The organism is Rhizobium sp. SEMIA4064, assembly GCF_003025035.1.
Taxonomy (GTDB): Bacteria; Pseudomonadota; Alphaproteobacteria; order Rhizobiales; family Rhizobiaceae; genus Rhizobium; species Rhizobium paranaense.
In genome coordinates this window covers 1-56,503 of the sequence record NZ_PYJN01000005.1, presented here as the reverse complement: position 1 = coordinate 56,503, position 56,503 = coordinate 1, and the positions used below count along the sequence as shown (strand labels likewise).

Annotated in this window: 55 protein-coding genes and 1 tRNA gene (1 of these 56 cut by a window edge); 30 read left to right on the top strand and 26 right to left on the bottom strand. The window is 60.8% G+C overall.

The window, feature by feature from the left end; genetic code table 11:
- Positions 1-180, bottom strand: partial view of a SulP family inorganic anion transporter gene (locus C9E91_RS02030; protein ID WP_107106711.1) — the 5' end (the start) only. 1,455 nt of this gene lie to the left of the window's left edge; only the first 180 of its 1,635 coding nucleotides appear in the window; its start codon is at positions 178-180; its stop codon lies off the left edge, out of view.
- 91 nt (positions 181-271) lie between these two features.
- Positions 272-1,183 carry a LysR family transcriptional regulator gene (locus tag C9E91_RS02025; protein ID WP_245407404.1) on the bottom strand — a complete coding sequence of 304 codons (912 nt, stop codon included), beginning with the start codon at positions 1,181-1,183 and terminating at the stop codon, positions 272-274.
- A 59-nt stretch (positions 1,184-1,242) separates the two neighbouring features.
- On the opposite strand from C9E91_RS02025, the gene C9E91_RS02020 reads away from it, so the two are divergent.
- The 6 genes from C9E91_RS02020 (at position 1,243) to C9E91_RS01995 (ending at position 7,294) form a co-directional block, all read left to right on the top strand.
- Positions 1,243-2,217 (top strand): quinone oxidoreductase family protein, encoded by a 975-nt coding sequence (locus tag C9E91_RS02020; protein ID WP_107106710.1) that lies wholly within the window; start codon positions 1,243-1,245, stop codon positions 2,215-2,217.
- Positions 2,218-2,514: 297 nt separating this feature from the next.
- Positions 2,515-3,696 (top strand): MFS transporter, encoded by a 1,182-nt coding sequence (locus tag C9E91_RS02015; protein WP_107106709.1) that lies wholly within the window; start codon positions 2,515-2,517, stop codon positions 3,694-3,696.
- A gap of 153 nt (positions 3,697-3,849) precedes the next feature.
- Positions 3,850-4,911 carry a M14 family zinc carboxypeptidase gene (locus C9E91_RS02010; RefSeq protein ID WP_107106708.1) on the top strand — a complete coding sequence of 354 codons (1,062 nt, stop codon included), beginning with the start codon at positions 3,850-3,852 and terminating at the stop codon, positions 4,909-4,911.
- A gap of 94 nt (positions 4,912-5,005) precedes the next feature.
- Complete coding sequence (locus C9E91_RS02005; RefSeq protein ID WP_107106707.1) at positions 5,006-5,362, top strand: ArsC family reductase; 357 nt, start codon at positions 5,006-5,008, stop codon at positions 5,360-5,362.
- A gap of 10 nt (positions 5,363-5,372) precedes the next feature.
- Complete coding sequence (gene ybaK, locus C9E91_RS02000) at positions 5,373-5,846, top strand: Cys-tRNA(Pro) deacylase (RefSeq protein ID WP_107107023.1); 474 nt, start codon at positions 5,373-5,375, stop codon at positions 5,844-5,846.
- 194 nt (positions 5,847-6,040) lie between these two features.
- A complete protein-coding gene (locus tag C9E91_RS01995) occupies positions 6,041-7,294 on the top strand; it encodes an aminopeptidase (protein WP_107106706.1) in 1,254 nt (417 codons plus the stop codon).
- Between the two features lie 34 nt (positions 7,295-7,328).
- On the opposite strand, the gene C9E91_RS01990 is transcribed toward C9E91_RS01995, so the two are convergent.
- From C9E91_RS01990 to xseA, 3 genes are all read right to left on the bottom strand, one after another.
- Positions 7,329-8,438: an endonuclease/exonuclease/phosphatase family protein gene (locus tag C9E91_RS01990; protein WP_107107022.1), complete on the bottom strand. Its 1,110-nt coding sequence runs from the start codon at positions 8,436-8,438 to the stop codon at positions 7,329-7,331.
- A gap of 103 nt (positions 8,439-8,541) precedes the next feature.
- Positions 8,542-9,138, bottom strand: coding sequence for an NAD(P)H-dependent oxidoreductase (locus C9E91_RS01985; RefSeq protein WP_107106705.1), 597 nt, complete (start codon positions 9,136-9,138; stop codon positions 8,542-8,544).
- On the bottom strand, positions 9,138-10,754 hold the full coding sequence (xseA, locus tag C9E91_RS01980; RefSeq protein WP_107106704.1) for an exodeoxyribonuclease VII large subunit: 1,617 nt from the start codon (positions 10,752-10,754) through the stop codon (positions 9,138-9,140). Before xseA ends, C9E91_RS01985 begins: the two co-directional genes overlap by 1 nt.
- Positions 10,755-10,988: 234 nt before the next feature.
- On the opposite strand from xseA, the gene C9E91_RS01975 reads away from it, so the two are divergent.
- Entirely contained in the window at positions 10,989-11,216 is a 228-nt protein-coding gene (locus tag C9E91_RS01975; RefSeq protein ID WP_107106703.1) for a homogentisate export protein, read from the top strand.
- A 28-nt stretch (positions 11,217-11,244) separates the two neighbouring features.
- Here the strand turns inward: C9E91_RS01975 and C9E91_RS01970 are convergent, their stop codons facing one another.
- Both C9E91_RS01970 and C9E91_RS01965 read right to left on the bottom strand, forming a co-directional pair.
- A complete protein-coding gene (locus C9E91_RS01970; RefSeq protein ID WP_107106702.1) occupies positions 11,245-11,802 on the bottom strand; it encodes an RES domain-containing protein in 558 nt (185 codons plus the stop codon).
- Positions 11,803-11,851: 49 nt separating this feature from the next.
- On the bottom strand, positions 11,852-13,687 hold the full coding sequence (locus C9E91_RS01965; RefSeq protein WP_107106701.1) for a hypothetical protein: 1,836 nt from the start codon (positions 13,685-13,687) through the stop codon (positions 11,852-11,854).
- Between the two features lie 242 nt (positions 13,688-13,929).
- Here C9E91_RS01965 and C9E91_RS01960 point away from each other — a divergent pair, with 242 nt between their 5' ends.
- Positions 13,930-14,943 carry a glycosyltransferase gene (locus tag C9E91_RS01960; RefSeq protein WP_107106700.1) on the top strand — a complete coding sequence of 338 codons (1,014 nt, stop codon included), beginning with the start codon at positions 13,930-13,932 and terminating at the stop codon, positions 14,941-14,943.
- Positions 14,940-15,326, top strand: a complete 387-nt coding sequence (locus tag C9E91_RS01955) for a GtrA family protein (RefSeq protein ID WP_107106699.1) — start codon at positions 14,940-14,942, stop codon at positions 15,324-15,326. The genes C9E91_RS01960 and C9E91_RS01955 overlap by 4 nt, the downstream gene beginning before the upstream one ends.
- A gap of 9 nt (positions 15,327-15,335) precedes the next feature.
- Here the strand turns inward: C9E91_RS01955 and C9E91_RS01950 are convergent, their stop codons facing one another.
- Positions 15,336-16,322, bottom strand: coding sequence for a Gfo/Idh/MocA family protein (locus C9E91_RS01950; RefSeq protein WP_107106698.1), 987 nt, complete (start codon positions 16,320-16,322; stop codon positions 15,336-15,338).
- A gap of 316 nt (positions 16,323-16,638) precedes the next feature.
- Here C9E91_RS01950 and C9E91_RS01945 point away from each other — a divergent pair, with 316 nt between their 5' ends.
- The 4 genes from C9E91_RS01945 (at position 16,639) to C9E91_RS01930 (ending at position 19,718) form a co-directional block, all read left to right on the top strand.
- Positions 16,639-17,205 carry an isochorismatase family protein gene (locus C9E91_RS01945; RefSeq protein WP_107106697.1) on the top strand — a complete coding sequence of 189 codons (567 nt, stop codon included), beginning with the start codon at positions 16,639-16,641 and terminating at the stop codon, positions 17,203-17,205.
- Positions 17,202-18,194, top strand: coding sequence for a GlxA family transcriptional regulator (locus C9E91_RS01940; RefSeq protein ID WP_107106696.1), 993 nt, complete (start codon positions 17,202-17,204; stop codon positions 18,192-18,194). The genes C9E91_RS01945 and C9E91_RS01940 overlap by 4 nt, the downstream gene beginning before the upstream one ends.
- Positions 18,195-18,304: 110 nt before the next feature.
- Entirely contained in the window at positions 18,305-19,255 is a 951-nt protein-coding gene (locus C9E91_RS01935) for an aldo/keto reductase (RefSeq protein WP_107106695.1), read from the top strand.
- Between the two features lie 19 nt (positions 19,256-19,274).
- A complete protein-coding gene (locus C9E91_RS01930) occupies positions 19,275-19,718 on the top strand; it encodes a GNAT family N-acetyltransferase (protein WP_107106694.1) in 444 nt (147 codons plus the stop codon).
- Positions 19,719-19,768: 50 nt separating this feature from the next.
- Here the strand turns inward: C9E91_RS01930 and C9E91_RS01925 are convergent, their stop codons facing one another.
- Both C9E91_RS01925 and C9E91_RS01920 read right to left on the bottom strand, forming a co-directional pair.
- Positions 19,769-20,386: a hypothetical protein gene (locus C9E91_RS01925; RefSeq protein WP_107106693.1), complete on the bottom strand. Its 618-nt coding sequence runs from the start codon at positions 20,384-20,386 to the stop codon at positions 19,769-19,771.
- A 94-nt stretch (positions 20,387-20,480) separates the two neighbouring features.
- Positions 20,481-21,374, bottom strand: coding sequence for a LysR family transcriptional regulator (locus C9E91_RS01920; RefSeq protein ID WP_107106692.1), 894 nt, complete (start codon positions 21,372-21,374; stop codon positions 20,481-20,483).
- Between the two features lie 136 nt (positions 21,375-21,510).
- On the opposite strand from C9E91_RS01920, the gene C9E91_RS01915 reads away from it, so the two are divergent.
- The 4 genes from C9E91_RS01915 (at position 21,511) to C9E91_RS01900 (ending at position 31,010) form a co-directional block, all read left to right on the top strand.
- On the top strand, positions 21,511-22,506 hold the full coding sequence (locus tag C9E91_RS01915; protein WP_107106691.1) for an aldo/keto reductase: 996 nt from the start codon (positions 21,511-21,513) through the stop codon (positions 22,504-22,506).
- A 447-nt stretch (positions 22,507-22,953) separates the two neighbouring features.
- Positions 22,954-28,464 (top strand): alpha-2-macroglobulin family protein, encoded by a 5,511-nt coding sequence (locus C9E91_RS01910; RefSeq protein ID WP_107106690.1) that lies wholly within the window; start codon positions 22,954-22,956, stop codon positions 28,462-28,464.
- 9 nt (positions 28,465-28,473) lie between these two features.
- Complete coding sequence (gene pbpC, locus C9E91_RS01905) at positions 28,474-30,561, top strand: penicillin-binding protein 1C (RefSeq protein ID WP_107106689.1); 2,088 nt, start codon at positions 28,474-28,476, stop codon at positions 30,559-30,561.
- An 89-nt stretch (positions 30,562-30,650) separates the two neighbouring features.
- A complete protein-coding gene (locus C9E91_RS01900) occupies positions 30,651-31,010 on the top strand; it encodes a nuclear transport factor 2 family protein (protein WP_028750888.1) in 360 nt (119 codons plus the stop codon).
- A 279-nt stretch (positions 31,011-31,289) separates the two neighbouring features.
- Here C9E91_RS01900 and pheT read toward each other — a convergent pair whose 3' ends face one another.
- From pheT to infC, 6 genes are all read right to left on the bottom strand, one after another.
- The gene (pheT, locus tag C9E91_RS01895; RefSeq protein WP_107106688.1) at positions 31,290-33,713 is read right to left on the bottom strand and encodes a phenylalanine--tRNA ligase subunit beta; all 2,424 of its coding nucleotides are present in this window, start codon (positions 33,711-33,713) and stop codon (positions 31,290-31,292) included.
- 16 nt (positions 33,714-33,729) lie between these two features.
- Positions 33,730-34,812, bottom strand: a complete 1,083-nt coding sequence (gene pheS / locus C9E91_RS01890; protein ID WP_107106687.1) for a phenylalanine--tRNA ligase subunit alpha — start codon at positions 34,810-34,812, stop codon at positions 33,730-33,732.
- A gap of 37 nt (positions 34,813-34,849) precedes the next feature.
- Complete coding sequence (locus C9E91_RS01885) at positions 34,850-35,059, bottom strand: hypothetical protein (protein WP_107106686.1); 210 nt, start codon at positions 35,057-35,059, stop codon at positions 34,850-34,852.
- A gap of 69 nt (positions 35,060-35,128) precedes the next feature.
- Positions 35,129-35,533 (bottom strand): 50S ribosomal protein L20, encoded by a 405-nt coding sequence (gene rplT / locus C9E91_RS01880; protein WP_107106685.1) that lies wholly within the window; start codon positions 35,531-35,533, stop codon positions 35,129-35,131.
- A 38-nt stretch (positions 35,534-35,571) separates the two neighbouring features.
- Complete coding sequence (gene rpmI / locus C9E91_RS01875) at positions 35,572-35,775, bottom strand: 50S ribosomal protein L35 (protein WP_028750884.1); 204 nt, start codon at positions 35,773-35,775, stop codon at positions 35,572-35,574.
- A 318-nt stretch (positions 35,776-36,093) separates the two neighbouring features.
- Positions 36,094-36,630 (bottom strand): translation initiation factor IF-3, encoded by a 537-nt coding sequence (gene infC / locus C9E91_RS01870; RefSeq protein ID WP_181315998.1) that lies wholly within the window; start codon positions 36,628-36,630, stop codon positions 36,094-36,096.
- Positions 36,631-36,910: 280 nt separating this feature from the next.
- On the opposite strand from infC, the gene C9E91_RS01865 reads away from it, so the two are divergent.
- Positions 36,911-37,723: an alpha/beta hydrolase gene (locus C9E91_RS01865; RefSeq protein WP_107106683.1), complete on the top strand. Its 813-nt coding sequence runs from the start codon at positions 36,911-36,913 to the stop codon at positions 37,721-37,723.
- A 236-nt stretch (positions 37,724-37,959) separates the two neighbouring features.
- Entirely contained in the window at positions 37,960-38,559 is a 600-nt protein-coding gene (locus C9E91_RS01860; RefSeq protein ID WP_107106682.1) for a transglutaminase-like cysteine peptidase, read from the top strand.
- Positions 38,560-38,676: 117 nt separating this feature from the next.
- Here C9E91_RS01860 and C9E91_RS01855 read toward each other — a convergent pair whose 3' ends face one another.
- Entirely contained in the window at positions 38,677-38,862 is a 186-nt protein-coding gene (locus tag C9E91_RS01855; RefSeq protein ID WP_107106681.1) for a hypothetical protein, read from the bottom strand.
- Positions 38,863-38,985: 123 nt separating this feature from the next.
- Complete coding sequence (gene mbfA / locus C9E91_RS01850; protein WP_107106680.1) at positions 38,986-39,969, bottom strand: iron exporter MbfA; 984 nt, start codon at positions 39,967-39,969, stop codon at positions 38,986-38,988.
- A 235-nt stretch (positions 39,970-40,204) separates the two neighbouring features.
- Between mbfA and C9E91_RS01845 the strand changes: the two genes are divergently transcribed.
- A complete protein-coding gene (locus tag C9E91_RS01845) occupies positions 40,205-40,672 on the top strand; it encodes a group III truncated hemoglobin (protein WP_107106679.1) in 468 nt (155 codons plus the stop codon).
- A 28-nt stretch (positions 40,673-40,700) separates the two neighbouring features.
- Positions 40,701-41,042, top strand: coding sequence for a hypothetical protein (locus tag C9E91_RS19690; protein ID WP_181315989.1), 342 nt, complete (start codon positions 40,701-40,703; stop codon positions 41,040-41,042).
- A gap of 199 nt (positions 41,043-41,241) precedes the next feature.
- Here the strand turns inward: C9E91_RS19690 and C9E91_RS01835 are convergent, their stop codons facing one another.
- Positions 41,242-42,156 (bottom strand): EamA family transporter, encoded by a 915-nt coding sequence (locus tag C9E91_RS01835; RefSeq protein WP_107106678.1) that lies wholly within the window; start codon positions 42,154-42,156, stop codon positions 41,242-41,244.
- A 97-nt stretch (positions 42,157-42,253) separates the two neighbouring features.
- Positions 42,254-43,279: a histone deacetylase family protein gene (locus C9E91_RS01830; protein WP_107106677.1), complete on the bottom strand. Its 1,026-nt coding sequence runs from the start codon at positions 43,277-43,279 to the stop codon at positions 42,254-42,256.
- A 152-nt stretch (positions 43,280-43,431) separates the two neighbouring features.
- Here C9E91_RS01830 and C9E91_RS01825 point away from each other — a divergent pair, with 152 nt between their 5' ends.
- Positions 43,432-44,037, top strand: a complete 606-nt coding sequence (locus C9E91_RS01825) for an HAD-IA family hydrolase (RefSeq protein WP_107106676.1) — start codon at positions 43,432-43,434, stop codon at positions 44,035-44,037.
- Positions 44,038-44,052: 15 nt separating this feature from the next.
- On the opposite strand, the gene C9E91_RS01820 is transcribed toward C9E91_RS01825, so the two are convergent.
- The gene (locus tag C9E91_RS01820; protein ID WP_107106675.1) at positions 44,053-44,574 is read right to left on the bottom strand and encodes a GNAT family N-acetyltransferase; all 522 of its coding nucleotides are present in this window, start codon (positions 44,572-44,574) and stop codon (positions 44,053-44,055) included.
- A gap of 14 nt (positions 44,575-44,588) precedes the next feature.
- Positions 44,589-45,158 (bottom strand): helix-turn-helix domain-containing protein, encoded by a 570-nt coding sequence (locus C9E91_RS01815; protein ID WP_107107020.1) that lies wholly within the window; start codon positions 45,156-45,158, stop codon positions 44,589-44,591.
- Positions 45,159-45,322: 164 nt separating this feature from the next.
- Here C9E91_RS01815 and lepA point away from each other — a divergent pair, with 164 nt between their 5' ends.
- The 3 genes from lepA to C9E91_RS01800 are packed head-to-tail and all read left to right on the top strand — an operon-like array spanning position 45,323 to position 47,742.
- Positions 45,323-47,155 (top strand): translation elongation factor 4, encoded by a 1,833-nt coding sequence (gene lepA, locus C9E91_RS01810; protein WP_107106674.1) that lies wholly within the window; start codon positions 45,323-45,325, stop codon positions 47,153-47,155.
- Positions 47,156-47,212: 57 nt separating this feature from the next.
- Complete coding sequence (locus tag C9E91_RS01805; RefSeq protein WP_107106673.1) at positions 47,213-47,443, top strand: type II toxin-antitoxin system CcdA family antitoxin; 231 nt, start codon at positions 47,213-47,215, stop codon at positions 47,441-47,443.
- The gene (locus C9E91_RS01800) at positions 47,443-47,742 is read left to right on the top strand and encodes a CcdB family protein (RefSeq protein ID WP_107106672.1); all 300 of its coding nucleotides are present in this window, start codon (positions 47,443-47,445) and stop codon (positions 47,740-47,742) included. The genes C9E91_RS01805 and C9E91_RS01800 overlap by 1 nt, the downstream gene beginning before the upstream one ends.
- A 4-nt stretch (positions 47,743-47,746) precedes the next feature.
- Here the strand turns inward: C9E91_RS01800 and C9E91_RS01795 are convergent, their stop codons facing one another.
- The gene (locus tag C9E91_RS01795; RefSeq protein ID WP_107106671.1) at positions 47,747-48,202 is read right to left on the bottom strand and encodes a GFA family protein; all 456 of its coding nucleotides are present in this window, start codon (positions 48,200-48,202) and stop codon (positions 47,747-47,749) included.
- Positions 48,203-48,345: 143 nt separating this feature from the next.
- On the opposite strand from C9E91_RS01795, the gene C9E91_RS01790 reads away from it, so the two are divergent.
- The gene (locus tag C9E91_RS01790; protein ID WP_181315988.1) at positions 48,346-49,170 is read left to right on the top strand and encodes a DUF8605 domain-containing protein; all 825 of its coding nucleotides are present in this window, start codon (positions 48,346-48,348) and stop codon (positions 49,168-49,170) included.
- A gap of 86 nt (positions 49,171-49,256) precedes the next feature.
- On the opposite strand, the gene C9E91_RS01785 is transcribed toward C9E91_RS01790, so the two are convergent.
- Complete coding sequence (locus C9E91_RS01785; protein ID WP_107106669.1) at positions 49,257-49,985, bottom strand: type 1 glutamine amidotransferase; 729 nt, start codon at positions 49,983-49,985, stop codon at positions 49,257-49,259.
- Positions 49,986-50,108: 123 nt separating this feature from the next.
- Here C9E91_RS01785 and C9E91_RS01780 point away from each other — a divergent pair, with 123 nt between their 5' ends.
- Positions 50,109-50,402 (top strand): Rdx family protein, encoded by a 294-nt coding sequence (locus tag C9E91_RS01780; RefSeq protein ID WP_028750867.1) that lies wholly within the window; start codon positions 50,109-50,111, stop codon positions 50,400-50,402.
- Positions 50,403-50,791: 389 nt separating this feature from the next.
- Here C9E91_RS01780 and C9E91_RS01775 read toward each other — a convergent pair whose 3' ends face one another.
- A complete protein-coding gene (locus C9E91_RS01775) occupies positions 50,792-51,217 on the bottom strand; it encodes a BA14K family protein (protein ID WP_107107019.1) in 426 nt (141 codons plus the stop codon).
- A gap of 188 nt (positions 51,218-51,405) precedes the next feature.
- Here C9E91_RS01775 and C9E91_RS01770 point away from each other — a divergent pair, with 188 nt between their 5' ends.
- The 3 genes from C9E91_RS01770 (at position 51,406) to C9E91_RS01760 (ending at position 54,700) form a co-directional block, all read left to right on the top strand.
- Positions 51,406-52,827: a phosphomannomutase gene (locus C9E91_RS01770; protein ID WP_181315997.1), complete on the top strand. Its 1,422-nt coding sequence runs from the start codon at positions 51,406-51,408 to the stop codon at positions 52,825-52,827.
- 92 nt (positions 52,828-52,919) lie between these two features.
- Positions 52,920-53,006 (top strand) — tRNA-Leu (locus tag C9E91_RS01765).
- 110 nt (positions 53,007-53,116) lie between these two features.
- Positions 53,117-54,700, top strand: a complete 1,584-nt coding sequence (locus tag C9E91_RS01760; RefSeq protein WP_181315987.1) for a tyrosine-type recombinase/integrase — start codon at positions 53,117-53,119, stop codon at positions 54,698-54,700.
- A gap of 125 nt (positions 54,701-54,825) precedes the next feature.
- On the opposite strand, the gene C9E91_RS01755 is transcribed toward C9E91_RS01760, so the two are convergent.
- Positions 54,826-56,118 (bottom strand): reverse transcriptase domain-containing protein, encoded by a 1,293-nt coding sequence (locus C9E91_RS01755; RefSeq protein WP_245407403.1) that lies wholly within the window; start codon positions 56,116-56,118, stop codon positions 54,826-54,828.
- Positions 56,119-56,503 lie beyond the last annotated feature (385 nt).

Genomic DNA, 56,503 nt, shown 5'->3' with positions numbered 1-56,503 from the left:
GCTGCGTCCGAAAATGGCGTAGACCAGGCAACCGGCGATGCCGGCGAGGATCGCCCTATGCGGCGGCAGACCGGCGATACCGGCATAGGCGACCGCTTCCGGCAGCATCAGGCCTGCAATCGATATGCCCGCGATCACGTCGGCTTTGTTTATCGCGGGCCAGCCGCTCAGTTTCATCATCGATCACCGACCACAGGAATCGCCAATCTGACTAGGTGTAGAGTTTCGCTGGCAGGCTGCAACAGGAAAGTAAGCATGACGAACCGTTGGCTCATGCGGCCCCGTCAGCCTCTCTCAACGGACACGTTCTGCCGATCGTCTCGCTGACAAAATCCATCACCGCGCGGATGGCCGGCGAGCGGCGCAGATCGGGATAGGTAACAAGCCAGAGGTCGCGCGTGGGTGACGGGATCTCCGTCGGCAGCCGCGTGAGGGCGGCTTCGCTATCACCGAGGAAGGCAGGGAGTGCTACGACGCCGAGACCGGCGAGCGCGGCTTGCATCTGACCGAAGACGTCGCCGGCGCGGAAAACGATGGGGCGGCCCGCAAGCAGGCTACGAAGCCAGGTCTGCTGCGTCAAATGATCGAGCGCCGCGTCATAGCCGATGAAAACCCAGCTATCCCTAGGCGTCGCCGCGACTTCGGGGATAGCATAGAGCCCGAAGCGCATGACGCCGATGCGCCGCACGAGAAGATCGCTTTCCTCGGGGCGTGACATGCGCACGGCAATATCGGCCTCTCCATAATTAAGGGCGGAGCGGCGGGTGACGCCGGCGATCGTCAGCGTGATATCGGGATGTTCGGCGCGAAAGGCGACCGCTTTCGGCGCGATGAGGTGCGCGGCGATGGAGGGCGGCGCGCTGATCATGACGGCGGCGGAAAGCCCCGCAACCGCACTTTTCGAATAGCGCCTGATCGCCTCGACATTGTCCTCCATGCCGGCCACCAGCTCGGCAATCGCCCGGCCATCAGCCGTCAGCGGCGAGGTGCGCGGCCGACGGTCGATGAGCCGCAGATCAAGCGTGCGTTCCAGCGCGGCAATTCGCCGGCCGACCGTGGCGTGGTCGACGCCAAGCTCGCGCGCAGCCGCCGAAAGCGAGCCGGTGCGTGCCAGAGCGGCGAAGTGAAGAAGGTCCTGCCAGTCGATCATCTGTGCATTATTGCACAGATGCAGTGAGTTCATACCGAATTTATTCAGACGCGGCTTTGTGATCAAAAATGCGTCTGAAAGGAGACTGTTCTATGCCTCTAGCCATCGCGATAACCAGCCCCGGCAGCCCTGAGACCATGAAACTCGTTGATCTTGCCATCACCGAGCCAGGACCCGGCCAGGCCCGCATCCGCCAAAGCATCTCTGGCGTCAATTTCGTCGATATCTATATTCGGTCCGGGCTTTATCCCCGGCCGCCCGGCCAGACTGTTCTCGGCTTCGAGGGTGCCGGCGTCGTGGAAGCGATCGGCTCCGGTGTCGAGGGCCTGTCGGTTGGCGATCGCGTCGCCTATGTCGGCCATCCGCTCGGAAGTTATGCCGAAGTGCGCACTTTGCCGGCCTCCCGGCTGGTGCGTCTGCCCGACGATGTCAGCGAACGGCTCGCCGGCAGCACGATGTTGCGGGGGCTCACGGCCCATATGCTGCTCCATAAGGTCCACCCACTGCAGCCGGGCGAATGGGTTCTGGTGCATGCGGCAGCCGGCGGTGTCGGGCAGATCGTAGCGCGCTGGGCCAAGCGGCTCGGCGCTAACGTCATCGCCACCGTCGGTTCGGAAGCCAAGGCCGAATTTGCCTATGAAGCCGGCGCCGACGCCGTTCTTCTGCATACGTCCGAGGATTGGGTGGAAGAGACGCGCCGCATCGCCGATCGCCGGGGCGTGCATCTCGCCGTCGACGGCATCGGCGGCGCGATGCTGTCGCAGACACTCGCCACTGTCCGCCCCTTTGGCATGGTCGCCAGCCTCGGCCAGGCTGGCGGCCCGATTCCTCCGATCCAGATCGAGGAACTGACCGCGCCCCGCGCCATCGGTCTCGCTCGCCCGAGCGTGCTGACCTATGCCAACGATCCCGATCTCTACCGGCAGGGCGCCGAGGCGCTCATGGCGGAATTGCAGGCCGGCCTGATCAATCCGATCGGCGCGGAATATGCGCTGAAGGATGCCGCCAGGGCGCATGCCGACCTCGAAGCAGGGCGAACGACGGCAAGCGTGGTGTTGACGATGTGAAGCCAGGGCAAGGTGGCGCAATCGTCACCTTGCCTCCCTTCCCATGGCAAAAACGCTGACCAGAAGTGGTGCGATCCCCTCGTCCGCTAGGACGCCGAACACAATTGCTTGAACGGGTCATCATTTTTTGCTGCAGAGCAGCAATTTCATTGACCCGACCTCTCCTCGCCTGTTACCAAACTGATCGCGACGTCGCACGGTCGTTCGGCCGCTGCCGCCGCTCCTATCCGGTACGAACCCCGATCCGTATGGCAAACAGTAAGGACACCGCACGCCGGTGCCCGCAGGCGATATCTCGTGAACACTGCCTCCCAAACCATCCAGTCCTCCTCGACCTTATCCCTCCTTTCCATCGTTGCGCTGACCTTCTTCGGCTATGTCGCCATCGGGCTGCCGCTCGCCGTGTTGCCGACCTATGTTGATAGCGGCCTCGGATTCGGTGTCGTCTGGGCCGGCATCACCATCAGCGCGCAGTATGTGGCTACCATCATCAGCCGCGCGCAGGTCGGCCGGCTGTGCGACCGGTATGGGCCACGCCGTTCGGTTTTCCTCGGCTTCTTCGCCTACGGATTTTCCGGCGCCCTGACATTGGCATCGGCACTGGTGGCGGGTACTCCCGCTCTGAGCCTGGCGCTACTGCTGCTCGGCCGATTGGCGCTCGGCGTCGGTGAAAGCTTGGTCAGCACAGCGGCGATCACCTGGGCGATCGGGCTGATGGGATCGCGCGAAACCGTGCGCATCATCTCCTGGAACGGCATCGCCACCTATGGCGGCATCGCGCTTGCGGCCCCCTTTGGCGCTTGGCTGGAGGGGCAATACGGCTTCTTCGCCACGGGCGCCGTGACGATCGGCCTGGCAATTGCGGGCCTGATGCTGGCGCAGACGCGGCCAGCGGTGCCCGGCGTCAAGGAGAAGGGCATCGGCACCGGCCAGGTCTTCAGCCGTATCGCGCCTTTTGGCGTGGCGCTGGCGCTTGCCTCCAGCGGCTTCGGCGTCGTGATGGCCTTCGTCGCCTTGTTTTTCCATAGCCGCGATTGGGACGGGGCTTCGCTGGCGTTGAGCGCTTTCGGCCTGGCCTTCATCGGCGTTCGCCTGGGGTTGGCGCAAGCCGTCGCCCGCTTCGGCGGCTTGCCGCTGGCGCGAGTCTCGCTGGTGCTGGAGATCCTGGGACTCATGGCGCTCGCCTTTGCTCCCTCGCCCACCATTGCCATCATCGGTGCGGCGCTCGCCGGAGCTGGCTTTGCACCGATCTTTCCGGCGCTCGGCAATGAGGCGATGGCGCATGTCCCACCACAAAATCGTGGCGTGGCGCTGGGCCTCTATTCGGTTTTCCTGGATCTGGCGCTTGGGAGCACCGGCCCGATCGCCGGCCTGCTCGCCAATCGGTTCGGCTATACCGCACCCTTTCTCCTCGGTGCCGGCGCCGTTCTGCTCAGCCTTGCGCTGATCATGAGCCTGCGTAAAAACGGCGGCCTATAATACGGAAGCAACGACAAAGGCTCAGCAACCGGAGCCCTTGTCTTTCGGGAGGCGGTGGAACAAGTTCTGATCCACCCGCGCGCCATCTTCCCATAATTATTGCGCGTGGCGGCCGCGACTTGGTATCAGCCATCGCAAGCAGGAGAAAAACACATGGACATCACGCATATCACCATCGACGGCGATACGCCTGGGATCGCGTGGCGGTTGCCTGTGTTGCATTTTGCCGGCAGCAAACCGGATGCGCCGAAGATCTACATCCAGGCGGCGCTGCATGCCGGCGAACTGCCGGGCACGGCGCTGACCCATTTCCTCTGCGAGCGGCTCAGGCAGGCGGAGACGGAAGGCGCGGTTCTGAGCGATATCATCGTCGTGCCGCACGCCAATCCGATCGGCGCGGCGCAATCGCATTTCGGCGAAATGCAAGGTCGCTTCGATTTGGGCACGCGCACCAATTTCAACCGTGACTTTCCGCTGATCTCGGCGCGCGACCGTCACCTGCTGATCGAGAATCTGGAACGCTACCCCGCCGCCGACCGGCTGAAGCGGCAGCTCATCCACATGGCGCTGGGGGCCGATCTGGTCATCGATCTGCATTGCGATGATGAATCCCTGCAATATGCTTATATCGACGAAGCCTTCTGGCCGGAGGCAGCCGATCTGGCGGCGGCGCTGAACATGGACGCCGTACTGCTGTCGGATGGCGAAAGCTCTGCCTTCGAGGAAGCCGTGAGCTTCGCCTGGAAATACGAAGTGCCCGGCGAGAAGAAGGCGCACCTGCCGGGAAAATTGTCGGTGACCGTCGAATTGCGCGGCACCCGCGATGTTTATCCGGAGATGGCGAAAAGGGATGCCGAAGGGCTCTGGCGTTTCCTCGCTGCCCGTGGCGCCGTCCGTGATGATGGCGTGAACCTGTCCAGCTTTAGCGGACCGGCCGTGCCGCTCGACAATGTCGAGATCATCCGTGCGCCGCAGGCCGGCACCGTGCTTTTCCATCGCAATATCGGCGAACGTGTCGGTGAAGGAGACCTGCTGGCGACGATCCTTACCGCGCCCGGCATGCCCGATGGCACGATCGATGTCCACGCCCCGCAAGCCGGCCTCATCGTCACCCGGGTGTCCGACCGGCTCGTCCGCCGCCGCGGCGACCTGATGAAAATCGGCTGCGACAAGCCGAGCGAAGCTACCCGCAAGCCGGGAGCGCTGGAAGACTGAGGCATCTCAGAGGAATCGTCGAACCTTCGCCCCGACTTTCGCTCGTCTCCGCTTGCGTGTTATGCGATGGCACACAGCAAGGAACGGATTCGGCATGACGATCACCATTTACGGCATCAAGAATTGCGACACGATGAAGAAGGCGCGGACCTGGCTGGAAGGCCACGGCATCGCCTATGATTTCCACGACTACAAGGCTGTCGGCATCGACCGCGACCATCTGGAACGCTGGACCGCGCAGGCCGGTTGGGAAACCGTGCTCAACCGCGCCGGCACCACCTTCAAGGCGCTCCCCGAAGGAGACCGCACCGATCTCACCAAGGACAAAGCCATCGCTCTGATGCTGGCCCAGCCGTCGATGATCAAGCGCCCGGTGTTGGAAGCCGACGGCAAATTGCTGATCGGCTTCAAGCCGGAGATCTATGCGGGTGCCTTCGAGGTGGATGCATAAGGGCTGCGCCATGTCCAAAACCACCCGTGCCACGCAGATGCTGACTCAGGCCAAGGTTGCCTTCACCGTCCATACTTATGAGTACGATCCGAATGCCGAGCGTGTCGGCATGCAGGCGGCGGAAGCGTTGGGCGAGGAGCCGCGTCGGGTCTTGAAGACATTGATGGCCGAAGTGGACGGCAAGCCGGTTTGCGTGGTCGTTCCATCAGACCATGAGGTCAGCATGAAAAAGCTCGCGGCCGCCTTCGGCGGCAAATCGGCGGCCATGATGAAGCCCGCCGATGCCGAGCGACTGACGGGGTATCATGTCGGCGGCATTAGCCCTTTCGGCCAGAAGAAGACCGTGCCGACGGCGATCGAGGCACAGGCGATGACGGAAGCCTATGTCTACATCAACGGCGGTCAACGCGGCCTGCAAGTGCGCCTTAACCCGCAGGATGCGCTGAAGCTTTTGAAGGCGAAGGCCGCGCCGCTGATCGCTTGATCGCACCAAAGCGCATCGCGATCTCTGAGAGTCGCTCCGTGCGCTTAGGTATTTGATTTTGCGCATGTCGTGATCGCAAAACCGCTACGCACTTTTGCGCGACAGGCTTTAAAAAACAAAACAGCCTTCATTTCCGGCGCAAACGGGTCTAAGTCTGGGACCGTTGTTCCGATCCTCAGCACGCAGGTTTTGCCATGACGTTCGCCTCCCCCAACCATCATCCCGTCGATCCCGCCAAGCTGGAAAAGCTTGCCGAAGTGGCCGTGAAGGTCGGGCTGCAACTGCAGAAAAACCAGGATCTGGTCATCACCGCCCCGGTCGTGTCGATGCCGCTGGTGCGGCTGATCACCCGCGAGGCTTACAAGGCCGGCGCCGGTCTGGTCACCACGTTCTATTCCGACGAGGAGACCACACTCGCCCGCTACGAATACGGCCATGACGGCAGCTTCGACCGCGCTTCTAACTGGCTCTATGAAGGCATGGCCAAGGCCTATGCCAACAATGCCGCGCGGCTCGCGATCTCTGGCGACAATCCGATGCTGCTCTCCGGCCAGGAGCCGGCCAAGGTCGCGCGCGCCAACCGCGCCAACTCTGCCGCCTACAAGCCGGCGCTGGAAAAGATCTCCAATTTCGACATCAACTGGAACATCGTTTCCTATCCGAATCCCTCCTGGGCGAAGCTGGTCTTCCCGGACGATCCGGAAGCGATCGCCGTTGCCAAGCTCGCCAAGGCGATCTTCGCCGCCTCGCGCGTCGACGTGCCGGATCCGATCGGCGCCTGGGCCGAGCACAATGCCAATCTACATAAGCGTTCGACCTGGATGAACGGTCAGCGCTTCGCCGCCCTGCACTTCCAGGGTCCGGGCACCGATGTGAAGATCGGCCTTGCCGACGGCCACGAATGGCATGGCGGCGCCTCGGTCGCCAAGAACGGCGTCACCTGCAACCCGAACATCCCGACCGAGGAGGTATTCACCACGCCGCATGCGCTGCGTGTCGAAGGCTATGTCTCCTCGACCAAACCGCTTTCGCATCAGGGCACCTTGATCGACAACATCCGGGTTCGCTTCGAAGGCGGCCGTATTGTCGAGGCGAAAGCGTCGCGAGGCGAAGAAGTGCTGAACAAGGTGCTGGATACCGACGAAGGCGCACGGCGCCTCGGCGAAGTGGCATTGGTGCCGCATTCCTCGCCGATCTCGGCCAGCGGCATCCTGTTCTACAACACGCTGTTCGACGAAAACGCGTCCTGCCACATCGCGCTCGGCCAATGCTATTCCAAATGCTTCATCGACGGCGCGACCTTGAGCCAGGAGCAGATCAAGGCCCAGGGCGGCAATTCCAGCCTGATTCACATCGACTGGATGATCGGCTCCGACAAGGTCGATATCGACGGCATCAAGCTTGACGGCTCACGCATGCCGGTCATGCGCGGAGGCGAATGGGCTTAGGGTCATAGATACCCCCGTTTCGATGGAGCGGGGATCAAATATCCAGATCCACCCACACGGCGGCGTGGTCCGATGCGCCCTGCTTCTCCGCCGTCAGCTCCGGATAGACGTCCCAGCGCTTCGGGCGTGAGCCCGGCCACAGGCCCCTGCGGAAAACACCGCCACCTTGAACCCTGTCGAAGAGCGTCGGCGACAGGAAAAGATAGTCGATCTTGCTGGTGGTGTTGCAGAGGCCATAGGTGCCGGGATAACCACCATCATCGAAGTCCGGATGGGTGAAGGCATCCTTCAGGGTGCTCGTCGTCAACGGCTTCAGCGGCTGGCTGTCGGGAAAGTCGTTGAGGTCGCCGATCAAGGCAACATAGTTGACACCTTCCGTCAGCAGCGCCTCGTAGATTTCCCGTGCCCGTTTCGCCTGAGTCCTTCGGCGGGCATCCGACGCTTGCACGCCACCATAGCCTTTGCTTTTGAAATGATTGACCAGAACGACGAGCGTCGCGCCGGCGGGCGTCGTGACGCGATATTCGGCGCAATCCCGTGAGAAGACCAGCGATCCATCCGGCATGCGATCATCGACATGGCTGCGCATGAACCCGATCGGGAAATCTTTCCGCGTCATAAGACCGACATCGATACCGCGCTCGTCATTGCCATCGATCACCATGACATGCGCGAAAGGATCGCCGCCGACCGCCGGCACGATCAATGAATTGAAAGAGGACAGAGCCGGCCGGCTTTCGACTTCGACAATACCCAGCACATCGGCATTGACATCGTTCATGACGCGGGCCGTGTTGCGCATCGCCTCTTCATCCACCGGCTCTTCGCGCAACTCCAGCGAGCCGACCCAATCGGCGCGACCGTCGGCGGTCACGACGACGCCGCCGGTTTTCGGCCGCGTCAACAGCGCACCGCGATTGCGCCGCAGAAGAACGAAGGGACCGATATCGCTTTTCTCCAGGCCAAGTGCGACGATCAATTCCGTCATTCTGCGCCGATCGGCGTCGCTGTAGCTCACCTGGCCGAGTAGGCCCTCAAGTGCGGCGAACTTCTCAAGGATCGGACGGCCTTCCTCCCAGCTATCGAGATTCATCGCCTTGGCGCGATCGAACAGGTTTTCGACGTTGTAAGAGGCCAGCCTCATCGTATGGCCCTCCCAAAAAAACATGGTGTTAGAATAACATACCGTCGCCAAAACCGCATATCAGCCGAATTGATTGCGAATTAGGTACTGGGGATTAGTTAGCTCAAAGCGACAGTGCGGCCAGCGCATTCCTGATGCGAGCGAGATGAGCAAGACGCTTGTCTTCACCGATCCGATCCATGTCGTGCAGGGTCAACATGCGGAAATCGAGCCGCTTTGAGCAGAAGGCGGCGATGCCACGTTTCAAGAGGCGACGCACCGGATTGCCCATATAGAGGTGCACGACCCACCAGGGAGAACCGGTCGTCGTCAGCGCCCAGAACAGGCGGATATTGCTCAACTGCGGCACGATACGACCGCCGGCCGGATCGTGGCGGAAAGCGATGCCGGGCGCGAAGACCCGATCGAAGAAGCCCTTGAGGATGGCCGGAAAATTGAACCACCACTGGGGAAAGACCAGTATCAGCCCATCGGCGGCCCGTAGCCGGGCAATGATAGTCTCGACTGCCGACGTATCATAGGGTTGATCGAAATAGCCGCGCCGCTCGGTTTCGGACAGGCGCGGGTCGAAATCCTCGCGATAGAGATCGAGCAGATCCACCTGATGCCCACCGGCGACAAGCGCCTCCTCCGCCGTTTTCGCCACCGCGGCCGCAAAGCTATCCTCCAGCGGATGGGCAAGCACGAGGAGGATGCGCATCAGAACAGGCTTCCCTGCTTCGGCGGATCGGCAGGATCGGCCGGTTTCGCAACCCGCTTCTTCTGCGGCGGCGTATCTGCCGGCGGCACCGTCGGCGAAGGAGCGGCAGGGCCGTCTCCGGTGACGGCACCGACGCGGCCATCGGCGAATTCGATGGAGATTGCGGCGCCTGTGGTGAGTGCTGCGGCCAGCGAAACGGGCCGGTCGGCTTCGTCGCGCACGACGGCATAGCCGCGCTTCAACACATTTTTGTAGGATAGCGATTGCAGAATCCGCTCCTGGGCCACCAACTCGCCACGCGCCCGCACGAGCTGATGACGTATCGCGGTGTCGGCATGGCGGGAAAGATTGCCGAGATGATCGCGCGCACGACCAGTCTGCGTCGCCAACCGCGATGGCAGCGTGGCGAAAACGGCATCGGCTCGGCCGATACGGGCGCGGGCGCGGTCGATCATCCGCTCGACGGTGCGTTCGGCGCGGCTCATCCGCTCGCCCAGCATCTGCCGGCGCTCGACAATACGGTTCGACAGCACGTCGGGCCGCAGATGCGAGGCGGTGCGTTCGAAGGCACGGCGCTTGTTGAGCGTGTTCAGCTCAAGCCCGCGGCCCAGGCCGGCGGCGGCCTCATCGAAGCGGCGGCGCGGCAGGGCCAGAAGCTGGTCGAGCGAGGGTAGCGCCCGAAGCAGCGCGCGCACCGACTGCCGGCGTTGATCCATTTGCCGGCCGACACCACCCTGCAGGCGGGCGGCCAGGCTTGCGAGCTGCGCCTCGAGTTCAGCCTTGACCGGCACGGCCATTTCCGCAGCCCCTGTCGGCGTCGGAGCACGGATATCGGCGGCATAGTCGATCAGCGTCCAGTCGGTCTCGTGGCCGACAGCGGAGATCAACGGGATCTCGCTCGCCGCGGCTGCGCGGACGACCGCTTCGTCGTTGAAACTCCAGAGATCCTCCAGGCTGCCGCCGCCACGGGCGACGATCAGCACGTCGGGACGGGGAACGGGGCCTCCGGGCATAAATTCGTTGAAGCCGCGGATAGCATTCGCCACCTCATCGCCCGAGCCCTCCCCCTGCACCTTCACCGGCCAGACCAGCACATGCACGGGAAAGCGATCGGAGATGCGGTGCAGGATGTCGCGGATGACCGCGCCCGTCGGGGAAGTGACGACACCGATAACCTTGGGCAAAAAAGGAAGCCGGCGCTTGCGGTCGGCATCGAACAGACCCTCAGCGCTGAGCTTGCGCTTGCGCTCCTCCAACAGGGCCATCAGCGCACCGGCGCCCGCCGGCTCCAGCGTTTCGATGACGATCTGGTATTTCGAGGAGCCCGGGAAGGTCGTGACTTTGCCGGTGGCGATGACTTCCATTCCCTCCTCGGGGCGGAATTTCAGCTTGGAGAATGTGCCTTTCCAGATCACAGCGTCGATGCGAGCCCGGTCATCCTTCAGCGAAAAATAGGCATGACCGGAGGAATGCGGCCCGCGGTAGCCGGATATTTCGCCGCGCACCCGTACCTGATCGAAGGCGCTCTCGACCGTACGCTTAATCGATCCGGATAATTCCGAGACCGAATATTCCGCGAGATTGGTCGGCGAATCACTCTCAAAGAAGCTGCTCATACGGTCTTTTTATCCGAAGTCGCCGCAAATGCGGAGCCATATACCCCTTAAATCGGAATCGATTTGAGGAAAGGATTATGCGCAGATCTAAAGCGCTGATGCGTCTTTGCCCGTCCCAACAGGACGCATGGCACAATGAGCTTCATCATGCGTTAACCTTGTCCACAAAGCCTTTCTTAGCCATCCGCGTGCAATTCTGTGCAAACTTGTTTTTGGTAAAGAGGAGGTGGAGCGATGATATTCGTAACCGCCATGATCATCGGAATTGCGGCCGGCCTGCAGCGTTCGGCGATCGGCTCGATCCTGGGCGCGGCCCTGGTCAGCATCGCCTTCATGGCAGCCGTTGCCGCCTCCGCGGTTCCGCCGCCTCTGATGACCTTGTTCGTTGCGCTCGGCGGCTATAACCTCGGCTTCATCGGTTATCTCGTCACGCTTGACAGGCTTGAGCAGCGCCGGGCCTGATCCGGGCGTTCGTGGCACAAAGCTTTGGCTACAGCCCCCACTTCGGGCCATCTTCGGACAATGTAATCTCAACGGGGTCACCGTTCACCTCGACGGACGGACCGCCGAACGCGTTCCAGCGAAACAGATTGAGATGCCATCCACCGGGGATCAGCCTTGACCGATCGATGATGCCGTCGGCACCGGCTGCTCTCGCAGCATCGGCCGTGCGCCATGAGGGCGGCTCCTCGCCGGCAGCCAATGCAGGGCGCCAGGGTAGATTGGAGGCATTCCGATCGATGCCGAGCCGTTCACATGCCCGCTGATCATGCTGATCGAGCACGAACGCGTTGCTCACCATCAGCGGCACAACAACACGTCGCCGACCGTCTTCGCGCATATAACCTGAAATCGCCATGATCGCCCATTCCGGCGAAGCGCTCATATAGAGGGCTGGCTGACCGAGCCGGTGATACCGGCCTGCACTCGTCTGGTCCGGAGGATCGAGGACATGATCGAGGCGTTCGACAAGCACGGAACGGAAGAAGCACCCGCTCACCTCGCGAAAAATGCTCGACGATCCACTTGCTGGCGGCTGCTCTTCCATAAGGCCTCGTTGATCAGACAGCTAAAAAACACAGGCTATCGGGGCACCGTCAATCCGTCGGTGCGAACCGGAAGAACTGCACATCCGACTTCGCCGCCACTGGGATCGGCTGAAGATAGGCTGGCACATGCCCCTGGCTGAGTTGAGCATAGAGCCCATCCGGCTTCAGCTTGGAAACTTCTTCAACCTGCGGGTCGCTGGGGCAAAAGGCAAGCAAGGTTACATGGGCGCCGCGCAGGAAAGCTTCCGCCTCCTTCGGTTCCGCCAGGCCGATGTGCAACTCGGTCAGCATGCCACCCTGATCGCGATGATAGGGACCGGACAGCACGCGATGTGGCGTGAAGCGCAGGATGGGCGAACCCATGTTGGACGGCGCGGAAACGACACCTGGAGCGAGACCGGCGAGCGGCGCCAGCGCGTCTTTTGTGATGCATACCCCCGTCTCTTCCGCCTTGGCGACCGGCGCGGAGAAACTGTTTGCGATGCCGTTGTTGGCAAGTGCGCCGCCGACGGCCCAGACGGCGGGTGCCGAGAGCAGCGTGGCGGCGACATAAAAGAAGGCTGCGCCCATATCTTCCGTATCGGCGACGGAGATGCGGCGAAGTTCGGCAAGCAGTAGTGCGAGCGGCGGAATGGCGAGCAAATTGGAAAACTCGGCACCGCGCACCTGCACCAGCGCAATGATCCAATTGACGCCCACCAGAGCCAGAAGAACGAAATGCAACCGGGCGCGCTCGCCGCGCATCATGCGGAAGAGGCAGACGACGATCGCCATGAAGCCAGTGGCATAGAAGGCACCAAGCGTTTCCGGCTGATTACGGGACAAGGACAGGATCGACTGCGCCTCGGAGACGCTGTTCAACCATAGCTGAACCAGCAACGGGTCGAGATCGGCGAGCGGATTGCGCAGGCATTGCGGCGCGATCGCCAGTGTCGTGGCGAAGACGACAGCGCCATTGGCCGCCAGCATCGCCAGACGCCAGGGCCGCGACAGACGGCTGGCGAACAGTGTTGATAGCAGCAGGCCGGCGCCGCCGATGCTGATGATGCTGTAGAAGCCCAGCGAGAGATTGTCGCAGGTGACTGCGGAATAGAGATGCGGCGGCACCAGCGCCAAGAATGCAGCACTGACGGCGATCGTCAGCGTCAAGGCGAAGGCGCGGGCAGCGGGCGCGAAAATCTCGCCGTCCCAGGCCCAGAGCCCGGCGACCGCTACGCAGGCGACGGCGACGAACGGCGTCGTCTCCGCTCCGATGCCGAGGGCGATGGCAAGCGCGATGGCCGCGATGACGAAATTACGCGGCCTATAGGTCTCGTCGGCCAGCATGGCGACGGTGAGCGCGACCAGCCCGAGCTGCACATTGTCATGATCGATGGAACCCGGCTTGAAACGGCTCGACACCAAAATGAAGAGCGCCGTCAGACCGAGCGAGAAATGCATGCCTTCCGTGCCGGCGATGCGGCGCCCGGCGAGGCCCATGGAGAACATCAGCGGCAGCACGAGCATGAGCGGCCAAACTGTAAGCGCCGCTGCTTCCGCGCCTTCCGGTGTAAGAAACAGCCGAAAGAAGGCAATCAGGCCGGCGATCGGCAAATCGATGAAACGCGACCAGTGCATCAGCGTGCCGCCATCGAGGCCGAGGCGGTATTGCACCATGTCGAACCAGCCCTGGCCTCCCAGGAAATCGCGCACTTCGACGAGACGCATCATGTCGTCATTGTCGGGCCCGACATAGTCCGTGGCGTGACGATTGAGGATCAGCAGGGCGGCGATGATGATCAGGCTGTAGATCAGCGCGACGAGCCATAGCCGCGACCAGCGCGAAGGCGCCGTCTGCGTGGCCGCCAATGCCGATCCGCGCGATATTCCCACCGCCTGCACCATTTCGATGAAACCCCGTGTTTGAAGGACATGCAAGGGCGCCACGCTAACGGCTGCCAATCAAGAAAGGGTAAAGCCAGGCCGCGCTGCAGCCGATATCACGATAATGTTCCCGCGGAGATCACAACCTGCCATTTTTCACCCGCAGCCATAGGGTCTTATTAACGCGCAGCGGGATAAGTTCTCATCCAAATTATCCGTCGAGGCCTCAAGTGAACGTCATGCGTAAGAATTGGCCAGAAACCATGTGGAGTGAGAACCTGAACATCGCCGTTCTCCTGCCCTGCTACAATGAGGCCGCAACGATCGGCCAAGTCGTGCGCGGCTTTCGCGAGGCGCTGCCAAAGGCTCGCATCTACGTTTATGACAACAACTCCACCGACGGGACGGCGCTGCAAGCCATGCTTGCCGGCGCGACCGTCGTGCGCGAGCGCCGCCAGGGCAAGGGACATGTGGTGCGCCGCATGTTTGCCGATATCGACGCAGACATCTACCTCATGGCCGACGGTGACGGCACCTATGCGCCCGAGGATGCGGAGGAATTGATCCGCACGCTGCTGACCGAAGGTTCCGACATGGTGGTGGGCACGCGCCGTGGTGTGCACGACGATGCCGGCCGGCAGGGTCATGCCTTCGGCAACCGGATCTTCAACTGGCTTTACCGGACGATCTTCGGCACCGACTTCACCGATATTTTCTCCGGCTATCGCGCTTTCTCCCGGCGCTTCGTCAAGAGTTTCCCGGCCGTATCCGGCGGTTTCGAGATCGAAACGGAAATGTCGGTGCATGCCTCGCGGCTGAAGCTGCCCGTCAGCGAATTGGAACTCGATTACGGTCGCCGGCCTGAGGGTTCGCACTCCAAGCTTTCGACCTTCCGCGACGGCTGGAAGATCCTCTGGATGTTCGCGATGCTGATGAAGGAAACGCGACCCTTCGCCTTCTTCGGCATTTTGAGCGCCATTTTCATGGAGGCGAGCATCGGCTTCATGATCCCCGTCTTTGTCGAATATTTCGAAACCGGCCTGGTCGCCCGCATGCCCACCTGGGTGCTGTCCATGGCATTGATGATGATTTCCATCATGATGTTCACAGCCGGGCTGATCCTCGATTCCGTCGCCCGCGCCCGCGCCGAACAGCTTCGCATCCACTATATGAGCTTGGCCAAACCGGTATCCCGGCAGATTGGCGACGAGCAAACGGTCTATATCGCCGAACATGAAAAGCCGGCGAGCCGGCGGAAAAAGGCCAAGGCTGCATGAAGAAGCTTCTGCGCTTCCTGATCGCCGGCGGCGTTGGCTTCGTGGTCGATGCGGGCGTGCTGCATTTGCTGCTTTGGTTCACGCCCTTCGGCCCATTCGTCGGCCGCGCCCTTTCCATACCGAGTGCGCTGCTCGCGACCTGGTTTCTCAACCGCAATTTCACCTTCGGCCGTTCCAATCGCTCGCTTGCGGCTGAAGGCTTCCGCTATGGTTCGGTCGGTCTGACCTCGGCACTGCTGAACTACGCCCTGTTCAGCTCGCTGCTCGTCTCCATGCCGACGCTCCGGCCGATCATCGCGCTGATCCTGGCGTCGGCGGCCGCGACTGCGTTCAGCTTCTTCGGCTATTCACGCTTCGTCTTCCGCCACCGACAAAATCCTTGAGGAACCAACTCACACCGGTTCCCAGCCATCCTTCTCGCTGGCGCGATAGATGGCATCGATGACCTTCTGATTGAGCTTCGAACTTTCGAGCGTCACGACTTCCGCATCCTTACCCAATGCCGCCGAGGCAAAAGCTTCCGCCTCACGCTTGTACTGACGGCTGTCGGGGAAACGGAAGATCTGTGATTCCGAATGGTTGCGATTGGTCAGCTCCAGCTCTTCGGCGCCGTAGCGATCGGCATTGAAGGGGGATTTCACCTCGATGAAACCGTCCGTACCGTGGAAAACCATGACCTGGCGGGCAGCCATCTGCGTCGAGATATAGAAGGTCATTTCGAAATCGCCGAAATCAGCCTTGACGCTGGAGTAGATATCCGTGCTGAATTCCGGATCGCGCTCTGTGACCGCCTGGATGCGCAGGGGCTCGCGACCAGTGACGAAGCGGGTGCTGATCATCGGATAGACGCCGATATCGGGCAGGCCGCCGCCGCCGAGTTCCGGGATGTTGCGCATGTTGCCGGCATCGCGGTTGAAATAGGTGAAGGCGCCCTGAATATGACGCAACCGGCCGATGGCGCCGGCTGCCAGCAGCGAGCGCACTTTCTGCCAGACCGGCGTATAGGTGACCATATAGGCTTCCGTCACCAGCACCTTGTTGCGGTCGCGGGCAGCGATCAGGCTGTCGATCTCATCGGCCTTCAGCGCAATCGGCTTTTCGCAGAGGACATGCTTGCCGGCATCGGCCGCCTTGATCGTCCATTCGACATGCTGCGAGGTCGGCAGCGGAATATAGACGGCGTCGATCTTATCCGAGGCGAGCATTTCCTCGTAGGAGCCAAAAGCATGCGGCACGGAGAAGCGGTCCGCCATTTCGCGAGCGCGTGCAAGGTCACGGCTGGCGATCGCCGTCACCACGCAATTTTCCGCATCCTGAATGGCCGGCACGACCAGTTCGCGGCCGATCTTTGCGGTCGATAAGATTCCGAAACGCAGCATGACTTTTCCTCCTGGAGCACGATCCCGAAGCAAACAACCGCAGGGCAGAAAGCGCAGAGCGGCTTTCGGATAGGACCTTGTGAAAGTGATGGATGGAACGAAACGATGGGTCATCTCGCTCGCGATAGAACCGGAGGCAACTGTATTCGGCCCTTATCCAAGGTGCAATGCCATCGAGCAACCCCAAGCCAGAAACTCGCCATCGTTCTGAGAATTTCGATGGCCGGATTTGTCCTCATTTTGTCCGGCATGTGGCTTTTGTGGCTAGCGCTATGGATCTAGCTTCGGCTATCCTTCAATCACAGGAGATACGAAAATGTCCTATGCCGACACTGCTTTGCTGGTTATCGATGTTCAGGAATCCTTTCGCCAGCGCCCTTACTGGCAAGCGGACGACCTGCCGGATTTCGTAGACCGGCTGCAGGCTTTGATCGACGGCGCCAAGGCCCGTGGCATTCCGGTGGTCCAGATTTTTCATGTCGACGGCGACGATCATTTCAGCCTGGCAAGCGGCTATGTCCGCAAGCTCGAGGAGATTACGCTCGAGGCTGACGCGGTATTCCACAAATCCCGCCATTCCGCGCTCGTGGGGTCCGGTCTCGATGTCTGGCTGGTGGAAAACGGCATCCGCAAGCTCATCGTTTCCGGCATCCGCACCGAGCAATGCTGCGAAACGACGACGCGCCACGCCTCCGACCTCGGCTACGATGTCGACTACGTCACCGAGGCGACGCTGACCTTCCCGATGACGCATGCGTCGGGTACGGTGTTCAGCGCCGACGATATCAAGAAGCGCACCGAGCTGGTGCTATCGGGCCGTTTCGCCCGCATCGCCACCGTGGAAGATGCGCTTGCATCCGTGGCGATCAGGAGTGCTGCATGAACCAAGGCGACAGATACCTCCGGGTCATTCCCGTCTATGTCCTCCTGCCGCCCTACACGCTGCTGATGGATGTCGCGGGGCCGGTGGAGGTTCTGCGCCGCGCCAATATCGAACAGGAGGATATCCTGTTCGATTACCGCTTCATTGCCGCCCGCCCGACGCAGACGACCTCGATCGGCCTGACGGTCGCCGATCTCCTGCCGGTGCCCGATTGCATTCCCGAGGGCGCCCTGGTCGTCGTCTCCGGCAGCGTCACACCGCCATCCGACGCTGGCGACATAGAAGAGGAGAACGGGCTGCTCGCCACCTGGCTGAGGACATCGATCCGCCCGGGCGTCACCCTCATCACCATCTGCTCAGGCGCTGTGCTTGCCGCCCGCGCTGGCCTGCTCGAAGGATACGCCTGCACGACGCACGCAGCCTGTATCGAGGAGGTCCAGCACTATGCTCCCACTGCGCGGGTTCTCGACAACCGGCTCTATGTCGAGGACCGCGAGCGCTATTCCAGCGCCGGCATCTCAACCGGCACGGACCTGATGCTGCACATCGTCTCCAAGCTCACCTCGCCGGTGACGGCGCTGACGATCGCCCGCCACATGGTCGTCTACATGCGCCGCACGGGCGCTGACCCGCAGCTTTCGCCCTGGCTCAGCGGCCGCAATCATGTGCATCCCGCCATTCACCGCGTTCAGGATGCGATCATGGCCGATCCCGCCCATGGTTGGTCGCTCGCGGAGCTTGCCGGCATCGGTGCGATGAGCGCGCGGCATATTTCCCGGCTGTTTCAGGAGCATGCCGGGCTTTCGGTGACCGCCTATGTCAATCTGATGCGCGTCACGCTCGCCCGCGATGTGCTTGCCAATTCGCGGCTGGACATGGAGCGCGTGGCGGAAAAATCCGGTTTCGCCTCGCCGCGGCACATGCGGCGCGTCTGGTCGAAATATAATGAGCTGTCGCCCAGCCATTACCGACGGTCGGCGGCCGAATAAAATAATCGTTAGTGGCATTTCCAATGGTAGGACGATAACTTGCATCGACGTCCCCTCCCTTTCCGGCCTTTTCGATGCCGGTTTTTGCTCAGATAATTTGGAGAGCCACCATGGAAATGCGCAAGCTTGGACGAACCGATCTTTTCACCGCGCCGATCGTCTTCGGCGGCAATGTCTTCGGCTGGACGGCCGATGAGAAGACTTCCTACGCTCTGCTCGACGCCTTCTTCGGTGCCGGCTTCAACACGATCGATACAGCCGACGTCTATTCAAGCTGGGTTCCCGGCAACAAGGGCGGCGATTCCGAGGAAATCATCGGCAAGTGGCTGAAGCGGGGCCGCATCGCCCGCGACAAGGCCATCATCATCACCAAGGTCGGTTCGGAAATGGGTCCCGGCAAGAAGGGGCTGAAGGCGAATTACATCCTGCGGGCGGTCGAGGATTCGCTGAAGCGGCTGCAGACCGACTATATCGATCTCTATCTCTCGCACTGGCCGGACCCGGAAACGCCGCATGAGGAGACGCTCAGCGCCTATGCCAAGCTGAAAGAACAGGGCAAGATCCGCCATGCCGGCTGCTCCAACCTCAATGCGGAGCAGTTGCAAGCCTCGTTCGACGCCGCCGCCAAGGCCGGCCTGCCGCGTTACGACGTGCTGCAGCCGGAATATAATCTCTATGCGCGCGAAAGCTTTGAAGGCCCGCTTGCCGATCTCTGCGTGAAAGAGGAGATCGGCGTCATCACCTATTTCAGCCTCGCGGCCGGCTTCCTCACCGGCAAATACCGCAGCAAGGCCGATACCGAAGGCCGGGCGCGCGAAAACCGCGTCGCGTCTTACCTCAACGACAAGGGCTTCCGCGTTCTCGCCGCGCTCGATACAGTTGCCGCGGAAACCAAGTCGACGCCAGCCGATGTCGCACTTGCCTGGCTGCTGCGCAAACGCGGCGTCACAGCGCCGATCGCCAGCGCCACCAGCCTCAGCCAGCTCGACGCGCTGATCAATTCGGCGAAGCTTTCGCTTTCCGACGAAGCCATGAGCCTGCTCGACAAAGCCGGCGCATAAAACAGACGGGAATGAACCGATGACCGTGGTGATCCGCGATGCCAAGCCCGAAGACGAAATCCGCTGGCGCGAGCTCTGGGCCGACTATCTCGCCTTCTACCGTGTCGGCATCGCGCCTGATATCACCGACAAGACATGGCGCCGGGTCTTCGATCCGGCGTCCGCCATCTTCATGCGCATCGCCGAAGTCGATGGGGAGGTCAAGGGTTTCACGCTCTGCCTGACCCATGAAGGCACCTGGGTGCGTACGCCGGATTGCTATCTGGAAGATCTGTTCGTCGATCAAAGTACGCGCGGTCGTGGCGTCGGCCGGGCGCTGATGGACGATCTCGTCGCTCTCTGCAAAAAGAACGCCTGGGCGCGGCTCTATTGGCATACGGAAGAGAGCAACGCCACGGCCCGTAAGCTCTATGACAGCTACGTCGAGAGCGACGGGCACATTCGTTACCGCATCAGCTTTTAAGGCATGATCTCGAAAAGTGTGACGCGATTTTTGGATAAGATCATGCCCAGTCAAATAACTGGCTTCGGAAGCCCTTCGTAGAGGGCCGAATGATCGCCCTGCCAATTTGCCATGCCGCGCTTGGTCAGCATGCCGCGAGGCTGGGCAAAGCTCTGGATCGTCCGTTGCGGCCGCTCGTGCCATTGGATGTTGACGGCCCATAATTTCGGGAAGAAGCAGAGCGAGGCGTAGGGCAAGTGATCGTGGATCCACCAGGCAAGCTTCCGCCAATCGCCCTCTTCGCGACAATTATCGATCAGCCATGGCACGACGATGCAGACTGCCGCGCCCATGCAGCCATCGAGATCGCGCATATCCCAGATATGATGCGCGGCGGTGTGGGCATTCGTCGAGCAATTCAAGCCGTTCCTGTTGCCGAAGGCATTAACGGCAGGCGCGCGGTAGCCTGAGCGGATATGCAGCCGGCCGAAGGTCGCCTCCAGCGGTTCCAGCAACTCCTCGCAAAGCCGGCTGCCGGATTCGATCGCTAGCTCCGGGTCGTCGGGGATATTCGGAATGCGATAGAAATCGGCGATTTCCGAATGCAGGAAATCGCGGAAGAAGAAGTTCTTCGATAGCCTGACGCGGCCGAGCTCCTCCAGCCCCTTCATCGATCCCGGCTTCTTCATCGTCTCGTCCCTGTTCGTGCGGCTGGTGCTGACATTCTATCTCACACCACGAATCCGAATTCCGTCAGCAGCGGCAGACGGCCTCACTGCTCTCCTATGGCCCGGTATATTTGAAGAAATCGATGAAAGCCCTGAGTGCCGGGCGCATCTGACGACGACTGGAATAATAGATGCAGAAGCCAGGATAGGGTGCACACCAGTCCTCCAGCACGCGGATGAGCTTGCCCTCATCCAGTTCCTGTTGCACGCGGATATCGAACAGATAGGCGAGGCCGGCGCCATTGACTGCCGCCAGAACCGCGAGCCGATCCTCAATCACAATCAAGGGGCCATCGACGGCTACGATCAGCTCACGGCCGTCCTTCTCGAATTCCCAGCGATAGAGAGAGCCATCGGTAAATCGTCGCTTGATGCAGCGGTGATGGACGAGATCGCGCGGATGCAAAGGCTTCGGATTCTTCTCGAAATAGGCCGGAGAGCCGGCGATGACGGTGCGGATATCCGGCGAGACCTTCACCGCGATCATATCCCCCTCGATGCTCTCCTCCAGCCGAATGCCGGCGTCGAAGCCTTCCTTGACGATATCGCTGAAGCCGTCTTCGTTGGCGATCTCCAGCGTGATGTCGGGATAGGTATTCAGGAAATCGCCAAGCCGCGGGGCAAGCAGCAGGTCGGTCGCAAAACGCGGCGCGGTGATGCGAAGGTTGCCGGCCGGACGCCCACGGGCGGCAAGCGTGTCCTCCAATGCAATATCGATCTCCTCTAGTGCCGGCGCCAGACGCTCCAACAGCAGCTTGCCCTCCTCGGTCGGCGCCACGCTTCGGGTGGTGCGGGCAAGCAGCCGCACGCCAAGGCTTTCCTCCAGGCTCGAGACCGCATGGCTCACTGCGGAAGGTGCGATCGACAATTCCTTGCCAGCGGCACGGAAGCTTCGATGGGCGGCAACGGCGGCAAAGACCGCCAATTGGGAGAGCTGAGTTCTGTTCATTGATCTAATCAATAGAACAGCCCATTTGAGTTTGCATGCATTTTCATTCGTTATCGGCAGACATAATTTCTCTCTCGTCACGCGACCGACGAGAATGGTCGTCGCGGACCAGAATTAAGCTCAAAAGGATACGACTATGAAAACCCGTAAACTTGGCAAGGAACTTTCCGTCTCCGCTGTCGGCCTCGGCTGCATGGGCATGAGCTTCGCCTATGGCGCAACCGACGACAACGAATCCATCAAAACGCTGCATCGGGCCGTCGATCTCGGCGTCACCTTTTTCGATACCGCCGAAACATACGGACCCTTCACCAACGAGGTTCTGGTCGGCCGTGCGCTGAAGCCCGTCCGCGATCGCGTCGTCATCGCGACGAAGTTCGGCTTCAAGCTCGATCCGGAAAAATCCGGCCCGGCGGCGATGATCGGCGTCGACAGCCGGCCGGAGCATGTGAAAGAAGTGGCGGAAGCCTCGCTGAAGCGTCTCGGCACTGATGTTATCGACCTCTTCTACCAGCATCGCGTCGATCCGAACGTTCCGATCGAGGATACCGTCGGTGCCATGGCCGAGCTGGTGAAGGAGGGCAAGGTGCGTGCGCTCGGGCTTTCGGAAGCCGGTGCCGCCACCATCCGCCGCGCCCATGCCGTGCATCCGATTGCCGCCGTGCAGAGCGAGTACTCGCTGTGGAGCCGCGATCCGGAGGAAGAGGTGCTTGCCGCCTGCCGTGAACTCGGCATCGGCTTCGTGCCCTATAGCCCGCTCGGCCGTGGCTTCCTGACCGGTGCGATCCGCAATGTGAGCGATCTCGCAGCCGACGATTTCCGCCGCGCCGTGCCGCGTTTCCAGGGTGAGAACTTCGATGCCAACGCAGCCCTCGTCGCCAAGCTCGAAGCCCTCGCCAAGGACAAGAACGTCACGGCGGCGCAGCTCGCACTTGCCTGGGTGCTGCACCAGGGCGACGACATCGTACCGATCCCCGGCGCCCGCAAGCTGCACCATCTGGAGCAGAATGCCGCCGCTGCCGACATCACGCTCTCGGCTGGCGAACTTCAGGAATTGAGCAACGTCATCCCGCTCGATCTGGTGGCCGGCAAGCGCTATTCGGATACCTCGCTGGCAATGACGAACCTGTAGGAGCGTCAGCCACTCTCGCGCAACATCGACACCGGCGCCCGCCGGTGTCGATGAACACGTAACACATCTATTCGATGACAAACTGAACGCGATCCCCAGCAACCATCGTCATAAGGATGAAACAGACGCTCTGTAAAGCTCCGTACTGCGAAACTAGGCATCGCCCTTTTCTAAAATAAGCTTTTGATTTTGCTTCGCTTGTCCGTACAGAATGACATCTTCGGCACTTGCAGTCCGCTGTGAACCGGATGATTGGGTATTCCTATCGGACGCTCTGTCAAAAGCATTGAAAAGCGTAGACCAAAGTCGCAATTTTTGATCGAAGACATCGCACCAAACAGATCGGTATAGTCGAAATCGCGCGTTTGCATCTCGACGCTCGGTTGACAAATTAGCCCGAAGTTTGAAGAGTGCGGCCAATCGAAACGGGCAGCGTTGGGGGGACTTATGTCTAAGCGCGCGTTTATCGGACTTTCCGCTTTTCTTCTCGCCACCTTCGCCGCTTTGACGCCCGCGAGCGCCGCCGATGCCAAACGGCAAGTGGTCACTACGCCGGACGGCGATTACTTCGGCTTCGATCTGCGCACCGAGCAGAATGTCACGCTGGATCAATGCTCGACGTCCTGCGTCGGCGACAAGTCCTGCAAGGCCTTCACCTATAATCCCAAGGTGAAATGGTGCTTCCTGAAGTCCGATTTCAACCAGCTCAACAGCTTCCCCGGCGCTGTTGCCGGCAAGATCGTCGAAACCGCAGCAGTCAGCGAGCCGGATATCGGCGCCGCACCCGCTCTCCCCTTCCTTTCCGACAATTTCGTACAGAGCGCACGCGATGCGAAGAGCAGGCTCACGCTCGGCAATGAGTTGAAGGGACAAGGCGTCGAAAGCCTGACGGCGCTCGGCCGCATCGAGCTGACCTCCGGCAACGTCAACAACGCATTGAACGCCTTCCAGGGTGCGCTGTCGCTTGCGCCTGACAATGGCGCGCTCTGGGTCGAGATGGCGCGGGCCGCCAACACGATCACGAACGACACGACGGTCGCCACCCAGGCGGCCTATGCCGCCCTCAACGGCTATCAGCTTTCCCGCACGACGCGGAGCCGCGCCGACGCGCTCGCCGTGCTCGCGACCTCGCTGCAGAACGCGCAGAATTATCGCCAGGCGCTCAGCGCCTATAAGGCAAGCCTTGCTCTGGCCGGCTCGCCGACGATCCAGGCCGCCTATGAGGATCTGAGAGCACGCCAGGGCTTCCGTGTCACCGGCAACACGCTGGACAACGACAACGCCTCGCCCCGCGCCTGCCTGCAATTCTCGGAAAAACTGGTGAAGAGCGGCGTCGACTATACGCCCTTCGTGACCGTCAATGGCGCCGCCCCGAAGGGTGTCGATGCCAAGGACAACCAGATCTGCGTCGAAGGTCTCGAATTCGGCCAGCACTACAAGATTTCGTTGCGCCGCGGCCTGCCTTCCTCCGTCGATGAGGACCTTGCCGCACAGGTGGACATCGAAGTCTACGTCAAGGATCGCACCGCCTCGATCCGCTTCACCGGCGACAATTTCGTGCTGCCGTCGACGGCGCGTCGCGGCATTCCCCTGGTTTCGGTCAACACCACCACGGCCAACCTGAAGCTCTACCGCATCGGCGACCGCAATATCGCGCAATTGCTCAGCAATTCGCAGTTTTTGACGCAGATGGACAGCTATAGCGCACAGACCATTCAGGACACCAGCGGCGAACTGGTCTGGCAAGGCTCGATTGATATCCAGCAGGATCTCAACAAGGATGTCGTCACCAGCTTCCCGGTCGACGAGGCGTTGCCGAAGCGCAAGCCTGGCGTCTATGTCCTGACCGCCGTCGCACCGAACTCCGGCCGGGAATGGGATCCGCAGGCGACGCAATGGTTCGTCGTCTCCGATATCGGCGTCACGACCTATGCCGGCACGGATGGCTTGAACGTCTTCACCCGCTCGCTCGGCAGTGCCAAGCCGATCGCCGGCGTCGAGCTGCAACTGCTCGCCAAGAACAATGAAATCCTCGGTACTGCGAAGACCGATGCGAATGGCCGCGCCACCTTCAGTGCCGGCCTGATGCGCGGCACTGCGGGCATGACGCCGGCTGTCATTACGGCGCAGAACGGCGATCAGGATTACGTCTTCCTCGACATGACCCGCGCCGGCTTCGATCTCTCCGACCGCGGCGTTACCGGCCGCACGGCACCGGGTGCGATCGATCTGCTTACCTGGACCGAACGCGGCATCTACCGCGCCGGCGAAACGGTGCATGCCTCGGCCCTTGCCCGCGACGTCAGCTCCATGGCGGTCGAGAACCTGCCGCTCACCTTCGTCTTCCTGCGCCCCGACGGCGTTGAGGATCGCCGCATCGTTACCGATGGCGGCAAGCTCGGCGGCTACAATGTCGACCTGCCGCTACAGCAGACCTCGATGCGCGGCACCTGGACGATGAACATCTATACCGACCCGAAGGGCGCCTCCATTGGCTCGCAGACCTTCCTCGTCGACGATTTCGTGCCGGATCGCATCGAATTCGACATGAAGAGCGACGCCAAGGCGATCGAAGTCGGCCAGCCGACGCCGGTCAATATCGAAGGGCGCTATCTCTACGGCGCGCCGGCGGCGGGCCTTAGCCTCGAAGGCGAAGTGACGCTGAAGCCGACGCGCGAGAGCGACGATTATAAGGGCTACGAATTCGGCCTCGCCGACGAGGCCGCCGGGCAGGACGCCAGCGATAGCGATAGCGACAGCAGCAGCAGCGACAACAAGGCCGAGAGCTCGCAAGTGCCGCTCGAAGACCTGCAGGCGCTGGACGAGGACGGCAAGACGACCTTCGACGTTACCATCGCCGATACGCCCTCGACCACGCAGCTCCTCAACGCCAACATCACCGTCCGCATGCAGGAGGCCGGTGGCCGCGCCGTCGAGCGCTCGCTGACGCTGCCGGTCAAGGCGGACGGGCCGCGGATCGGCATCAAGCCGGAATTTGACGGCAATCTCGGCGAAAATTCGATCGGCAATTTCCACGTCATCGCCGTCAACCAGAACGGCCAGAAGCAGGCCATGCAGGGCCTGACCTGGAAGCTGCTCGCCGTCGAGCGCGACTACCAATGGTATCGTGACGGCAGTAGCTGGAAATACGAGCCTATCGCCTCGACCAAGCAAGTCGCCACTGGCACGATCAATACCACGACGGATGGTGCGGAAATCTCGGTTCCGGTCACCTGGGGCCGCTACCGGCTGGAGGTGGAGACCGCCGATACGAATGGTCCGCAATCCAGCGTCGAATTCGACGCCGGCTGGTACGTCGCCTCCACCTCGACGCAAACGCCGGATGCGCTGGAGATCGCGCTCGACAAGGATAGCTACCATGTCGGCGATACGGCCAAGCTGAAGGTAACGTCCCGCTATGCCGGCCAGTTGATGGTGACGGCCGGCTCCGAAACGCTGATCTCGGTGACCAATGCCGACGTCGGCGCCACCGGCGGCGAAGTCGACATTCCCGTCACCGCCGATTGGGGCGCAGGCACCTATGTGACCGCCACCCTCTTCCGCCCCGGCGATGCGCAGGAAAGCCGCATGCCGATGCGCGCGATCGGCATCAAATGGGCGACCGTCGATCCCGGCGAACGCAAGCTGCAGGTTAAGCTCGATGCGCCGCAGAAGACCCTGCCGCGCCAGCCGCTGAATATCGGCGTGCAGGTGGCGGGCGCAGGCGCCAACGAAGATGCCTATGTGACGATCGCCGCCGTCGACGTCGGCATTCTCAACCTGACGCGCTACCAACCGCCGGCTCCGGACGAATGGTATTACGGCCAGCGCCAGCTCGGCCTCGAAATCCGCGACCTCTACGGCCGCCTCATCGACGGTTCGCTCGGCGCCACCGGGCGGCTGCGCACCGGCGGCGATGGCGGACAGGCGGCCCTACAGGCCAGCCCGCCGACGGAAAAGCTGATCGCCTTCTTCTCTGGTCCGATCAAGCTCGATGCCAACGGCAAGGCCAATGTCAGCTTCGACATTCCGCAGTTCAACGGCACGGCGCGCCTGATGGCGGTTGCCTGGTCAAAGGCCGGGATCGGCCATGCCACGCAGGATGTGATCATCCGCGATCCGGTGGTGGTCACGGCCAGCCTGCCGAAATTCCTCGCTCCCGGGGATAAGGCCAATCTCCGGCTCGATATCGCCAATACCGACGCGCCTGCCGGCGACTACAAGCTGACGGTGGCTGGCAATTCAGCCGTGACCGTCGATGCCAGCGCCGCGCAGCAGACGATCAATCTGAAACAAGGCGGCAAATACGACATCACGCTGCCTCTGACCGGTGGACAACCGGGTGCCGGCGCAGTTGCGATCAACCTGTCCAATGCTTCGGGAATGTCGCTCGACCAGTCGGTCGACATTCCGGTCCGGCCGGCGCAATTGCCGGTGACCGAACGGCGGCTGATCACGCTCGCATCCGGCAAGAGCCTGACGGTCAATGCTGACCTGCTGGCCGACAGCGTGCTGCCGGGCGCTTCCGTTAGCGTCAATGTTAGCCGCTCCAGCGCCTTCGACGTACCGGCTTTGCTGATGAGCCTCAGCCATTATCCCTATGGCTGCGCCGAGCAGACGGCCAGCAGCTCGCTGCCGCTGCTCTATTTCAGCGAGATGGCGATCAAGAACGGTCTCGCCGACGACACTGAAATCCATAAGCGCATTCAGGACGCGATCTATCGCGAAATGTCCTATCAGTCGTCGACCGGCAGCTTCGGCCTCTGGGCTCCGGGTTCCGGCGATCTCTGGCTCGACGCCTATGTCACCGACTTCCTGACCCGTGCTCGCGAGCAGAAATACACGGTGCCGGATCAGGCCATGGTACAGGCGTTGGAGAACCTGCAGAATTCGCTGAGCATCAACACCAACGTCAAGGACCAGGGCAACGAGATCGCCTATGCGCTCTACGTTCTCGCCCGCAACAAGAAAGCATCGATCAGCGATCTTCGCTACTACGCCGACACCATGCTGAACGACTTCCCGACGCCACTCTCCAAGGCGCATCTGGCGGCGGCTCTGGCGCTTTATGGCGATGCGCAGCGCTCGCGCAATATCTTCGTCGATGCGCTGCAGATGTCGCAACAGGCGGCGGTTACGAAGGTCAGCTTCGCCCGTTCCGACTACGGTTCGTCATTGCGAGATGGTGCGGCCGTACTGGCACTTGCTGCCGAAAGCCGCCCGGTGCCGCCGATCATTCCGGAACTGGCAACCGTCGTCGCCAAGGAATGGCAGACAAAGACCTATACCAGCACCCAGGAACAGACCTGGATGCTGCTTGCCGCACGCGCCCTGCAGAATGGCGATGATGGCCTGACACTCGATGTCAACGGTGCTGCCCATAGCGGCGCTTACATGGCCCAGATGACCGGTGACGCCCTGATGGGTCATCCGCTGACCGTCACCAACACCACCCGCCAGCCGCTGTCAGCCTCCGTGACCACCGTCGCGGCGCCGGTGACGCCGCTGCCGGCCGGCGGCAACGGCTTCAACATTGAGCGCAAATATTACACGCTCGACGGCGAAGAAGCGAATGTCACCCAGGCGCAGCAGAACGAACGCTATGTGGTCGTGCTGCATATCACGGAAACCAACGACTGGCCGTCGCGCGTTCTCGTCACCGACCTCTTGCCGGCCGGCTTCGAGATCGACAATCCGAGCATCGTCAACAGCGCGCAGCTTTCGAACTTCGACTGGCTGAGCGATGTGCAGCCGGCTCATGTCGAGTTCCGCAACGATCGCTTCGTCGCCGCCTTCGACCAATCGTCCGACCGCGATCTGAGCTTCGCCTATGTCGTGCGCGCTGTTACCCCCGGCACTTACGACCATCCGGCCGCGAGCGTCGAGGACATGTACCGGCCGCAATTCTCGGCCCGCACGGCGATGGGTCGCATGGAGGTGCTGGCAGCACAGCAGTAAGAGCAGGCAATGAAGACGCGGTGGAAAATTGCGATCGGTGTCGGGGTGAGCGCCCTCTCGGTGGTGGCGCTTGCCTTTGGCCTTGCGGCTGCCGATCACGCCTTTCCGCCACCGCTCGACAAGGCCGGCATCGTTTCGCCTGAAGTGCTGGACGCCAATGGCGAGCTGCTCCGCGCCTTCGCCACGCCGGAGGGACGCTGGCGGCTGAAAACCGATGTTGCCGATGTCGATCCGCAATTCCTGCGCATGCTGGTCGCCTATGAAGACCGACGCTTCTACGATCACCACGGCGTCGACCCGGTGGCGCTCGGCCGCGCCTTTCTGCAGCTCGTCAGCCATGGCCGCATCGTCTCCGGCGGCTCGACGCTGTCCATGCAGGTGGCGCGGCTGATCGAGCCGCGCAGCGAACGGTCGGTGACGGCGAAGCTGCTGCAGATCGTCCGCGCCGTCCAGATCGAGCGACGGCTCAGCAAGGAGCAGATTCTCGATCTTTATCTGACGCATGCGCCCTATGGCGGCAATCTGGAGGGTGTACGAGCCGCAAGCCTCGCCTATTTCGGCAAGGAGCCGCGGCATCTGACGGTCGCGCAGGCAGCCTTGCTCGTCGCCCTGCCGCAATTGCCGGAAAAGCGCCGGCCCGACCGCAATCTCGCGAGCGCCGAGGCGGCCCGCCGTCGTGTGCTCGACCGCGCCGCTGTGTCGGCTGCCGTCGGCGATGGCGAGGCGGAGCGGGCAGCGCTCGTTCCCGTCCCGGCCAAGCGGCGGCAATTGCCAGCCTACGCTGCGCATCTGGCAGAAGCCGCGTTGCGCAAGGAACCCGGGATCGTCCAGCACCACACGACGCTGCGCCGGGATATTCAGCAGGGCCTGGAAGCCGTTGCCGATGAAGCGTCGAAGCGGCTGGGACCGAAGGTCTCGGTCGCCATGGTGATGGCGGATGCGCATACCGGCGAGATCGTCGGCGAAGTCGGCTCGGCCAATTATTTCGATTCCAGCCGCTCGGGCTGGATCGACATGACGCGCGTCCTGCGCTCGCCCGGCTCGACGCTGAAGCCCTTCATCTACGGCCTTGCCTTCGAAGAGGGATATGTCGCCCAGGAAACCATTATCGAAGACCGCCCTGCCGATTTCTATGGCTATCGTCCGCACAATTTCGACATGACCTACCAGGGCGATGTCAGCGTGCGCGAGGCGCTGCAACTGTCACTCAATGTGCCGGCCGTGCGCCTGCTCGATGCCGTCGGGCCGACGCGGCTGCTCGTGCGCTTCCGTCGCGCCGAAGTGAAGCCAGTGCTGCCGCCCAACGAGGCGCCGGGTCTTGCCATCGGCCTTGGCGGCGTCGGTATCACGCTCAAGGATCTGGTGCAGCTCTATGCCGGGCTCGCCAATCGCGGCAAGCCGATGCGGATCGGCGACGGCATCCAGGATAAGCCGGGACCTATCGAAGGCGAGCCGCTGATGGAACCGGTGGCAGCCTGGAACATCACCGATATTCTCTCCGACATCATCGCGCCGGCCGGCAGCAAGCAGCTCGGCATCGCCTATAAGACCGGCACCAGCTACGGCAACCGCGATGCCTGGTCCGTCGGCTATGACGGCGCGCATGTACTCGGCGTCTGGGTCGGTCGGCCGGACAACGGCGCAGTGCCGGGACTAGCGGGCTATGTCTCGGCCGCGCCCATTCTGTTTGAAGGATTTGCCAAATCCGGCGTCGCCATCGCGCCGTTTCCGCCGCCTCCCATGGGCGCGGTGCGCATTTCCGCCACCGAACTGCCAATCAGCCAGCGACGTTTTTCAGTCACCGCCGCCGGTCTGCTGTCGGCCTCGACCCGCGAACCGGCGCCGCAGATCGTCTATCCGCCGGAGGGCGCGCGCATCGACCTTGGCGCAAACAGTGGCGCCAACCCGCTGATGCCGCTGGCGCTGAAGCTGCAGGGCGGCCGCGCGCCGTTCCGTTGGCTCGCCAATGGCAAGCCGCTGCCCGACCTTTCCCGCCGCCGCACCAACCAATGGATTCCGGATGGCGCCGGCTATTCGACGCTGACCGTCATCGATGCCGCCGGCCGGGCCGCCAGCGTGCGGGTTTTCGTGGAATAGGACCCGATAAAATCATTGCGATACTGGGCGTTTTTGCCTGTCTGTGCGTTCATGCTATATTAACAGGCACTCAAATGAGGAACGGCGAGATGTCGGAAGAGCAAGCAATCCGCGCAGTTGTTCACCTCTATGTCGACGGCATGGCATTCGCGAATGAGCCGGCTTTGCGCAAAGCGCTGCATCCACGGGTCGCGATCATAGGCAATTATCAGGGCGCGGTGGAGTGGATGACGCGCGACGAATTCATCACCGCGATCGTCGAAGAAGGTAGCGCACCACCCGACACGGTGCCGTTGATGGAGATCGAGCTGATCGATATCGAAGGCGATGCCGCAAGCGTCAAAGTCGTCGACGAATTCGCCGGCATGCGCTTTTCCGACTATCTGTCTCTGCTGAAGATCGACGGACGATGGACCATCGTGAATAAGGTATATCATTTGCATCGGTGACAGAGCGCTGTCGGTATCTCAAAGCCACCCCTTCTATGCTGAGGTTCTGATACCCCCTCTGTCCCTTTCGGGACATCTCCCCCACAAGGGGGGAGATCGTTGGGGAGTATGCCGCCGCCCTCGTTTCAAAACAACAAACCTCTGTTTCCGCAGGTTCGGTAGTCGTTTGAAATGAGAGGATGCCACAAGTTACCAATCTCCCCCCTTGTGGGGGAGATGTCACGACAGTGACAAGGGGGTGCCGCCCCCACCGCAAACTCTGCAACAGCCGATCGCAGCTTAACCCCGCAAAACCCCACCCGTCGTTTTCGTCACATTGGCGACGATCTTCTGGGTCAGGGCTTCGAAATCCTCATCGGTCAGCGTGCGCTCGGCCGGCTGGATCTGGACTTCGATGGCGATCGACTTCTTGCCGTCGCCGAGCGAGGCGCCCTCGAAAATATCGAAGACATTGACGCCGGTGATCAGCTTGCGGTCGGCGCCGGTGGCGGCGCGAATGATGGCACCGGCTTCCACCGTCTTGTCGACCACGAAGGCATAGTCGCGCTTGACCGCCTGGAAGGAGGAGAGCTCCAGTGCCGGCTTGGTGCGCGTCGTCTTCTTCTTCGGCTCCGGCATGGCGTCGATATAGACCTCGAAGCCGGCGAGTGCGCCGGTGACATCGAGCGCTTCCAGCGTCTTCGGATGGAATTCGCCGAAATAGCCGAGCACGACTTTCGGACCCATCTTGATCGTGCCGGAACGGCCCGGATGATACCAGCCGGGGCCACCCTGCTCGATCTGGATATTGCCCATCGGCACGCCACAGGCTTCGATCACGGCCAGCGCGTCGGCCTTGGCATCGAAAACATCGACCGGCTTGCCGCCGCCCTTGGCAGCGTTCGACCACATGCGTCCGGCGCCGGTGAGCGTGGCGGTGCCGCGACGGATGCCGCCGGCGACACGCCGCTGGCCTTCCGGCCTGTCATTTTCATAGGTGCCGGAGACTTCGAAGAGAGCAACATCGCCGTAGCCCTTGTCGGCATTGCGCTGCGCGGCCGACAGAAGGCCCGGCAGCAGCGAAGGGCGCATGTCGGACATGTCGGCGGCGATCGGATTGGCAAGCTTCAGCTCGTTGGAACCGCCGCCAAAGAGCTTGGCCTGATCTTCCGAGATGAACGACCAGGTGACGGCCTCGAGCATGCCGCGCGATGCAAGCGCGCGCTTGGCGGTGCGGGTGCGGATCTGCAGCGTCGTCAAGATCTTGCCGTTGACGGCGTTGTGGCTCGCAAGCGGCGCCGGCTTGATATTGTCGACGCCGTGGATGCGCATGATCTCTTCCACGAGATCGGCCTTGCCATCGACATCCGGCCGCCATGGGGGCACGGCGACGGAGACACGCTCGCCGGAGCCGGAGACCGTGAAGCCGAGCTTCGTCAGGATCGACCTGCCCTCTTCCATGGAGACGTCAAGGCCGGTCAGACGCTTGACCTCGGAGAAGGGGAAATCGACGATCTTGGCGTCATAACCCTTATAACCTTCGATCTTGGCCTTCGCGGCCGTACCGCCGCAGCAGGCAAGCACTAGCTCGGTCGTGCGCTCGAGACCCGGAGCCATATATTCCGGATCGACGCCACGCTCGAAACGATAACGGGCATCGGAGATGATGCCGAGGCTGCGGCCGGTCTTGGCGATGTTCATCGGGTCCCAAAGCGCCGATTCGATCAGCACGTCGACCGTATTCTCATCGCAGCCGGAATGCTCGCCGCCCATGATGCCGCCGATCGACTCGACGCCATTATCATCGGAGATGACGACATTGCTGGGGTTGAGCTTGTATTCGCGCTCATCCAGCGCCAGCACGGTTTCGCCGTCCTTGGCACGGCGGACAACGAGATTGCCCTTGACCTTGGAGGCGTCGAAGACGTGCATCGGCCGGCCCTGGTCGAAGGTCATGTAATTGGTGATATCGACCAGCGCGCTGATCGGGCGGAGGCCAATGGCGAGCAGCCGCTGCTGCATCCACTTCGGGCTCGGGCCGTTCTTGACGCCGCGCACGAGGCGAAGCGCAAAGCCGGGGCAAAGACGCGCATCGTCCAGCTCGATCTTCAGCCCGGTCGACGTATCGCCGTCGACAGCGAAGGTTGGCGTCAGGCGCGGCTTCAGCGTGCCGAGGCCGGAAGCGGCAAGGTCGCGGGCGATGCCGTAAACGCCGGTGCAGTCCGGACGGTTCGGTGTGAGGTTGATCTCGATCATCGGATCATCGAGGCCGGCATAGGCGGCGAAGCTGGTACCAACAGGCGCATCTTCTGGCAGATCGATGATGCCGTCATGGCTGTCGGAGATTTCCAGCTCCTTTTCCGAGCACATCATGCCGTGGCTTTCGACGCCACGAATATTGCCGACCGCCAGCGTCACGTCGATGCCGGGAACATAGGTGCCGGGAGCGGCGAAGGCGCCAACGAGGCCGGCGCGCGCGTTCGGTGCGCCGCAAACGACCTGAACCGGTTTGCCGGAGCCATTGTCGACCATCAGCACCTTCAGGCGATCGGCCTGCGGATGCTTTTCAGCGGAAAGGACCTTGGCGATGACGAAGGGCTTGAACGCCGCCTTGTCGTCGACATCTTCGACCTCCAGCCCGATCATCGTCAGACGAGCGCAGATCTCATCGAGCGTGGCGTCTGTTTCCAGGTGCTCTTTCAGCCAGGAGAGTGTGAATTTCATTTGCTTTATCCCTTCCTTACACGCTCAAACCGCCGAACAGTGTCGGCATGTCGAGTGGGCGGAAGCCATAGTGGTTCATCCAGCGGACGTCGGCGTTGAAGAAGTCGCGCAGGTCGGGCATGCCGTATTTCAGCATGGCGATGCGGTCGAGGCCCATGCCCCAGGCAAAGCCCTGATATTCGTCCGGATCGAGGCCGCCGTAGCGCAGCACGTTCGGATGCACCATGCCGCAGCCGAGGATTTCCATCCAGTCGGTGCCTTCGCCGAACTTGACGATTGGACCGGAGCGGTCGCACTGGATATCGACCTCGAAGGACGGTTCCGTGAACGGGAAGAAGGATGGGCGGAACCGCATCGTCACATTGTCGACCTCGAAGAAGGTCTTGCAGAATTCTTCCAGCACCCAACGGATATTGGCGACATTCGCCGTCTTGTCGATGACAAGGCCTTCGACTTGGTGGAACATCGGCGAGTGCGTGGCGTCACTATCCTGGCGATAGGTCTTGCCGGGAATGATGATGCGGATCGGCGGCTTCTGCGCTTCCATGGTGCGAACCTGCACCGGCGAGGTGTGCGTGCGTAGCACCTTGCGCTCACCATTCTCGTCCGGCTGGAAGAAGAAGGTGTCGTGCATCTCGCGGGCGGGGTGCCCTTCCGGGAAGTTCAGCGCCGTGAAGTTATAATAGTCGGTCTCGACATCAGGACCTTCGGCAATCGAGAAGCCCATGTCGCCGAAGATGGCCGTGATTTCGTCAACGATCTGGCTGATCGGATGGATGCGGCCGCGTTCGGCCGGCGAAGAACGCACCGGCAGGCTGACGTCCAGCGTCTCCGCCTTCAGCTTGGCATCAATCGCGGCATCGCGCAGCGCGCCCTTGCGGGCGTTGATGGCGTCGGTCACCGAATTCTTCAGCGCATTGATTGCCGCGCCCCGCGTCTGCCGCTCTTCCGGCGACATGCTGCCTAGCGTCTTCAACAGTTCTGAAACCGAGCCCTTCTTGCCGAGAGCGGACACCCTGACGGCTTCGATCGCCTGCTCGTCCGTGGCAGCGGCCACGTCGGCCATGAGTTGGGTTTCAAGAGTATCGAGTTCCGTCATCTTGTCCTGCCTTGCGGAGGGCGGGCTCACCGCGCCGCTATTCCGCAGAATAATTGGTGAACACATACATCAGATAGCTGGTGGCAACGATGAAGCGCTGCAGATCACTACCCATGTGCACGCGGCCAATCAACCGGGCAAATGACAAAAACCCGCCAAGAAAGCGGCTCATGTGCCGAAGTTCGGCCGCCGCCTCCGGCGGCGCACGCTTTGACCAGGCCACATAAGCCGATCGCGCCTGCTGCAAACACAAAACCCGCACCGGTTTTACCGGCGCGGGTTTGCAATGAATACACGAACTACGTGCGAAGCGGTGTTAGCTTACAACAGCTTCGAATTCGTTCTTCGTGCCGGCGTCCTTGAGGTACTCCAGGGCCTTCTTGGAGGCGACAACGAGCGCGCCGAAAGCTTCCGGCTCATGGATCGCCATGTCGGAGAGAACCTTGCGGTCGACTTCGATGCCAGCCTTGTTCAGACCGTCGATGAAGCGGCCATAGGTCAGGCCGAATTCGCGGACGGCAGCGTTGATGCGCTGGATCCAGAGAGCGCGGAAATTGCGCTTGTTAACCTTGCGGTCGCGGTAAGCGTACTGCTTGGAACGGTCGACAGCGGCCTTGGCGGTACGGATGGTGTTCTTGCGGCGGCCGTAGAAGCCCTTGGCCTGCTTCAGAACCTTCTTGTGCTTGGCGTGGGCGGTAACGCCTCTTTTTACGCGTGCCATTTCATGATCTCCTATAGTCTATAGCGTTACGAATAGTCTTAGAGACCGTTCGGCAAGTAGTTCTTGACAACCTTACGGCCATCCGGTTCTGCGAGAACCATGGTGCCGCGGGCGTCGCGAATGAACTTGTTGGTACGCTTGATCATGCCGTGGCGCTTGCCAGCAGCGGCTGCCTTGACCTTGCCGGACGCGGTGATCTTGAACCGCTTCTTGGCAGACGACTTCGTCTTCATCTTGGGCATTTTGCTACTCCTTCGATGCTTCCTGGCGCGCTTTGCTAAAAGCCCTTCCCACAGATCCGGCCAGGCCGGGCTGCAACAAGGTGCCGGAGCGTTTGTTGTTGAACGGCGGATCCGGTGACGAACCGCTCCGCCAGCATTCTGAACTGCCACGGCATGCCCTGCCGGTCAGTTCGGACGCGCGCTTATAACCGCAGTCGCCCATAAGTGCAACGGGCACGGCGGGGATTCTTTTGCAGATCGATGACAGGCGTCAACCTGGCACCACAAAAGGAAAAAGCCGCCCAATCGGACGGCTCCGGCCTCTACCTCACTCGCGCCTCACTTCGGCGCAAGCACCATCATCATCTGGCGGCCTTCGAGCTTGGGCTCGGCCTCTACCTTGGCGATCTCGAGCGTATCTTCCTTGACCTGCTGGAGAAGCTTCATGCCGAGTTCCTGGTGGGCCATTTCACGGCCGCGGAACTTCAAGGTCACCTTCACCTTGTCGCCTTCTTCGAAGAAACGGCCGATCGCCTTCATCTTCACCTCATAGTCATGGGTGTCGATGTTGGGACGCATCTTGATTTCTTTGACTTCGACGATCTTCTGCTTCTTGCGCGCCTCGGCGGCCTTCTTCTGATTGGCATATTTCAGCTTGCCCAGATCGAGGATCTTGCACACAGGCGGTTCAGCATTGGGGGAAATCTCTACCAGATCGAGACCGGCCTCCTCTGCCATTCTCAACGCCTGGTCGGTCGGGACGATGCCCATATTCTGGCCGTCAGCCGTGATGAGCTGAACTTTGGGAATGCGAATTTCCCTGTTGGAACGCGGCCCGTCCTTTACGGGCGCGTCGGCTTTAAAGGGTCTGCGAATGGTCGTACTCTCCACGAATTGTTTCGGATTTGCTGCAGCCTCTCGCTCCCGTCGGCGCAACTGACGGAAATGTCGTAAAAGCTGTGGCGAAGTCAATAGCATGCCGCCAGGAAAAAATCACCTCCCGCGTACCATAACTGTGCTGCGCAGCCGCAAGATGCGCAAAGGACACAGCAACTTCGCAAAATAACGCATAAGCCTTCTTCAGAAACGGGAAGGATTTTTGCGGTTACCCGCGCGCGAATCTGCTTTATAGAGCACAAAATTCCGGGAGTTTCCGATGTCCGAAGCCTTAGCCAATCTTGAACCGACCTTTGTTTCCGTGGGCAGCGTCGGCGATCAACGGCAGATTGCCGTGCAATTGCGCGCCGCCAGGAAGGGTGCAAAAGGCGCGACGTTTATGTGGCTCTCCGGCTATCGTTCCGACATGAGCGGTACCAAGGCGCTGGAGCTCGACGCTCTGGCCGAACGGCTGGGCCACGGCTGCATCCGGTTCGATTATTCGGGCCACGGCCAATCCGGCGGCGTCTTCACCGAAGGAACAATCTCGCGTTGGCTGGAAGAGGCGCTTGCCGTCATCGACTACGCCAAGCCGAAGCACGTCGTCCTCGTCGGCTCGTCCATGGGCGGCTGGATCGCGCTGAGGCTCATCCAGGAACTGCGCAAGCGCAAGAAGGCGCCGATTATCCAGGGCCTTGTGCTGATTGCTCCCGCCCCGGACTTCACCATCGACCTCATCGAGCCGAACCTTTCCGACATCGAACGGAGATCGCTTGCCGAACGCGGCTATTTCGAGGAGCCTTCGGAATATAGTCCCGAGCCGAATATCTTTACCCGCGCACTCATCGAGGATGGCCGCGCCAACCGCGTCTTGACCGGCATCATCGAAACTGGCTGCCCGGTTCATATCCTGCAGGGCATGCAGGATGAGGATGTGCCTTTTGCGCATTCGTTAAAATTGGTCGAACATTTGCCGGCGGACGACGTCGTGTTAACACTTGTGCGCGATGGCGATCATCGGCTGTCCCGGCCACAGGATATCGAGCGCATATTGACCGCCGCCGAGACGCTGGCGCTCCACAATCATCCATAAAAACATATAGATAGCCTTTGAGAGAACCTGCGGATGGCCCCGCCCGCGGGGTAGAATTCGTGTGCGTCCGCTAATCAAAAGAGGCATTGAATTATGGCAGCTAGCCTCTTGATTGTGCTGAAATTAACCATAAAGGCTGGTTCCGCTGTTAACACTTAAGTAACGATTGACTTGGCGCGCCCCCTTACATTAACAATTTGTTAACAAATGCAGGGACGATACAAGGAAAAGTGGGCGTGCGTATTAAGGGCGTATTCGTAGCCTTCGCAGCTATAGTTGCGATGTCGTCGTCGGCCATGCCGGCCCCCCAGAACACCGCTTCGATGACCATCGGCGGCGTCACGTCGCAGCCGATTGGGCACTACGAATTTTGCGAGCGCCATACCGACGAATGCGGCCCGACACGCAATGCCGGCCCGGTCGATATGAACGCCTCCACCTGGGCGCTGGTCAATCAGATCAACCTGCGCGTCAACAAGACCATCACGCCCGCCACCGACATGGAAGTCTACGGCCAGGAAGAATATTGGGAATATCCGAAGACGGCTGGCGATTGCGAAGATTTCGCGCTTCTGAAGCGCAGGCTTCTGATGCAGAAGGGCATTTCCGCCGCCAATCTTCTGATGACGGTCGTGCGCAAGCCCGATGGCGAGGGCCATGCCGTGCTGACATTGCGTACCGACCAGGGCGACTTCATTCTCGACAATCTCGATGACGAGGTGAAGGTCTGGTACCAGACCCCCTATTCCTATCTGAAGCGCCAGGCGAGCTACAATGCCGGCCGCTGGGTCACCATCGAAAACGGCAACGACGTTCTGGTCGGTGCAGTCAAGTAAGCAGCCCAAAAGCAGAATTCATACAGAAGGCCGGCAGACCTGCCGGCCTTCTGTTTTTCCGGAAATGATTAGAACGGTCCCTACCCTTCAGGCATGGACAAATTGAATCGTCATTGACTAGTGATTCTTGCGGCTTTGCTGACCGGCCTTGACATGCTGCTCATGGTTGCCATCACGCATACCGCTCGATTGCTGCTCGCGTGAATCGGAAGACGAAGCGCTACGGGCCTTGTCATTCATGTTCTTATGGCTCTGCTGGCCAGCCTTGACGTGCTGATCGTGGGTTCCACCTTGGTTTGCCATTGGATTATCTCCTTGGGTTTCCAAACGAGGCCAAGAGCGGCCTCGTGGGGCTAACCGGTGGCACCCAGGGGCGTTCCGAATTTTAACATTTCGTGATGGTGGGTTTGTCCTTACCCTCGCATCTTACCCATTTCCGATCAGTATACCTGCGGCAAGCACCAGGGAACCGCCGACGACGACTTGGAAGGCGGCGCGGAGGAACGGCGTCTCCATATATTTGTTCTGAATGAAGGCGATCGCCCAAAGCTCGAAGAAGACAACGATGGCGGCGGTGATGGTGGCCGTCCAGAAATCCGGAATGAGATAGGGAAGCGCGTGACCCAATCCGCCGAGCGCCGTCATGACGCCGCAGGCAAAACCGCGCTTGATCGGCGAGCCGCGCCCGGAAATCTTGCCGTCGTCATGGGCGGCTTCGGTGAAACCCATGGAAATGCCGGCACCGACGGAAGCCGAGAGACCGACGAGGAAGGTTTGCCATGTCTGCTGGGTCGCAAAGGCGGCGGCGAAGATCGGCGCAAGCGTCGAGACGGAGCCGTCCATCAGGCCGGCAAGGCCCGGCTGCACATAGGTCAGCACGAATTTGCGGCGGGCATCAGCGTCTTCTTCTTCCTTCACCGATTGCGGCGTGTGCTTGTCGCCGAGCATACGGGCAATGTCTTCATGCCCTTGTTCCGCCAAGGCCAGATCGCCGAGAAGCTGGCGTGTCGAGGCATCGGCAACCCGCTTGCCGGCCTCGACATAAAAATTGTAGGCCTGCTGCTCCATGCCCTCGGCTTCGGCACGGATGGATTCGAGCGACAGGTTCTTGCGCAGCCAGTCCGGCTTGCGTTCGTAGAAACCGCTGACATGTTCGCGCCGGATCAGCGGGATGCGCTCGCCGAAACGCTTGCGGTGCATGTCGATCAGCGTCTTGCGATGGGTGTCTTCGACTTCGGCCATGTCCTCGAACACCTTGGCGGAGTCAGGATAATTGGCTCTCAGAATGTCGGCATAGGCGAGATAGATGCGCGCATCGTCTTCTTCCGAGGCGATGGCAATGGCGAGAATTTCCTGTTCGGTCAAAGAGGCAAAGGAACGTTTGGGCGAGCGGAAAAACCCGAGCAACATTAAGAATCTCCATCTTTAGAATTATTCTAATCTAAAGTGGCCGATCATACGGGTCAAGCACTAAGGCACGATCCCCAAAGCCGCGATGTGCTTTTCAGACAGGGCTGAACCAACCGCCACTTTGACAGATTGCCGCAACGGCGGCATGACACCTTGGTTGCGCCATGAAAATGCTTAGATAAGGGATCGACAACGCCGTATCTGCGCCAAGTCTGCGCGGCGGCAGGAGCATCACATGGACAGTGACATACAGGGCCGCGCCGCTCATATGGCTGGCATTCGTGAGAGGGCCGAAGCCGAGATGCAGCGCATCGGCATCGATGCCGCCTTCATCGACCGACTTGTCGAAACCTTCTACGGCCGCGTTCAGGCGCATCCCAGGCTCGGCCCGGTTTTTGACGGGCGTCTTGCCGGCCGCTGGCCGGACCATATGGAGAAGATGAAACGCTTCTGGTCGTCCGTCGCTTTCAAGAACGGCGCCTATGGCGGCAAGCCGGTGCAAGCTCATCTCGGCGTCGAAGGCATGGCGGCCGATCTCTTTCCGGAATGGCTGGCGCTGTTTTCCGAAACACTTGCCGACATAGCACCCTCGGACGAAGCCAGGGCCTGGTTCATGGCCACGGCCGAACGCATCGCCAAGAGCCTGACGCTATCGCTCTTCTATAATCCGGCGCTCGACGATCCCGCGAAGAAGACGGTTTAACGCGCACCCCACGAGAGTGTGGAATTCGATGGCAGACGCCACCAACCATCGTGGTGGCGTCCGCGCCAGCTCTGCGCCAAAACCGGGCAAGCTCACCTTCTTGGCACTATCGCCGTCTATTGATGCGGTGCATATCCACAACGCGGCCATCGCGTTGCCGTACGCTAACCTCGAACCGGTTACCGCCCCTCCAGGCACGATAAACGAAGATACGACCACGGCAGTCGATCCGCCTGATGTCCCTAAAACCGCGGTTGCGGAGCAGCCTCTCGCCTTGGCTGCAGCTAATCCCTCTGCCTCTATTGAGATTGGTGCCGACGCTGATGGAGACGTGCGTCTGTGCGCTTGCGACGGTCGGCACGGCTATTGATGTGACGGACAGGCCGACAGCCAGCGCTAATGACAGGAACAACGATGATCTAGGCAAGGTATCCTCCCTTGATAACGAGTTCAAAACCCCACGACGCTTTCCCCGGAGAATTATACAACCGTGGGAGTAGGAGCGATAGAGGGTCGCGCAAGTATAAGCCTCAAGGAGCGAAGCCAAGAGATCGCGATGCGCCTTGCGCTCACCTTTTGGTGGCGAAAATCGTTGCCCCGATGCTGGCGGTGACGACGAGCGCCGTGCCGAACATTTGCGATGCTGTCATCGGTTGCAACAGGATAACGAAGCCGGCAACGGCAGCGATGGCGGGCTCGAGACTCATGAGGATGCCGAAGGATGAGGTCGGCATGCGCCGCAGCGCGACCATTTCCAGCACATAGGGGAGAAGCGGAACGAGCAGCGCCAGACCGGCTATTTCAAAGAGGCCAGAGGCCGTCAGATGAGGGGCGGCGGAAGCAAAGCCGAAGGGTGTCGAAACGACCGCCGCCACCAGCAGCGACATGGAAAGCCCTTCGAGGCCCTTGAAGGCTTTGCCGACCTTCTTCGTCAACAGGATGTAGCAGGCCCAGCCCACCCCCGCACCACAGGCAAAGAGGATGCCCGGCAGATTGCCGATCCATTCTTCGCCGTCATAGGCCAATAGCAGAACGCCGATGCCGGCGAAGACAGGCCAAAGAAGCTGACGGCTCAGCCCGAAGCCGAGGGTCGCGACGAGCAGAGGCCCGAGAAAATCTATGGCGACGGCAAGACCCAACGGAATGCGCGCAATCGCCGAAAAGAAGGAAGCCGTCATCAACGCCGATACGGTGCCAAGTGCCAGCACGCTGATCCATTGCGAGCGGCTGTAGCTCATGATCTTCGGCCGGACGATGATCGCCAATGCGGCTGACGCGAAGACGAGCCGCAGCCACGTCGCGCCGACCGGTCCGTAGGCGTTGATGATCGGAGACGACAAGGCCGAGCCGAACTGGATGCTGCACATGGACATCACGCACATGAGCACTCCGGCAGCAATGCCGCCGGAGGATGGCGCAACATCCGGATGCGGCATCAGCGCCGCGCCGCCATCCGTACCACTTTCGATAAGCGTCTGATCCATGACCTCTCCCATCACGCGGACTTTTTAGAGGTCTCGCCGTATGCTGGCAAATTCAAACTTTTCATCCTGCGATCAGGCGCTTTGATGCAAGACCTTTTCAGGCTTCCAGGCCCTTCAGCACATTGGCGACGTTCAGGCCGATTTCCGGCACGCCGTAGCCACCTTCCATGCAGGTCAAAACCGGCAGGCCGGCACTGGCAACGAGCTTGCCCATGCGAATGAAATCCTCCGAAGTCAGCTTGAAGAAGGAAATTGGATCGCGCTCGAACGTATCGACGCCAAGCGAAAGCACGATCGCCTCTGCACCGAAATCCTTGATGCCGCTGAGAGCATCGGCAAGCGCTGCCGACCATTGTTCCCAGGTCGTGCCGCGCGGCATGGGGTAATTGCGGTTCGTCCCCAGCCCTTCGCCTTCGCCCTCCTCGTCGGCATGACCGAGAAAATAGGGGAAGGCATGGATGGGGTCGCCGTGCAGCGACGCGGTGAAGACATCGCCGCGCCGATAGAAGATATCCTGCGTGCCGTTGCCATGATGGAAATCGACGTCGAGCACGGCCACTTTCTTCGCGCCGTGGTCGCGCAGCCGCTGCGCGGCGACGGCGGCATTGTTGATGAAGCAATAGCCGCCGAAGAGATCGAAGCCAGCGTGATGGCCAGGCGGGCGGCAGAGCGCGAAGGCAAGGCGATTGCCGGCATGGAGCCAATCGGCGCCCGTCAATGCGCAGCGCATCGATGCCACGGCCGCCTCATAGGAACCCTTGGTGATCGAGGTATCGGCGGCGTTGGCATAATGGCCGATCATGCCGACGATGTTTTCCGGCACGCGCTGGCTGGTGCGCCGCACCGGAAAGGAATTGGCGATCGCCTCACCCTTGTAACCGGCCGCGACCCAGCGCTCCCATACTGTTCCCAGGAAATCGAGATAGGCCGGACCATGTACCTTGCGCGCAGTTTCCAGCCCATGCGTCTCGGGTGGAACGACATCGGTGAAACCCGCCTCCTTCACCGCCGCCAGAATCCATTCGGCGCGAAACGGCGCTTCGAAAGGCGTCACGAGCTGGCCATCATGCAGCTCGGTTTTGGCGTCCCTCAGCTTGTGGTCTTCCGAATAGATGACGCGCATGGCAGCCTCCTGTCGCCGGCTAAGTTTCTTCTTTGGTGCATAGGCTTACACGGGTTGAAGGACGGAAAAAAGAACCGCCCGCACTCTTGATCGTCCGGAAAAACAACGCCACCTTCCGCAGGCCTTTCAGTCAACTGGGAGATTCGCGCCGCATGAAAGTTCTGATGGTGGATGTCGATGGCGTGCTGGTGCATGGCCGACCCGACGATGGCCTGCATTACTGCACCTATCTGGAACGCGATCTCGGGCTGCGGCTCGATGTGCTTCAGGAAGAATTCTTCAAAACCCATTGGAGCGATGTCGTTACCGGCCGCGATGATCTCGAACCGCGGCTTGCCAGCGTTCTGGAGAAAATCGCACCCGGGCTCAGCGCCGCAACGCTGATCGACTATTGGTTCGCGAACGATTCCGGCCTGAACCGGACCCTGCTCGCCGATCTCGCCGCGCTCAGGGCAAAGGGCATTCCGATGTATCTGGCGACCAACCAGGAGCATCGCCGCGCCGCCTATCTGATGGAAACGCTCGAACTTTCCTCCTATTTCGACGGCATCTTCTATTCCGCCATGCTGGGATACCAGAAGCCCGCGCCCGAATTCTTTCGCCTGGCGACCGAGCGCGTCGGCATTGCGCCGGACGAGATCGCCTTCATCGACGACTACCCCGCCAACATAGAAGCCGCGCGGCAATTCGGCTGGAAGGCAATGCATTGGGCGCCAGGATCGAGGCTGGAAGACGCCCTTGCGGTATTTTCACAGTGACAATGCCGATCGCGCTCAAGCCGCGATGCGCTTGTAGAAGATAGTCGTGTCGCAGAGCCCGCCCTCGGGCCACATTGCATAATCGGGGATGACGCCGACACGCTGCCAGCCGAGGCGCGGATAGATAGCTTCGGCATCGCTGCCGGTTGCCGTGTCGAGCACCAGCAAGGTCTTCCCAAACCTTACCGCCTCGCGCTCGGCCGCTTCCATCAACAGCCGGGCAAGGCCCTTGCCGCGGGCGCGGCGATGCACCAGCAATTTCTTCAGGTCGCCGCGATGTGGCTGGTTCGGCATCTGCGCGGCGCCGACCTGGACGGTGCCGACGATCTTGCCCTCGATGACCGCAACGAGCAGAAGCGTCGCACCCGCCTCGACGCTGTCGGCCACATCACGCCAATAGGGTGAAGCATCATCGGGTCTATAGGGCTGCATGAAACCGACGGAAGCGCCGCCATTGACGCAATCGGCAAGCACCTCGCAGAGATCGGCGGAGACGGCGCGGGCTTCGGAGGCGGAAAGAAGATGAATATCGGGCATGAAAATATCCTCGATTATGACCGGGGCCGATCGAGGACGACGCAGTAACGCGCCGGCTTGTCGCCCGGATTATAAAAAACGTGGCCGTCGCCGATGCCCATGAACAGGCAGTCGCCGGGCATGAGGCGATGCACGGTCTCGCCGACCGTCATTTCCATTTCGCCTTCGAACAGCCAGACATGCTGGCTCATCCCGCGGCTCGCGGCATTGGGTGGAAAGCTGACGCGGGCGCCGGCGGGAAAGCTGACCTCGACGAGATCCACGGGCGATTGCGTGCCAGCCGGGGAGACAGCCCGGCGGACATAGCCGGTTTCCGGATCACGCCAGACCGGCTGATCGTTGCGGCGGGCGAGCGGCGACACGTCCTTTTCCTCCTCGGCGAAGAAGGCGGAAAGCGACAGGCCGAGTGCCGCGCAGAGCCGAGCGAGCAAGGAAGCCGTCGGGCTCGCCTCTGCCCGCTCGATGCGCGAGATCATTGCACGGCTGACGGCCGAAGCGGTCGCCAGCTCATCCAGGGTCAGGCCGCGGGCAATCCGCAACTCTTTGATGCGTGCGCCAATGGCGCTTTCGAGATCATGTTCCATCATCTTCACCAAAATTCTATCATAGAAGAAATACACGATCAAATGATGGAATCAAGCCGGGTAAGGCCCCCGATCGCGGCAGCACCCCCAAATGCTCTTGGGCATGCGGATATCCCTAACAAAACCCTGCTTTTCCGCTTTGCGGCGCGGGGCGGCGCTGCTATATGGCGCGCATGAGCACCAATTCCACCACTCCGCTTTCGCATATCCGCAACTTCTCGATCGTGGCCCATATCGACCACGGCAAATCGACGCTGGCCGACCGCCTGATTCAGACGACGGGCGGCCTTGCCGAACGCGAGATGTCGGAGCAGGTGCTGGACAATATGGAGATCGAGCGCGAGCGCGGCATCACCATCAAGGCCCAGACCGTGCGCCTGCACTACAAGGCGAACAACGGCGAAACCTACATCCTCAATCTGATCGACACGCCCGGACACGTCGACTTCGCCTATGAAGTCTCGCGCTCGCTGTCGGCCTGCGAAGGCTCGCTGCTGGTGGTCGATGCGTCGCAGGGTGTCGAGGCGCAGACGCTTGCCAACGTCTATCAGGCGATCGACAACAACCACGAACTCGTCACCGTCCTCAACAAGATCGACCTGCCGGCGGCCGAACCTGACCGCATCAAGGAACAGATCGAGGAAGTGATCGGCATCGACGCCTCCGACGCCGTGCTGATCTCGGCCAAGACCGGCCTCGGCATTCCCGACGTTCTCGAAGCCATCGTGCACAAGCTGCCGGCGCCGAAGAGCGCGGGCGGCGAAAAGGCGCCACTGAAGGCGCTGCTGGTCGATAGCTGGTACGACACCTATCTCGGCGTCATGGTTCTCGTGCGCATCATCGACGGCACGCTGACCAAGGGCCAGACCATCCGCATGATGGGCACGGACGCGAAGTATCAGATCGAGCGTGTCGGCGTTCTCACGCCGAAGATGGTGGCCGTCGACAGCCTCGGCCCCGGCGAGATCGGCTTTATCACCGCCTCGATCAAGGAAGTGGCCGACACCCGTGTCGGCGACACCATTACCGAGGACAAGCGCCCGACCGCCGAGCCGCTGCCGGGCTTCAAGCCGGCGCAGCCTGTCGTGTTCTGCGGCCTCTTCCCGGTCGATGCCGCCGAATTCGAAGACCTGCGCTCGGCCATGGGCAAGCTGCGCCTCAACGACGCCAGCTTCTCCTTTGAAATGGAATCCTCGGCCGCTCTCGGCTTCGGCTTCCGCTGCGGCTTCCTCGGCCTGCTGCATTTGGAAATCATCCAGGAACGCCTGGAACGCGAATTCAATCTCGACCTGATCGCGACGGCGCCTTCCGTCGTCTATCAGCTCACCATGACCGACGGCACCGAGATCGAGCTGCACAATCCGGCCGACATGCCCGACGTCGTCAAGATTTCCGAATTCCGCGAACCGTGGATCAAGGCGACGATCCTGACGCCGGACGATTATCTCGGTTCGATCCTGAAGCTCTGCCAGGACCGCCGCGGTATTCAGACCGAGCTGACTTATGTCGGCAACCGCGCCATGATCACCTACGACCTGCCGCTCAACGAAGTCGTCTTCGACTTCTACGATCGCCTGAAGTCGATCTCCAAGGGCTATGCCTCCTTCGACTACAGCCTGACCGACTACCGCGAGAGCGATCTCGTCAAGATGTCGATCCTCGTCAATGCCGAGCCGGTGGACGCGCTCTCGATGCTCGTGCACCGCTCCGCCGCCGAAAAGCGCGGCCGCGTCATGTGCGAGAAGCTGAAGGACCTGATCCCGCAGCACATGTTCCAGATCCCGATCCAGGCCGCCATCGGCGGGCGCATCATCGCCCGCGAGACAGTGAAGGCACTGCGCAAGGACGTGACCGCCAAGTGCTACGGCGGCGACGCCACCCGCAAGCGCAAGCTGCTCGACAAGCAGAAGGAAGGCAAGAAGCGCATGCGGCAGTTCGGCAAGGTCGAAATCCCGCAGGAAGCGTTTATCGCTGCGCTGAAGATGGGCGACGAGTGAGGGCTTCTCAATAAAGAATTATGCGCATATAGTTTGCGCATAATTTGAGGAACGCCCATGGCTCAAACGACGCGCAAAGCCGCAAACTTGTCTCTGGACGAGAGCCTTATCGCAGATGCCCGCGAATTGAAAATCAATATCTCGCGTGCGGCCGAAGATGGCATAGCGCGCGCCATCAAGGCTGAGCGCGAGCGCCTATGGCTTCTGGAAAATGCTAAGGCAATCGAACAAGCCAATGCCTATGTTGAAAAACATGGTCTGCCGTTTGGAAAGTATCGGCAGTTCTGATGGCAAGGTTCCATGTCTATGGCCTCAAGCAAAGTCGAGCTCTCGCGCTGGATCTTCAGTCTGACTTGTTGGAGAGGCTGAGCACACGGATGATGGCGCCTCTGCTTCGCGCAGAAGATGTGTCGACACCAATGGCAAGGCTCAATCCGCAATTCACTATCGCTGGCAAGCCTTACATCATGGCGACCCAACTGATGGCGGCAATACCGCGCACCGAGATCGGGGAGTTGATCACCGATCTGAGTTCGCACGGCGATCAGATTACCGCCGCGACCGACTTTCTTTTCCAGGGCTTCTGATCTCTCAGTTTCCCGCGCCATACTCCTTGATCAGCCCCTCATACTCATTCATCTCGGGCAGCGCGGCATAGCTGTGAACCGCAGGGGTCGTCACCCAGGGCAATTTTTCTCTTGTCCAGGTCTCGACGAAAGGCGTGAACCAGCGGGGATCGTCGAGCATGGTCGGGCGCAGGTTCACGAACCAGTCGAATCCTTCCAGGCGGGTGAACATCCAGCTCATGCAATAGGGGCAGAAATAATGCTTGAGGTTTTCGTCGTGCATCCCGCCGATAACAGGTTCGCCATGCGTGACTTCGAAACCTTCGCTCGGGATCGCGACGCTCAGCGAATAGGCGCTGGATGACATGTGCTGGCAGCCAGTGCAGTGACAGGCCATGGTCAATAGTGGCTTGGCGCTGACCTTGATTCGTATCTGCCCGCAACGGCATCCGCCTTCCCAGGGTAATTCTGGCTGGGTCATGATCTCGCCTCCTCCGGTTTCTATGAAATCTAGTGGCCTTGACGCCGTTGTCAAAGCCATCGTCAACGTCGCTCGGCCGTCATAATCTGACATTGCCTGCCGCTTGTTTTCACGACACCATGGCAGCGTTCGGAGATGTCCCGATGTTGAAACCACGATCGATTGCCATCGCCTTCGCTCTCGCAGTCATCAACGAGGCAGCCGTCGCTCACGCCGATGATCACAGCCGGCTTTACCAAGCGCAGGCAATCGTTACCGGCACTGGCGCCGTCAATCGCGAACTCGGCTTCAAGGATTGCCTGGGGCGGGTACTTATCAGGGTCAGCGGCGATCAGCGTGTGACGACGGAGAATGCCTTTCAAGCGATGCTGCCGCACGCCGGCTCCTTCGTCGCGACCTACAGCTATCGCGATCGCCTGGAAGGTACGCCGATCCATGACGAGCAAGGCACCCACGACCGGCCGCAGGACCTCACTTGCATCTACATGCCCGATACCATCGATCAATTGCTGTCTACGCTCGGGCACAAGCCATGGCTGTCACCGCGCCCGAAACTCGCGATTTTCCTGGTCGTACGCGATGCGCGACGCACTTTCGTGCTGACCCGCGACGGTGACGAAAGCCCTTATATGATCGACGCTTTCGAAGCGGCCGCCAGACCGCTTGCCATGGCAATCATTGTGCCCAACAAGGCAATGCTGGTCAGCCGGGGTATCGCCACAACCGGTTTGGCGGGGACGGCACAGCAAGAACTCGATGCCTTGGCCAAAACCATCGGCGGCGATGTCGCCCTGGCGGGTTCGCTCGTCTGGAGCGACAAGGATCTCGGCTGGGTCGCCGATTGGTCGATGATGGAAAATGGAAAAATCCATCACTGGCGAATCCGCGGCGTCAGCTTCGATGACGCATTCCGCAACGCCGTAGGCGGGGCGGCACAGATCGCTTCCGGCAATGGAGAGCCGCAATAGATGCGCTAGCCGATTGAACCGCTCTATCTCTTTGTTTTCACGCAATTCCGGACGGAAAACCGCTACGCACTTTTCCTGGAATTGCTCTAAGACGCCGCCTGCAGCTTCGCCTCAGCACCAATCGTCCTCACCCAGGCCCGGGCGATCGCCAGCCCGGCGATCTCAGCCGCCGGCGCATGCTGTGCGGCAATCTCGGCATAGCGCTCCAGCCAGCCGGGCTCATTGCGCTCGATCGATGTCTTGAACTCCGTCCGCCAGCCTTCGACGACGGCGGTATTGGCCTCGAAATGGAACTGCGTGCCGTAGGTTGCGCGGCCGATGCGGAAGGCCTGGTTCCCGGTCACCGCATTGGTGGCGAGGCGCACGGCGCCGGCCGGCAGCGAAAACGTGTCCGAATGCCATTGGAAGATGGTGAAATCGTCGCCGAGTTCGGATAGAAGCGGATCGGCCTTGCCTTCTTCGGTGACGCCGACCGTTTTCCAGCCGAATTCCTGGGCTGCGCCGATGAGGTTTTCGGCCTCATAGGCGCGCGCCAGAAGCTGACTGCCAAGGCAGATGCCGAGCACGGCCTTGTCGGCCTCTTCGAACCGGCGCATGAGCCTTGCCAGCTCCGGCAGATAGGGGTGAGTCTCGTCGTCGCGGGCATTCTGCTCGCCGCCGAGCACGACCAGCGCATCAAACACCGTTAGATCCTCCGGAAGCCCCTCGCCGTCCCATGCGCGGAACCATTCGATCTCCGCTCCCGCCTCCTCCAGCGCGATGCCGAGGGCGCCGAGCGGCGTTTTTTTCATGTTTTCGACGATTGCGACCTGCATTCTCATGAACCCCGAAAATAATTCGGGCAAAGATGAGCATGGGCGGAACGACGACGCAAGAGCCCGGCTTGCGGCCGAATAAAGTTGAGCCTAAATGTCAGCAAACAACAAGGAATCCCAGCGATGACCGACAAGCCGCGCATCACCATTCTCTATTGTACGCAATGCAACTGGCTGCTGCGCGCCGGCTGGATGGCGCAGGAGCTGCTGCAAACCTTCAGCGACAGCGTGGGCGAAGTGGCGCTGATCCCCGGCACCGGCGGCAATTTCGAAATCCGTATCGACGGCGAGCTGCTGTGGGAGCGCAAGCGCGACGGCGGCTTCCCCGGTCCAAAGGAGCTGAAGCAGCGGGTGCGCGATATCATCGATCCCGACCGCGATCTCGGCCATACGGACCGTGGGTCGCTGGAAAGCTGACCACAGCGCTCTCCGGCGCACCTCCCTGGCGCGCCGGCCGACATTGCACCGGCTGACATGTGAGAAGGCGGCCCGCCGGCGCGCCTTCGCTCCGTCACTTATCTTTCCTGCCAAGGCTGACCGTGCTGGTAGCCTGCCTGACCAGAGAGCCCGGCTGCTGCTTTACAGCGACGATCTTGCCCTTCTTGGGTTTTCGCGCTTCGCGACTACTTCTCAATTGACCCTTTGCCATTTTGGGCTCCTTGCTTCGCGCGCGACCTTGTGGAAGCGGCGACATCATAGGGACCGCCCAAGTCGCGAGAAAAGCAAGCGATTTATTTTCGCTTGCTCATATAGACAAGGCGAATAGATGTGCTCCGCGGCAAAAACGGCGCCAGAGGCCCTCCCATTCAATTGTAGGGAGAGCGGCAGGTCTGGAACCCATGGTGAAGGGTGGTGTAGAGATTGGTGCCGGGATTGTAGGTCCGATAGCGTTCGGCGCACCATATCTGATGCCGGGTGCGATTGTTGACCGGCGCCTCATAGTCGGTTTTCGGCGGGACATAATTGTAGCGCGGCGGGTTATAGACCCGAGGATTGTCAAAGCGATTCCTATCGAGGCTGCGCGGCGTATAGGGAATGGGATAGCCCGGCGGGCGATACCATTGCTGCGAGCCAAAGCCGAAGCAGCCGCGACTGTCGCAAACCGTAGGCCCAACCCTCGGGGGTGGAAGGCCCATCTTCGGGCTGTTCGAGGCCGCATTGGCGAGATCTGGCGGCGACAGCAAAACGAGGCTGACAGCGCAGCCGAACGCGATTTTGCCGAAAACGGTCATGACGGACTCCTGTTTCAGGTCGTGGCGACCCAACACCTTTTCCCGCGGCTCGTTCTATATTTGGGCCTTCGCCTGAGGCAAAACCAGGGTCCCGATGGCAGATATCGGCCGCGACCGATCGGTTGATCCTTTTCCTCGCTTGTTCCATAAGAGGCGCAACCTTTCCGAGGAGATTGCACGTGAGCAGCTTGAAATTTGGAACCAGTGGCCTTCGCGGCTTGTCCGTTGATCTCATGGGACGCGCGTCTGCCCTCTATGCCACGGCCTATGCCCGCCATCTCTTGAAGAGCGGCCACGCGCAGCCCGGCGATCTCATCCTGGTCGGCCGCGATTTTCGCGAGTCCAGCCCGGCGATCTCAGCCACCTGCATCGGCGCGCTGAAGCGTGCCGGCCTCACGCCGGTCGATTGCGGCACGCTGCCGACCCCGGCGCTGGCGCTTTACGGGCTGGAGCTCAAGGCGGCCTCGCTGATGATCACCGGCTCGCATATTCCGGCCGACCGCAACGGCATCAAATTCTACCGCCCCGACGGCGAGATCGACAAGCAGGACGAGCTGGCAATCAGCGCGGAAGCCGCAGCGATCGGCGACGCCGACCTTGACGAGGCGCCCGGCGTCGGCGAAGACCGGACCGCGGCGACCGAAGCGCTGTTCTTCGAACGCAATATCGCCCTGCTGCCCGCCGACAGCCTCGCCGGTCTCACCATCGGCGTCTATCAGCACAGCACCGTGGCGCGCGATCTGCTTGGCCTGGTGCTCGCGCACTACGGCGCCCGCGTCGTGCCGCTCGGCCGCTCCGAAAGCTTCATTCCCGTCGATACCGAAGCGGTTTCCGCGGAAACCATCCGCCTGCTGAAGGGCTGGGCGCCGGAGCATGGGCTGGATGCGATTGTCTCCGCCGATGGTGATGGCGACCGGCCCCTTGTCTCCGATGAAACCGGCGAGCCGCTGCGCGGCGATCTGCTCGGCCTCATCGCCGCGAATTTCCTCGGCGCCGAAGTCGTGGTGACGCCGGTCACCTCCAATTCCGGTATCGAAGCCGCCGGCTCCTACGCCGTCACCCGCACCCGCGTCGGCTCGCCCTATGTCATCGCCGGCATGGATGAGGCGCTGGCGGCCGGCAAGGCCAATGTCATGGGCTTCGAGGCCAATGGCGGCACGCTGACGGCAAGCCGTTTCATCATCGAAGGCGAGCAGGTACGCGCCCTGCCGACGCGCGACAGCTTCCTGCCCATCCTCGCGACGCTTTACGCCGCCGCGCGCGCAAAACAGTCGCTGTCTGCTGTTGCCGCCAACTACCGCCTGCCCTTTGCCGCCGCCGACCGGCTGGAGAATTTCCCGGTCGAAACCAGCGCGGCGCTGATGGCTCACTTACGCGCCTCCGACGCCAATCTCGCCGCCTTCCTGGCGCCGGTCGCCGGCGTAGCATCAAAGAGCGACATCGACGGGCTGCGGGTGACGCTGACCGATGGCCGAATCATCCATTTCCGCCCCTCCGGCAATGCGCCGGAGATGCGCTGCTATGTCGAAGCGGCCGACGAAAACGAAGCAAAGGCCTTGCTGGAACAGGGACTTGGCCTCATCCGCGCCTGGGCGGCAGCCCGGGGTTAACCCGGGCATCAACCGCTTTTTTTCAGATTGCCACGAAAACTTCAAAAACCCTGTTGACACCGGAGAGCCACCCCCTTACATGCGTGTCCGTCGCCCAGATGGCGGAATTGGTAGACGCGCCAGCTTCAGGTGCTGGTACCCGAAAGGGTGTGGAGGTTCGAGTCCTCTTCTGGGCACCATTCCATTCAGAACGTGTTGATTGCGTTCAACTTCCTGATATTGCTAAGTCTTTCGCTCACCCACTGCTACACACGGGTGACACACAGTGCATATCAGAATGGCCAGTCCAATGCGCCGCAAAGGCTCTACCTTTATCCAGTTCAGAAAACGTATTCCGAAAGATGTCATCGGTAAGGCTGGCGGCGTAACTCTGGCCATTCCGGTTGGTGATGAAGTCCTCCATATCGTGGTAGGTGACAAGGCTGCCGAGATTACAGGATCGCTGCGGACGCGAGACCCAAGGGAAGCCAAAGAGCGGCAGGCCGTCGCGCTAGCCTATCTGGAGAGCGTGTGGAAATCACTTCGAGAAGGTCCGAAGCGATTAACTCATAAGCAGATCGCAGCGCTTGCGGGGGAAGCGTACAATGCGCTTGTCGCGTCGTTTGAGGATGACCCCGGTTCGTCCGAAACGTGGAAGCAAATCATCCAGCTACACGCAAGGGCCCTGTCAGGGGACCATGATGCGCGTGAGAAGTGGTTCGGCCCCACCGTGGACCAGACCTTGGCGAAACATCGACTCACCATAGACAATGACAGCCGTACCGCTCTCATAGATGCAGTTGGTGTGTCGCTGTCGCTGGCTTCGGTTCGCCTTGCACAGAACGCGGGGGGCGACTACAGCCCTGACATCATCGTGACGCGCTTCCCACCGTTGGAGTTATCAAAGGACGTGAAGGTCGCGAAGCCGCTCCGACAAGGGTCTCAGACGATAACTGGATTGGCTGAAGGCTGGTGGCGCGAGGCCAAGGCGGCAGGCAGGACGGTTAGCACGTACGAGGCCTATTCCAGGGCCGCGAGGTTGCTTTCTGAGTTTGTGGGTCATGACGATGCCCGAGCCGTAACCGAAGACGACATCATAGCGTTTAAAGATCACAGACTTTCGCAAGGCGTCGGCCTCAAGACGATCACGGGCGGCGACCTACCGGGGATACGACAGCTATACGCTTGGGGAATGGCCAACCGGAAAGTGAGCCATAATCCTGCCGAGGGCGTAAAAGTCGCGAAGGTGAAGAAGAAGCGGGCCCGTGATCCTGGCTTCTCCGATCATGAAGCGGTCGCCATTCTGTCCCACGCATTTCATCACAAGCGCACAGGGAAGGCGTCAGAACACCTATCCAATGCCAAGAGATGGCTACCATGGCTCTGTGCCTACACGGGCGCTCGCGTAGGGGAGATGGCACAGCTCCGGAAGCAGGACCTTCGTCAGGAAGATGACCTCTGGATCATCAAAATTACCCCTGAGGCGGGTACGGTGAAGGACGGCGAGTTCAGGGAGGTCCCGCTCCATGAACACCTTGTAGAGATGGGATTTCCTGCATTCGTGTCCAAAGCCAAAGAGGGCTACCTTTTTATGAAGGTGTTTGGTGACACCGAGAAGGCGCAACGAGCAGCATGGCGCACCACCAAGAACCGTGTGACGGACTTCGTTCGCGAAGTTGTCAAAGACCCTGAAGTGCAACCTAACCACGGCTGGCGGCACCGGTTCAGGACCGAAGCCCGCAACGTTGGAATACCACGAGATATCAGCTTCGACATCACCGGGCATGACAGCAAGGATGAGGGCGACAAATACGGCACCGTTACCAACAAGGCCAAGGCGGCTGCTATGGCAAAATATCCGCGATATGAGGTGAAGGCTCTGGAGAGCAAGTAATAGGCCGCAGGGGCTTACTCTGCTTCCACTTAGAGATTAGCCGACCGGAGCAGCGAGAGGGTGGAGATCGTCGCAAAAGGCGACGCATCGGGCGCAATGCCAAGATCGATTGTGCGTAGGAAATGTTACGCCCTAACGCGACAAATCTCTTTCCTTAGCCGCTCTTCAATCGACTGACGCAGCCGGCGCAGTTGCTTAGTAATGGGAGCCCCTAGCTGACCCATCTCTTTTACCGCTCTTTTCGCATAGGTGGTAAAAGTCCATGAGCGATAGTCATGGTATTTTTCATAAAAGTCTTTGACCGATCCAAAGGATTGATAAAGCTGCTCGAAGTCAGCAAGCGCCATTATTTCATCCATGGATTTACCCTGATATCGCTTGATAAGGCGAATAGCGGTTGCTCGACAGATGGATGCTATCTTCCGATGAAGATTGCTCATCGTCTTGTCCCGAATGAATGCGCTCTGTCCATCATAGCGAAACCCAAGATATTCAAAGGGTTTGTTCAGCGCGGGCTTCCCGTTTTTGCCGGTGGCTTTCACAACGTTTACCTGTTGTCGAGCGCCGGTCACACTAAATTGATGGATCGCGGACTTCTCCTCTTTGATAAGGAGACCCGCTCCGTAGACGGATATGGCATTCCGAACACGTTCTTCGAGAGCAATGGCCTGGCTCGCGGATATCGGCGCAACAATCAAAATGTCGTCTGAGTACCGGAAATAGGTCCCCCCGAGTTCAGAGCAGACATCCCTTATAAACTTGTCAAATTCGAGCAAGTAGGCGTTAGCAAGAAGATCGGACAATGGGGCACCTTGGGGAACGCCCTTGCCGGTCTTATTCACCTCGATAATTGACGGGAGAGACCCGTTTCCAGCAATCTTCTCACGAAATTGCTTCCCATTGCAGAGCTGGATGGGGATATCTTGGCGCGAACGAAGGTACCCTTTGCGCACGTTTCCATACCGGTCCTCCTTGTCACCGAAGTACCCCAATCTTTCATAGGCCGTCTTAACGTCAACAAAGGCGTAGCGCGTGATTGCCTCGAACACCTTGTAATGATCGGAAGGCAGCCGCGATTGACCGACGAGGTCGGCCCAAACCGATCGTAGCCGGTCATGGTCCAAGTTCTCAAAGAAGCTGCTTATGTCGAGCGCCACAGCGCAGCAGTTTCCGAGACGTTGTACCGTTCTGAACGCGGAGAGTGCGAAATCAATGTTACTTTGACCGCTTTCGCCGCGGGCCTTTGGAATATGCCTATATGCGATCACCGAGTGATCTAGGCCTTCCGCTTTCAATTTTTGCTCATACGGCTCAGATAGCAGATATCGATAATAGGAGAATATGCAGCTATCCAGCCTTGCTGCAAAGCGAATGGGGCGGTCTTTGGATTTGCCACGCTCTCCCTTGGGCGCAAACATAGTCCACCTTTCATCATACTTGAGGAAAGGAAAGAACTTGTGTGTGGCAACTCGTTGTGGGGATTTGGCGAACTTCTCTGCTTCTGTAGCCGTAATCGGTGCGTCAAAATGCGGGTATAGTCGGATAGAGGGGGACCATGGTTTCACGACGAACCTTTGTGCGAGAGGGGACAAGAGCACCGTGTGCTTCCGGTTATGCTCTCGTCCCCGACTGTTGATGACGGGTCTGTGACACCCTAAGGCACGAATAATCGAGATTATGGACTATATAGACTGTCTGAAGATATTCTCTTCAGGCGCCTTGAGCGTCCAGCTTCACATGGAGGTCCAGATGGACATCGCAATGATCGCGCTGGCTGCCTTCGGGCTTGACAGCTTCAAGCAA

Bases quoted from the DNA above. Each gene is read 5' to 3' on its own strand.
- C9E91_RS02025 (WP_245407404.1), bottom strand. From the start codon at position 1,183: ATGAACTCACTGCATCTGTGCAATAATGCACAGATGATCGACTGGCAG.
- C9E91_RS02020 (WP_107106710.1), top strand. From the start codon at position 1,243: ATGCCTCTAGCCATCGCGATAACCAGCCCCGGCAGCCCTGAGACCATG.
- C9E91_RS02010 (WP_107106708.1), top strand. From the start codon at position 3,850: ATGGACATCACGCATATCACCATCGACGGCGATACGCCTGGGATCGCG.
- C9E91_RS02005 (WP_107106707.1), top strand. From the start codon at position 5,006: ATGACGATCACCATTTACGGCATCAAGAATTGCGACACGATGAAGAAG.
- ybaK (WP_107107023.1), top strand. From the start codon at position 5,373: ATGTCCAAAACCACCCGTGCCACGCAGATGCTGACTCAGGCCAAGGTT.
- C9E91_RS01995 (WP_107106706.1), top strand. From the start codon at position 6,041: ATGACGTTCGCCTCCCCCAACCATCATCCCGTCGATCCCGCCAAGCTG.
- C9E91_RS01990 (WP_107107022.1), bottom strand. From the start codon at position 8,438: ATGAGGCTGGCCTCTTACAACGTCGAAAACCTGTTCGATCGCGCCAAG.
- C9E91_RS01985 (WP_107106705.1), bottom strand. From the start codon at position 9,138: ATGCGCATCCTCCTCGTGCTTGCCCATCCGCTGGAGGATAGCTTTGCG.
- xseA (WP_107106704.1), bottom strand. From the start codon at position 10,754: ATGAGCAGCTTCTTTGAGAGTGATTCGCCGACCAATCTCGCGGAATAT.
- C9E91_RS01975 (WP_107106703.1), top strand. From the start codon at position 10,989: ATGATATTCGTAACCGCCATGATCATCGGAATTGCGGCCGGCCTGCAG.
- C9E91_RS01970 (WP_107106702.1), bottom strand. From the start codon at position 11,802: ATGGAAGAGCAGCCGCCAGCAAGTGGATCGTCGAGCATTTTTCGCGAG.
- C9E91_RS01965 (WP_107106701.1), bottom strand. From the start codon at position 13,687: ATGGTGCAGGCGGTGGGAATATCGCGCGGATCGGCATTGGCGGCCACG.
- C9E91_RS01960 (WP_107106700.1), top strand. From the start codon at position 13,930: ATGTGGAGTGAGAACCTGAACATCGCCGTTCTCCTGCCCTGCTACAAT.
- C9E91_RS01955 (WP_107106699.1), top strand. From the start codon at position 14,940: ATGAAGAAGCTTCTGCGCTTCCTGATCGCCGGCGGCGTTGGCTTCGTG.
- C9E91_RS01950 (WP_107106698.1), bottom strand. From the start codon at position 16,322: ATGCTGCGTTTCGGAATCTTATCGACCGCAAAGATCGGCCGCGAACTG.
- C9E91_RS01945 (WP_107106697.1), top strand. From the start codon at position 16,639: ATGTCCTATGCCGACACTGCTTTGCTGGTTATCGATGTTCAGGAATCC.
- C9E91_RS01940 (WP_107106696.1), top strand. From the start codon at position 17,202: ATGAACCAAGGCGACAGATACCTCCGGGTCATTCCCGTCTATGTCCTC.
- C9E91_RS01935 (WP_107106695.1), top strand. From the start codon at position 18,305: ATGGAAATGCGCAAGCTTGGACGAACCGATCTTTTCACCGCGCCGATC.
- C9E91_RS01930 (WP_107106694.1), top strand. From the start codon at position 19,275: ATGACCGTGGTGATCCGCGATGCCAAGCCCGAAGACGAAATCCGCTGG.
- C9E91_RS01925 (WP_107106693.1), bottom strand. From the start codon at position 20,386: ATGAAGAAGCCGGGATCGATGAAGGGGCTGGAGGAGCTCGGCCGCGTC.
- C9E91_RS01920 (WP_107106692.1), bottom strand. From the start codon at position 21,374: ATGAACAGAACTCAGCTCTCCCAATTGGCGGTCTTTGCCGCCGTTGCC.
- C9E91_RS01915 (WP_107106691.1), top strand. From the start codon at position 21,511: ATGAAAACCCGTAAACTTGGCAAGGAACTTTCCGTCTCCGCTGTCGGC.
- C9E91_RS01910 (WP_107106690.1), top strand. From the start codon at position 22,954: ATGTCTAAGCGCGCGTTTATCGGACTTTCCGCTTTTCTTCTCGCCACC.
- pbpC (WP_107106689.1), top strand. From the start codon at position 28,474: ATGAAGACGCGGTGGAAAATTGCGATCGGTGTCGGGGTGAGCGCCCTC.
- C9E91_RS01900 (WP_028750888.1), top strand. From the start codon at position 30,651: ATGTCGGAAGAGCAAGCAATCCGCGCAGTTGTTCACCTCTATGTCGAC.
- pheT (WP_107106688.1), bottom strand. From the start codon at position 33,713: ATGAAATTCACACTCTCCTGGCTGAAAGAGCACCTGGAAACAGACGCC.
- pheS (WP_107106687.1), bottom strand. From the start codon at position 34,812: ATGACGGAACTCGATACTCTTGAAACCCAACTCATGGCCGACGTGGCC.
- rplT (WP_107106685.1), bottom strand. From the start codon at position 35,533: ATGGCACGCGTAAAAAGAGGCGTTACCGCCCACGCCAAGCACAAGAAG.
- rpmI (WP_028750884.1), bottom strand. From the start codon at position 35,775: ATGCCCAAGATGAAGACGAAGTCGTCTGCCAAGAAGCGGTTCAAGATC.
- C9E91_RS01865 (WP_107106683.1), top strand. From the start codon at position 36,911: ATGTCCGAAGCCTTAGCCAATCTTGAACCGACCTTTGTTTCCGTGGGC.
- C9E91_RS01855 (WP_107106681.1), bottom strand. From the start codon at position 38,862: ATGGCAAACCAAGGTGGAACCCACGATCAGCACGTCAAGGCTGGCCAG.
- mbfA (WP_107106680.1), bottom strand. From the start codon at position 39,969: ATGTTGCTCGGGTTTTTCCGCTCGCCCAAACGTTCCTTTGCCTCTTTG.
- C9E91_RS01845 (WP_107106679.1), top strand. From the start codon at position 40,205: ATGGACAGTGACATACAGGGCCGCGCCGCTCATATGGCTGGCATTCGT.
- C9E91_RS19690 (WP_181315989.1), top strand. From the start codon at position 40,701: ATGGCAGACGCCACCAACCATCGTGGTGGCGTCCGCGCCAGCTCTGCG.
- C9E91_RS01835 (WP_107106678.1), bottom strand. From the start codon at position 42,156: ATGGATCAGACGCTTATCGAAAGTGGTACGGATGGCGGCGCGGCGCTG.
- C9E91_RS01830 (WP_107106677.1), bottom strand. From the start codon at position 43,279: ATGCGCGTCATCTATTCGGAAGACCACAAGCTGAGGGACGCCAAAACC.
- C9E91_RS01825 (WP_107106676.1), top strand. From the start codon at position 43,432: ATGAAAGTTCTGATGGTGGATGTCGATGGCGTGCTGGTGCATGGCCGA.
- C9E91_RS01820 (WP_107106675.1), bottom strand. From the start codon at position 44,574: ATGCCCGATATTCATCTTCTTTCCGCCTCCGAAGCCCGCGCCGTCTCC.
- C9E91_RS01815 (WP_107107020.1), bottom strand. From the start codon at position 45,158: ATGGAACATGATCTCGAAAGCGCCATTGGCGCACGCATCAAAGAGTTG.
- lepA (WP_107106674.1), top strand. From the start codon at position 45,323: ATGGCGCGCATGAGCACCAATTCCACCACTCCGCTTTCGCATATCCGC.
- C9E91_RS01805 (WP_107106673.1), top strand. From the start codon at position 47,213: ATGGCTCAAACGACGCGCAAAGCCGCAAACTTGTCTCTGGACGAGAGC.
- C9E91_RS01800 (WP_107106672.1), top strand. From the start codon at position 47,443: ATGGCAAGGTTCCATGTCTATGGCCTCAAGCAAAGTCGAGCTCTCGCG.
- C9E91_RS01795 (WP_107106671.1), bottom strand. From the start codon at position 48,202: ATGACCCAGCCAGAATTACCCTGGGAAGGCGGATGCCGTTGCGGGCAG.
- C9E91_RS01790 (WP_181315988.1), top strand. From the start codon at position 48,346: ATGTTGAAACCACGATCGATTGCCATCGCCTTCGCTCTCGCAGTCATC.
- C9E91_RS01785 (WP_107106669.1), bottom strand. From the start codon at position 49,985: ATGCAGGTCGCAATCGTCGAAAACATGAAAAAAACGCCGCTCGGCGCC.
- C9E91_RS01780 (WP_028750867.1), top strand. From the start codon at position 50,109: ATGACCGACAAGCCGCGCATCACCATTCTCTATTGTACGCAATGCAAC.
- C9E91_RS01775 (WP_107107019.1), bottom strand. From the start codon at position 51,217: ATGACCGTTTTCGGCAAAATCGCGTTCGGCTGCGCTGTCAGCCTCGTT.
- C9E91_RS01760 (WP_181315987.1), top strand. From the start codon at position 53,117: ATGCGCCGCAAAGGCTCTACCTTTATCCAGTTCAGAAAACGTATTCCG.
- C9E91_RS01755 (WP_245407403.1), bottom strand. From the start codon at position 56,118: ATGTTTGCGCCCAAGGGAGAGCGTGGCAAATCCAAAGACCGCCCCATT.